This window comes from Synechococcus sp. J7-Johnson (assembly GCF_024345795.1).
GTDB lineage: Bacteria > Cyanobacteriota > Cyanobacteriia > PCC-6307 > Cyanobiaceae > Regnicoccus_A.
Map to the genome: position 1 here is coordinate 55,107 of NZ_JAGQBU010000010.1, position 47,013 is coordinate 102,119.

52 protein-coding genes (1 of these 52 cut by a window edge) are annotated in these 47,013 nt (G+C 65.9%); 31 read left to right on the forward strand and 21 right to left on the reverse strand.

What is annotated here, in order from left to right:
* The 4 genes from trmFO to KBY93_RS07155 form a co-directional block, all read left to right on the forward strand.
* A protein-coding gene (trmFO, locus tag KBY93_RS07140) for an FADH(2)-oxidizing methylenetetrahydrofolate--tRNA-(uracil(54)-C(5))-methyltransferase TrmFO (RefSeq protein ID WP_255093594.1) crosses the window boundary here: on the forward strand, positions 1-484 show its final stretch. It extends 878 nt beyond the left edge of the window; the window shows 484 of its 1,362 coding nt (coding positions 879-1,362); its start codon lies off the left edge, out of view; it ends in the stop codon at positions 482-484.
* A gap of 28 nt (positions 485-512) precedes the next feature.
* Positions 513-2,078, forward strand: coding sequence for a carotenoid isomerase (crtH, locus tag KBY93_RS07145; protein ID WP_255093595.1), 1,566 nt, complete (start codon positions 513-515; stop codon positions 2,076-2,078).
* Positions 2,079-2,186: 108 nt separating this feature from the next.
* Positions 2,187-2,420 carry a hypothetical protein gene (locus KBY93_RS07150; protein ID WP_255093596.1) on the forward strand — a complete coding sequence of 78 codons (234 nt, stop codon included), beginning with the start codon at positions 2,187-2,189 and terminating at the stop codon, positions 2,418-2,420.
* 5 nt (positions 2,421-2,425) lie between these two features.
* A complete protein-coding gene (locus tag KBY93_RS07155) occupies positions 2,426-2,995 on the forward strand; it encodes a hypothetical protein (RefSeq protein WP_255093598.1) in 570 nt (189 codons plus the stop codon).
* 14 nt (positions 2,996-3,009) lie between these two features.
* Here KBY93_RS07155 and KBY93_RS07160 read toward each other — a convergent pair whose 3' ends face one another.
* Complete coding sequence (locus tag KBY93_RS07160; RefSeq protein WP_255093599.1) at positions 3,010-3,747, reverse strand: response regulator transcription factor; 738 nt, start codon at positions 3,745-3,747, stop codon at positions 3,010-3,012.
* 174 nt (positions 3,748-3,921) lie between these two features.
* Between KBY93_RS07160 and KBY93_RS07165 the strand changes: the two genes are divergently transcribed.
* Positions 3,922-4,188, forward strand: a complete 267-nt coding sequence (locus KBY93_RS07165; RefSeq protein WP_255093600.1) for a DUF6761 family protein — start codon at positions 3,922-3,924, stop codon at positions 4,186-4,188.
* A 62-nt stretch (positions 4,189-4,250) separates the two neighbouring features.
* Here KBY93_RS07165 and grxD read toward each other — a convergent pair whose 3' ends face one another.
* Genes grxD through KBY93_RS07185 form a run of 4 tightly spaced genes read right to left on the reverse strand, consistent with a single transcriptional unit; the run spans position 4,251 to position 6,112 of the window.
* Positions 4,251-4,574: a Grx4 family monothiol glutaredoxin gene (gene grxD / locus KBY93_RS07170; protein WP_094555582.1), complete on the reverse strand. Its 324-nt coding sequence runs from the start codon at positions 4,572-4,574 to the stop codon at positions 4,251-4,253.
* Between the two features lie 44 nt (positions 4,575-4,618).
* Entirely contained in the window at positions 4,619-4,861 is a 243-nt protein-coding gene (locus KBY93_RS07175; protein ID WP_006170541.1) for a BolA family protein, read from the reverse strand.
* Positions 4,862-4,916: 55 nt separating this feature from the next.
* Positions 4,917-5,465, reverse strand: a complete 549-nt coding sequence (locus tag KBY93_RS07180) for a hypothetical protein (protein WP_255093602.1) — start codon at positions 5,463-5,465, stop codon at positions 4,917-4,919.
* Between the two features lie 17 nt (positions 5,466-5,482).
* On the reverse strand, positions 5,483-6,112 hold the full coding sequence (locus tag KBY93_RS07185) for a lysophospholipid acyltransferase family protein (protein WP_315856391.1): 630 nt from the start codon (positions 6,110-6,112) through the stop codon (positions 5,483-5,485).
* 288 nt (positions 6,113-6,400) lie between these two features.
* On the opposite strand from KBY93_RS07185, the gene KBY93_RS07190 reads away from it, so the two are divergent.
* Complete coding sequence (locus tag KBY93_RS07190; protein WP_255093603.1) at positions 6,401-7,150, forward strand: pyridoxine 5'-phosphate synthase; 750 nt, start codon at positions 6,401-6,403, stop codon at positions 7,148-7,150.
* A complete protein-coding gene (locus KBY93_RS07195) occupies positions 7,147-7,485 on the forward strand; it encodes an MgPME-cyclase complex family protein (protein ID WP_255093604.1) in 339 nt (112 codons plus the stop codon). The genes KBY93_RS07190 and KBY93_RS07195 overlap by 4 nt, the downstream gene beginning before the upstream one ends.
* A 27-nt stretch (positions 7,486-7,512) precedes the next feature.
* Here KBY93_RS07195 and KBY93_RS07200 read toward each other — a convergent pair whose 3' ends face one another.
* Both KBY93_RS07200 and KBY93_RS07205 read right to left on the reverse strand, forming a co-directional pair.
* A complete protein-coding gene (locus tag KBY93_RS07200) occupies positions 7,513-7,704 on the reverse strand; it encodes a hypothetical protein (RefSeq protein ID WP_255093605.1) in 192 nt (63 codons plus the stop codon).
* A 136-nt stretch (positions 7,705-7,840) separates the two neighbouring features.
* Complete coding sequence (locus KBY93_RS07205; RefSeq protein WP_255093606.1) at positions 7,841-8,182, reverse strand: hypothetical protein; 342 nt, start codon at positions 8,180-8,182, stop codon at positions 7,841-7,843.
* A gap of 147 nt (positions 8,183-8,329) precedes the next feature.
* Here KBY93_RS07205 and KBY93_RS07210 point away from each other — a divergent pair, with 147 nt between their 5' ends.
* Genes KBY93_RS07210 through KBY93_RS07225 form a run of 4 tightly spaced genes read left to right on the forward strand, consistent with a single transcriptional unit; the run spans position 8,330 to position 17,955 of the window.
* Entirely contained in the window at positions 8,330-9,010 is a 681-nt protein-coding gene (locus tag KBY93_RS07210) for a metallophosphoesterase (protein ID WP_255093607.1), read from the forward strand.
* Between the two features lie 10 nt (positions 9,011-9,020).
* The gene (locus KBY93_RS07215) at positions 9,021-12,353 is read left to right on the forward strand and encodes an exodeoxyribonuclease V subunit gamma (protein ID WP_255093608.1); all 3,333 of its coding nucleotides are present in this window, start codon (positions 9,021-9,023) and stop codon (positions 12,351-12,353) included.
* Positions 12,350-16,234, forward strand: coding sequence for a UvrD-helicase domain-containing protein (locus tag KBY93_RS07220; RefSeq protein ID WP_255093609.1), 3,885 nt, complete (start codon positions 12,350-12,352; stop codon positions 16,232-16,234). The genes KBY93_RS07215 and KBY93_RS07220 overlap by 4 nt, the downstream gene beginning before the upstream one ends.
* An 8-nt stretch (positions 16,235-16,242) precedes the next feature.
* Positions 16,243-17,955, forward strand: a complete 1,713-nt coding sequence (locus tag KBY93_RS07225; RefSeq protein ID WP_255093610.1) for an ATP-dependent RecD-like DNA helicase — start codon at positions 16,243-16,245, stop codon at positions 17,953-17,955.
* A 16-nt stretch (positions 17,956-17,971) separates the two neighbouring features.
* Here the strand turns inward: KBY93_RS07225 and KBY93_RS07230 are convergent, their stop codons facing one another.
* Positions 17,972-20,140: a glutamine synthetase III gene (locus KBY93_RS07230; RefSeq protein ID WP_255093611.1), complete on the reverse strand. Its 2,169-nt coding sequence runs from the start codon at positions 20,138-20,140 to the stop codon at positions 17,972-17,974.
* Between the two features lie 169 nt (positions 20,141-20,309).
* On the opposite strand from KBY93_RS07230, the gene KBY93_RS07235 reads away from it, so the two are divergent.
* The 4 genes from KBY93_RS07235 (at position 20,310) to KBY93_RS07250 (ending at position 23,430) form a co-directional block, all read left to right on the forward strand.
* Positions 20,310-20,531: a hypothetical protein gene (locus tag KBY93_RS07235; protein WP_094555592.1), complete on the forward strand. Its 222-nt coding sequence runs from the start codon at positions 20,310-20,312 to the stop codon at positions 20,529-20,531.
* A 6-nt stretch (positions 20,532-20,537) separates the two neighbouring features.
* A complete protein-coding gene (locus KBY93_RS07240) occupies positions 20,538-20,945 on the forward strand; it encodes a phosphomannose isomerase type II C-terminal cupin domain (protein WP_255093612.1) in 408 nt (135 codons plus the stop codon).
* Between the two features lie 143 nt (positions 20,946-21,088).
* The gene (locus tag KBY93_RS07245; RefSeq protein WP_255093614.1) at positions 21,089-23,029 is read left to right on the forward strand and encodes a DEAD/DEAH box helicase; all 1,941 of its coding nucleotides are present in this window, start codon (positions 21,089-21,091) and stop codon (positions 23,027-23,029) included.
* Between the two features lie 41 nt (positions 23,030-23,070).
* The gene (locus KBY93_RS07250) at positions 23,071-23,430 is read left to right on the forward strand and encodes a hypothetical protein (protein WP_255093616.1); all 360 of its coding nucleotides are present in this window, start codon (positions 23,071-23,073) and stop codon (positions 23,428-23,430) included.
* A gap of 40 nt (positions 23,431-23,470) precedes the next feature.
* Here KBY93_RS07250 and KBY93_RS07255 read toward each other — a convergent pair whose 3' ends face one another.
* Complete coding sequence (locus KBY93_RS07255; protein ID WP_255093617.1) at positions 23,471-23,671, reverse strand: hypothetical protein; 201 nt, start codon at positions 23,669-23,671, stop codon at positions 23,471-23,473.
* A 439-nt stretch (positions 23,672-24,110) separates the two neighbouring features.
* Between KBY93_RS07255 and KBY93_RS07260 the strand changes: the two genes are divergently transcribed.
* From KBY93_RS07260 to KBY93_RS07270, 3 genes are all read left to right on the forward strand, one after another.
* Entirely contained in the window at positions 24,111-25,907 is a 1,797-nt protein-coding gene (locus tag KBY93_RS07260) for an ABC transporter ATP-binding protein (RefSeq protein WP_255093618.1), read from the forward strand.
* Positions 25,908-25,964: 57 nt separating this feature from the next.
* Positions 25,965-26,606 (forward strand): ParB/Srx family N-terminal domain-containing protein, encoded by a 642-nt coding sequence (locus KBY93_RS07265; RefSeq protein WP_255093619.1) that lies wholly within the window; start codon positions 25,965-25,967, stop codon positions 26,604-26,606.
* Positions 26,607-26,822: 216 nt separating this feature from the next.
* Complete coding sequence (locus KBY93_RS07270) at positions 26,823-27,737, forward strand: LCP family protein (protein WP_255093620.1); 915 nt, start codon at positions 26,823-26,825, stop codon at positions 27,735-27,737.
* 3 nt (positions 27,738-27,740) lie between these two features.
* On the opposite strand, the gene KBY93_RS07275 is transcribed toward KBY93_RS07270, so the two are convergent.
* Both KBY93_RS07275 and psbP read right to left on the reverse strand, forming a co-directional pair.
* Positions 27,741-28,958: an FAD-dependent oxidoreductase gene (locus tag KBY93_RS07275; RefSeq protein WP_255093651.1), complete on the reverse strand. Its 1,218-nt coding sequence runs from the start codon at positions 28,956-28,958 to the stop codon at positions 27,741-27,743.
* Positions 28,959-28,971: 13 nt separating this feature from the next.
* The gene (psbP, locus tag KBY93_RS07280) at positions 28,972-29,556 is read right to left on the reverse strand and encodes a photosystem II reaction center PsbP (RefSeq protein WP_255093621.1); all 585 of its coding nucleotides are present in this window, start codon (positions 29,554-29,556) and stop codon (positions 28,972-28,974) included.
* Positions 29,557-29,669: 113 nt separating this feature from the next.
* Here psbP and recR point away from each other — a divergent pair, with 113 nt between their 5' ends.
* The 4 genes from recR to KBY93_RS07300 all read left to right on the forward strand — a co-directional run bounded on the left by recR (position 29,670) and on the right by KBY93_RS07300 (position 32,985).
* Positions 29,670-30,248, forward strand: coding sequence for a recombination mediator RecR (gene recR / locus KBY93_RS07285; RefSeq protein ID WP_255093622.1), 579 nt, complete (start codon positions 29,670-29,672; stop codon positions 30,246-30,248).
* Positions 30,249-30,265: 17 nt separating this feature from the next.
* Positions 30,266-31,168, forward strand: coding sequence for a lipoyl synthase (gene lipA / locus KBY93_RS07290; RefSeq protein ID WP_255093652.1), 903 nt, complete (start codon positions 30,266-30,268; stop codon positions 31,166-31,168).
* Between the two features lie 421 nt (positions 31,169-31,589).
* Positions 31,590-32,525 (forward strand): phycobilisome rod-core linker polypeptide, encoded by a 936-nt coding sequence (locus KBY93_RS07295; RefSeq protein ID WP_255093623.1) that lies wholly within the window; start codon positions 31,590-31,592, stop codon positions 32,523-32,525.
* Positions 32,526-32,655: 130 nt separating this feature from the next.
* Positions 32,656-32,985, forward strand: a complete 330-nt coding sequence (locus KBY93_RS07300; RefSeq protein ID WP_255093624.1) for a hypothetical protein — start codon at positions 32,656-32,658, stop codon at positions 32,983-32,985.
* Here the strand turns inward: KBY93_RS07300 and KBY93_RS07305 are convergent.
* Positions 32,946-34,142 (reverse strand): fatty acid desaturase, encoded by a 1,197-nt coding sequence (locus KBY93_RS07305; protein ID WP_315856392.1) that lies wholly within the window; start codon positions 34,140-34,142, stop codon positions 32,946-32,948. The genes KBY93_RS07300 and KBY93_RS07305 overlap by 40 nt on opposite strands.
* A 122-nt stretch (positions 34,143-34,264) precedes the next feature.
* Between KBY93_RS07305 and KBY93_RS07310 the strand changes: the two genes are divergently transcribed.
* A complete protein-coding gene (locus KBY93_RS07310) occupies positions 34,265-34,486 on the forward strand; it encodes a hypothetical protein (protein WP_255093625.1) in 222 nt (73 codons plus the stop codon).
* Here the strand turns inward: KBY93_RS07310 and KBY93_RS07315 are convergent.
* Positions 34,461-35,132 carry an HAD family phosphatase gene (locus KBY93_RS07315; RefSeq protein ID WP_255093626.1) on the reverse strand — a complete coding sequence of 224 codons (672 nt, stop codon included), beginning with the start codon at positions 35,130-35,132 and terminating at the stop codon, positions 34,461-34,463. The two genes, KBY93_RS07310 and KBY93_RS07315, sit on opposite strands and share 26 nt — an antisense overlap.
* Before the next feature lie 145 nt (positions 35,133-35,277).
* Here KBY93_RS07315 and KBY93_RS07320 point away from each other — a divergent pair, with 145 nt between their 5' ends.
* Positions 35,278-35,451, forward strand: coding sequence for a hypothetical protein (locus KBY93_RS07320; protein WP_255093627.1), 174 nt, complete (start codon positions 35,278-35,280; stop codon positions 35,449-35,451).
* A gap of 165 nt (positions 35,452-35,616) precedes the next feature.
* Here KBY93_RS07320 and KBY93_RS07325 read toward each other — a convergent pair whose 3' ends face one another.
* On the reverse strand, positions 35,617-36,039 hold the full coding sequence (locus KBY93_RS07325) for a hypothetical protein (protein ID WP_255093629.1): 423 nt from the start codon (positions 36,037-36,039) through the stop codon (positions 35,617-35,619).
* Positions 36,040-36,195: 156 nt separating this feature from the next.
* Between KBY93_RS07325 and acs the strand changes: the two genes are divergently transcribed.
* Complete coding sequence (gene acs / locus KBY93_RS07330; RefSeq protein ID WP_255093630.1) at positions 36,196-38,163, forward strand: acetate--CoA ligase; 1,968 nt, start codon at positions 36,196-36,198, stop codon at positions 38,161-38,163.
* Between the two features lie 15 nt (positions 38,164-38,178).
* On the opposite strand, the gene KBY93_RS07335 is transcribed toward acs, so the two are convergent.
* The 6 genes from KBY93_RS07335 to KBY93_RS07360 form a co-directional block, all read right to left on the reverse strand.
* A complete protein-coding gene (locus KBY93_RS07335; RefSeq protein WP_255093632.1) occupies positions 38,179-38,505 on the reverse strand; it encodes a DUF805 domain-containing protein in 327 nt (108 codons plus the stop codon).
* A gap of 104 nt (positions 38,506-38,609) precedes the next feature.
* Entirely contained in the window at positions 38,610-39,350 is a 741-nt protein-coding gene (locus tag KBY93_RS07340) for a DUF1350 family protein (protein WP_255093633.1), read from the reverse strand.
* A 5-nt stretch (positions 39,351-39,355) separates the two neighbouring features.
* Positions 39,356-39,826, reverse strand: a complete 471-nt coding sequence (locus KBY93_RS07345; protein ID WP_255093634.1) for a peroxiredoxin — start codon at positions 39,824-39,826, stop codon at positions 39,356-39,358.
* 174 nt (positions 39,827-40,000) lie between these two features.
* Positions 40,001-40,336: a hypothetical protein gene (locus KBY93_RS07350; protein ID WP_255093635.1), complete on the reverse strand. Its 336-nt coding sequence runs from the start codon at positions 40,334-40,336 to the stop codon at positions 40,001-40,003.
* 3 nt (positions 40,337-40,339) lie between these two features.
* Complete coding sequence (locus tag KBY93_RS07355) at positions 40,340-40,609, reverse strand: hypothetical protein (RefSeq protein WP_255093636.1); 270 nt, start codon at positions 40,607-40,609, stop codon at positions 40,340-40,342.
* 332 nt (positions 40,610-40,941) lie between these two features.
* Positions 40,942-41,196 carry a hypothetical protein gene (locus KBY93_RS07360; protein WP_255093637.1) on the reverse strand — a complete coding sequence of 85 codons (255 nt, stop codon included), beginning with the start codon at positions 41,194-41,196 and terminating at the stop codon, positions 40,942-40,944.
* A 546-nt stretch (positions 41,197-41,742) separates the two neighbouring features.
* On the opposite strand from KBY93_RS07360, the gene KBY93_RS07365 reads away from it, so the two are divergent.
* The 6 genes from KBY93_RS07365 (at position 41,743) to KBY93_RS07390 (ending at position 46,342) form a co-directional block, all read left to right on the forward strand.
* Positions 41,743-42,570: a 3'-5' exonuclease gene (locus tag KBY93_RS07365; RefSeq protein WP_255093638.1), complete on the forward strand. Its 828-nt coding sequence runs from the start codon at positions 41,743-41,745 to the stop codon at positions 42,568-42,570.
* Positions 42,571-42,704: 134 nt separating this feature from the next.
* Positions 42,705-42,962 carry a hypothetical protein gene (locus KBY93_RS07370; RefSeq protein ID WP_255093640.1) on the forward strand — a complete coding sequence of 86 codons (258 nt, stop codon included), beginning with the start codon at positions 42,705-42,707 and terminating at the stop codon, positions 42,960-42,962.
* A 2-nt stretch (positions 42,963-42,964) separates the two neighbouring features.
* Positions 42,965-44,599 (forward strand): Na/Pi cotransporter family protein, encoded by a 1,635-nt coding sequence (locus KBY93_RS07375; RefSeq protein ID WP_255093641.1) that lies wholly within the window; start codon positions 42,965-42,967, stop codon positions 44,597-44,599.
* 51 nt (positions 44,600-44,650) lie between these two features.
* A complete protein-coding gene (locus KBY93_RS07380) occupies positions 44,651-44,803 on the forward strand; it encodes a hypothetical protein (RefSeq protein ID WP_255093642.1) in 153 nt (50 codons plus the stop codon).
* Positions 44,800-45,903 carry a magnesium/cobalt transporter CorA gene (gene corA, locus KBY93_RS07385; RefSeq protein ID WP_255093643.1) on the forward strand — a complete coding sequence of 368 codons (1,104 nt, stop codon included), beginning with the start codon at positions 44,800-44,802 and terminating at the stop codon, positions 45,901-45,903. Before KBY93_RS07380 ends, corA begins: the two co-directional genes overlap by 4 nt.
* Before the next feature lie 178 nt (positions 45,904-46,081).
* Positions 46,082-46,342 (forward strand): Nif11-like leader peptide family RiPP precursor, encoded by a 261-nt coding sequence (locus KBY93_RS07390; protein WP_255093645.1) that lies wholly within the window; start codon positions 46,082-46,084, stop codon positions 46,340-46,342.
* A gap of 7 nt (positions 46,343-46,349) precedes the next feature.
* Here KBY93_RS07390 and KBY93_RS07395 read toward each other — a convergent pair whose 3' ends face one another.
* A complete protein-coding gene (locus KBY93_RS07395; RefSeq protein WP_255093646.1) occupies positions 46,350-46,754 on the reverse strand; it encodes a hypothetical protein in 405 nt (134 codons plus the stop codon).
* Between the last annotated feature and the right edge of the window lie 259 nt (positions 46,755-47,013).

Consider the following 47,013-nt stretch of genomic DNA (forward strand, 5'->3'; position numbering starts at 1 on the left):
CCTGAAATGGAGTGAGCAGAAACGGGTGCTGCGTCTGATTCCAGGTCTGGAGAGCGCCGAGTTCGTGCGCTTCGGTGTGATGCACCGCAACACCTTCCTGCAGTCGCCACAGCTGCTGGATCCCACCCTGCAGTTCCGGCAGCGGCCCAGCCTGCTGGCGGCGGGCCAGATCACCGGCACCGAGGGCTATGCCGCCGCCGTGGCCGGGGGCTGGCTGGCGGGCACCAACGCCGCCCGCCTCGCCCATGGCCAGAGCCCGATCGTCCTGCCGCCCACCACCATGATCGGCGCCCTCACCCACTTCATCGCCGAAGCCCCCAGCGCGAAGTTCCAGCCGATGCCCCCCAACTTCGGCCTTATGCCCGAGCTGAGCGTGCGGGTCCGGGAGAAGCGGGCCCGCTACGGCGCCTACCGCGACCGTGCCCTGGCTGATCTGGCACCGTTCAGGCCAGCAGCCCGCAGTGCTGCCCTGACCTTTGCCTAGGGTCAAGCCAGCCAGCAGGCCCACCCCCGTGAGCGTCATCTCCAGCCCAGCCAGTGCGGCAGCCACCAGCCCGGCGAAATCCCACGACTGGGACGCCGTGGTGATCGGCTCCGGCATCGGCGGCCTTGTGACGGCCACCCAGCTCGCCGCCAAGGGGGCGCGGGTGCTGGTGCTGGAGCGCTACCTGATCCCGGGCGGTTCGGGCGGCAGCTTCAAGCGTAAGGGGTACACCTTCGACGTGGGCGCCTCAATGATCTTCGGCTTCGGCGAGAAGGGGCACACCAACCTGCTGACCCGCGCCCTGGCCGATGTGGGCGAACGCCAGGAGACCATCCCCGACCCAGCCCAGCTCGAGTACCACCTTCCCGGCGGGCTGAACGTTGCGGTCGATCGCGACTACGACACCTTCATCGACCGGCTTTCGGCTCTTTTCCCCCATGAGGCCACCGGCATACGCCGCTTCTACGACACCTGCTGGAGCGTCTTTCGCTGTCTCGACGCGATGCCCTTGCTCTCGCTCGAGGATCCGGCCTACCTGGCGAAGGTGTTTGTGCGCGCACCGCTGGCCTGCCTTGGCCTGGCCCGCTGGCTGCCGGTGAATGTGGGCGATGTGGCGCGCCGGCACATCAAGGATCCGGCGCTGCTGAAGTTCATCGACATGGAGTGCTTCTGCTGGTCGGTGATGCCGGCGGACCTGACGCCGATGATCAACGCCGGCATGGTCTTCTCCGACCGTCATGCCGGCGGGATCAACTACCCCCGCGGTGGTGTGGGCTCAATCGCGCGCCACCTGGTTCGGGGCCTGGAGCGACACGGCGGCGCGATTCGCTACCGCTCCCGGGTGACCCAGGTGCTGATCGAGGGCGGCAAGGCTGTGGGAGTCGAGCTGGCGGGCGGTGACACGATCCGTGCCAGCCGGGTGATCTCCAACGCCACACGTTGGGACACCTTCGGCGGGCTGGTGGCGGAGGCCCAGGTGCCGGCTGCCGAGCACACCTGGCGGCGGCGCTACAAGCCCTCGCCCTCGTTCCTTTCACTGCATCTGGGAGTGAAGGCTGAGGCCATTCCTGCCGGCAGCCACTGCCACCACCTGCTGCTGGAGGAGTGGAGCGCCATGGAGGCGGAGCAGGGCACGGTTTTCGTCTCGATTCCCACCCTGCTCGATCCGGACCTGGCGCCGGAGGGCAGGCACATCGTCCATGCCTTCACCCCATCGAACCTGGAGGCCTGGCAGGGGCTCTCCCCCAGCGACTACCGCACGACAAAGCAAGCCGCAGCCGATCGCCTGGTCCACCGGCTGGAGCAGATTCTGCCCGGCCTGAGTGGAGCGATCGTCCATAGGGAGGTGGGCACCCCCCGCAGTCATCGGCGCTTCCTCGGCCGTCACCAGGGCAGCTATGGCCCGGTGCCGGCCATGCGCCTGCCGGGGTTGCTGCCGATGCCCTTCAACCGCAGCGGCATCCCCGGGCTGTACCTCGTGGGTGATTCCTGCTTCCCGGGTCAGGGGCTGAACGCGGTGGCCTTCAGCGGCTTCGCCTGCGCCCATCGGGTGGGTGCCGACCTGGGCCTCAACCCCTGGGCCCTGCCCGCCTGAGCCACCACGAAGGCCCCGCCAAGGCACCGAGCCGGAAACCCGACCCCGGCACGCTCGCGCCTATCGCTCACGCTCCATAGGGTGATCGCCATTGATGGTCATGCCCCCATGGGTCCCGTCCCCACCCCGAACCACGAGGATCTTGCCCGCTACCTGGAGCAGAACGACGCCCTCAGCAAGCCCTGGCTGATGCTGCAATTGCGTATGAGCCGTCTCAAGGAAGAGAAGGATTCGCTTGGGGCCGATGAGTACCTACGCCGGGTGCAGGATGCCCACAACGACCTGATGCGACTGGGCAGCTTCTGGCGTGGCCGCGAAGCCGAACTATTCGGGGTGAGCTGAGCCCCATGGCCTCCAATCCGCCGGGAGCGGCACCGGATCAATCCCAGACCTACCCGGTGGCACCATTGATTCGCTTCACCCTGCTGGGGCTTTATCTCGCCCTGGTTCTGCCCCTGCCGCTGCTGGCCACTCCAACGCTGCGTCCGTGGCTGATCGCTGCCCTGCCGGTCGGATTTGTGCTGGTGTCCGCCTTGCTGAGTGAGCGGGTCAGGCTCGATCAGGAAGGCCTCACGGTGGGCCATCCGCGCTGGTGCGCCTGGCTGCTGCGACGGGGCTGGCAGCTTCCCTGGAATCAGGTGGAGGGTCTCACCAGCCTGGGCACGAGCCAGGGCGGGCGTGTCTACTACCTTCGTGCTCAGGATGGCCGCAGACTGCTGTTGCCGCAGCGGGTGGACCGCTTCCCTTCCTTCCTGCTGCAGGTGCAACGCACCACCGGCCTGGATCTATCAGCAGTGGGCCGTCTCTCCCCGCCATGGACCTACTGGGTCCTGGCGGCTCTCACCCTGGCCATGCTTCTGGGGGAGCTGGTCGTGCTCGCGGCCTTGCCCACAGCCAGTGTCCCAGGGTTGAGCTGAGCAGAACCGGTTCTTCAGCTGGCGCTCGCGCTCTGGGGACGGACACCGCCAGCCGGGCTGAGTGAAGGCTCAGGCGCTTCAGGAAGAGTTTCCAGGCTGAAGCGGTATCCCTGCTGGCGCACCGTTTCGATGCCACCGCCCTCGCCAAGGCCAGCCAGTTCAAGCTTGCGGCGCAGGGTGAGCACCTGGGTGTCGACCGAGCGGGGACCCCCACTGAACGGAGGCCAGGCCATGCGCAGCAGCTCCTGGCGACTGCGGACCATCCCCGGTGGCATCAGCAAGGCACAGAGCAGGGCGAATTCACGGGGGCTGAGCTCCACTGGCTGATCGCGCAGGGTCACCTGGCGCAGCAGCAGGTGCACCTCCAGCGGACCAACGCAGACCCGCTCCTGCAGGCCGGTGCCGCTGCGACGAAGCAGGCTGCGACAGCGGGCCGCCAGTTCCTCCAGACCGAAGGGCTTGCGCAGGACGTCGTCGGCGCCAGCATCGAGCAGCGCCACCAACGAATCAGCGCCGGTGCGGGCCGTGAGCACCATCACCGGGGAACGTAGATGGGCCGCCAGGCGCAGGGCAGTGCTCTCCTCGAGCAGTTCGGCGCTCACCAGCAGATCAGGAGTCTGGTCGTCGCAGAGCTGGAGGGCTTCAGCAGCCGTGGCCACGGCTGCTGCCAGGTATCCATCCTGACGGAGGCGCTGGGCCAGGACCGTTCTCAGGGTCGGATGGGGGTCGACGACCAGAACCCGCTTCAACATGGAGGCCCCGCCGGTACGTGGCTCAAGCGTCAGCTTGACGGGGGTTGGATCAATGGAATCCGGCTTGGGTGTGAGCTCCACACGCGGCCACGGGTGAGTCTCTAGGCTACCTGATACACGCCGGGAGCAGTCGGTATCCATCGATGCCACGCCCGCCCAGACAGCCTGTGCCCCATGACCGCGCTGCAGAATCCTGACGCCATCCGTCACTTCCAGTCAATCTGTGACGCCTGCCAGGATCTGGCCAGCCGCTACCACAGCCCCTCGGAACTCAGGCTCTATGCCGATGGCTACCTTCATGCCCTACGCCGCGGTTCCGTGCTGCAACCTCTGGATCAACGCCGCCTTGAAGACCTGATCGAGCGTTGGATCATGGATCCCTCCAGCTTCATCGGGCCCGACGGCAATGTCAGCACCCTGTTCGAGAACAGCCGCAACTGATCAGGAAACACGGCCGGGCACCGACTGGATGGAATAACCGAAGACGGCGTACGTCTGGATCCCTAGCTGGCCAGGGCCACAGTGAGGGTTTCACGCAGCTCGCCGGAGTTGTACATCTCGATCAGGATGTCTGAGCCACCGATGAACTCGCCGTTCACGTACACCTGGGGAATGGTGGGCCATTCCGAAAACTCCTTGATGCCCTGACGAATCTCTGGATCGGAGAGCACATCAAAAGTTTCGAACGGCATGCCCAGGGAATTGAGGATCTGAACCACGTTGTTGGAAAATCCGCACTGGGGCATCAGCTTCGAGCCCTTCATGAACACCACGATCGGGCTGCTGCTCAGAAGGCTGTCGATGCGTTGCTTGACGGCGCTGTCCATGGATGCCAGGGGTAGAACGAATGAAGGGGGAAGGAGCGGAAAAGTCAGCCCACACCAACGGGGGTTGTGGTCTGCAAGGCAAGGGCATGAATGGCCTCACTGGCCAGCTCACGGCGCAGGGCCGCGTAAACCAACTGGTGTTGCTTGATCCTCGAGAGACCGGCAAAGGCGGAGGACACCACTTTCACCTGGAGATGGTCGCCACCACCGGTGAGATCCTCGACCTCCACCTCGGCATCGGGAAGGCTGGCGCAGATCGCTTCTTTCACCTGCTCCGATTGCACCATGTCCGAGATTCCATCCGGTCAGAACGGAATCTAGAAGCCGGAACGTCCAGCTGCCTTATGGCGTTGCCGGGGCGTCGCTGACGGCGGTGTAAGGGGTGGTGGCGAAGCCGAGTTCCACAAGAGTCTGGTAAGCACGGCGCCCTTCCTCCCGGGTCGGGGTCATCACCTTCACCACCTCCACCAGCAGGGGCACGGCCACCTCGGGCTGGTTCTGGCGGCGGAGCAGGGCGGCAAGACGGAGATTGGACTGGGCCAGCAGTTCCAGCGACTCGCGGCCTTTCTGATCCATCTCCCGGGGAATGCGCGCATCAAGGCCGCGGAAGGACCCACTCAGATCCCGGTAGAAGCCGAGCAGGCGCAGGCTGGCATCCCTGGCCTGGTCATAGTCCTTACGGGCGGCAGCAAGGTCACCGCGGGCAATAGCCGCATCACCACGGCTCAGCAGATCCTTGACGGCCTGGAGGTTGAAGGTTCCAGCCGAACCCTCAAGCACCTTCGGGGGCTCACCCTGGGCCTGAAGGGGCAGGATCGGGGCAGCAGACAGCAGGGTTGCCGCCAGGGCAAGCCCGAGGGCAAGGTGGGGCCGGCGCACAGGGGACAACACAGAAATGCAGCTGGACTCTACGGGGGAGAGATAGGACGGTTCACAGCGAGGCGGGCCGCTTCCTCAGCTGATTGCATCGCCACCGCCAGCCGGTCGTTGAGCGCCCGGACCTCGGAGCGGCCGCCATCTCCATCCACGGCCAGGGCGGGGGCAAAGACCAGGGCAGCCCGGCCCCGGCAGCGCGGGGGGGCCTGGCTGTAGCCGATCCCGATCGGAACCACTCGCACATCAACGCCCTGGCTGGCAGCAAGGACCGCCAGCCGTCCCAGACCCTGATGCACCCGGATCGGCCCATCCTGACGGCGGATCTGGCCCTCCGGAAACACCACCAGCTGCTCCGAGGCGGCCAGCAGGTCGACGGCATAGCGAAGTGAACTGGTGCCAGGCCGTCCCTGGTCGATCGGGAAGCAGCCGAGGCGGTCGAGAAACCAGCCCTGTATCCCCTTCATCTCCGTGACGGTGACCATGAAGCGGCAATCGCGGCCACTGATCCGGCGGCCGGCGGCATGGGGCAGCAGCAGGGCGTCCCAGCGGGCCCGGTGGGTAGGGGCCAGCAACACCGGCCCCTGCAGAGGCAGGTGCTCCGATCCCAGCACCTCGATCGAGCTGAAGAAGCCGGGCAGGGCGAGGTCCTGGGTCGCCAGCATCGCCAGCGGGGACAGAACGGGACTGATGCCACGACAGACGCTGCTCTCCCTGGCCACCAGGTTGGAGCTGGGCTTCGGCTCGGTCCTCGCTGGTCCCTCGATCACTTGCGTCGTCTCGGCCGTCACCTGAAGCCGTATTCGCCAATCGATGCAAGCTAGAGGGCGCCGCAGTGCTTCGTTTCAGGGCACGGGCAGTTGCCTCTGCGGTTGAGCCCGACCCTGCCAAGGCCCCCTGTTGGGCCTGAGCTGATCCATAGGATCAAAGGCCAACGAGTCCCTGCGCGAGCCATGGCCAGCCTTGGCGTGAATATCGATCACATCGCCAACGTGCGTCAGGCCCGCCGGGCCCTTGAGCCCGATCCGGTCACCTTGGCGCTGCTGGCTGAGCTGGGGGGCGCCGATGGAATCACCGTGCACCTGCGCGAGGACCGGCGCCATATCCAGGAGCGCGACGTCGAGTTGCTGCGAGCCACCGTGCGCAGCCGCCTCAACCTGGAGATGGCCGCCACCTCTGAGATGGAGGCGATCGCCCTGCGGATCCGCCCGGACATGGTGACCCTGGTGCCGGAACATCGCCAGGAGGTCACCACCGAAGGAGGGCTCGACGTGGTGAGCCAGCTCGGCACGCTGCAGGGACTGGTGGGCCGACTGCAGGGCTCAGGCATTCCCGTCAGCCTGTTCGTGGACCCGGAGGTCTCCCAGCTGGAGGCCAGCCGTGCCAGCGGCGCCCGCTGGGTGGAGCTGCACACCGGCGCCTACGCCGAAGCCCACTGGGATGAGCAACCACGGGAACTGGCCCGCCTCGAGGAAGGCAGCTTCGTGGCCCGCTCCCTCGGGCTGAGGGTCAATGCCGGCCATGGCCTCACATATCAGAACGTGGAGCCGATCGCCGCGATTGAGGGGATGGAGGAGCTGAACATCGGCCACACAATCGTGGCCAGAGCCCTTGCGGTGGGATTGCAGAGCGCGGTGAGGGAGATGCGCGCCCTGATTCAGAATCCCCGTCGCGACCCCCTGTTCAGCAGCAGCAGCCCATGAGTGCCTCCCCGTCCACCACGTATCACTTCATCGCCGCCAGTGAGCAATTTCTGACAGTGGAGGAACCCCTTGAGGAGGTTCTACGCGAGCGGGTGCGCAACTACGGCGAGGTGGGCAAGGCGATCGATTTCTGGCTGCTCAAGCGCCCAGCCTTTCTGAACGCTCCCGAGCTCTCGGCCCTGGCCACCACAGTGCCTAACCCAGCAGCAGCCGTGGTCTCCACCGACCCGAAATTCATCGATTTTCTGAAGCTGCGGCTGGAATTCGTGGCCAAGGGCAGCTTTCAAGCCCCCAGTTCCACCATCCAGGACCCCCTGGCTCAGCAGACGATCTGAACCGATCAGGCAGCCTGATCCAGCTGCTCAGGCTGCCTGCTTCTGCTTGGTGAGCATCCAGCCATCCAGCAGCTGAACCTGCAACGGGTTGAGGGCGGCATCGGCCAAGAGGCGCTCCCTCAGACGAGCAAGATCCTCAGGATGCAGCTCTCCATTCTTTTGCCAGTGGAGATCCGTGGTCATCAAGGTGTTGAGGTGCTGACGTCTCTGTTGGTCCATGGTGTCAGCTACCACCCGCCCGAGCCGGGCTGAAATCCGATGATTTCCTTGAGAGATCCCCGGCAAACACTTGAGTTCGCTTGTGCTTCCCCGCCTGGCCCGGCCCGGCCCTTTCCACCTGCCAGCGAGCTCTGGCTCAGAACAGCCCCAGAAAGCGGCGTCGGGGTTGCGCCTCACCCTCGCTGGCCTTTGGGGCACGACCCTGGCCACCATCCTGGTGGTAGCGCGGAACGTTGTCACCGACGGTGAGCAGCGCTTCCTTGTTCTTCCACCAGATCCAGTCGCGGATGGGTGGTGTAGCCAGCAGATCATCGCGGCTGAGCCCCAGACCAAGCTTGCGCGAGGCATCCACCAGCACCTCGATCATCGCCTCACCGTCACTACAGCGAGCAAGCGCTTCATTGGTGCGCTTTGCCCCGTTCAGGGCCTTCACCAGCGCCTGAACTCTTTGGGACACCGTAAGAGAAGCAGGATTCATCAGACCCCAGCCGCATGAGTCGGACCGTACCAGTCTGAGGCGGTCGGTGAGCGCTCTGCGCCAGGGCTGGTCGCGATCGGGCTGACAGAAGTGGAGATCAGAGGCCACACTGGTATCAGCGCAGTTCCACTTCGGCGCATCCTTTGCATGGCGTCCACACCGCAGTCCCCCCGTCACTGGGTGATCGGTGACGTCCATGGCTGCGCCACAGCTCTCCAGGACCTGATCACCCGACTGCCGCTCAGCGACCGTGTGATCTTCTGTGGTGATCTGATCAATCGAGGACCCCAGATCGAGCGCACCTTGATCCTGGCCTGGGATCTGGTCGGACAGGGTCGGGCCGTATGGCTTCGGGGCAACCACGAGCAGAGCCTGCTCAAGGCTCTCAGCAAGCAGCGCGGCACCAGCGATCCTGCCCTGGCGGGTTCCGACACCTACCGGCAGCTGGGCAGCCGTCAATGCCGCCTCTGGCGGGAGCGTCTGGAGGGCCTCCCCCTGGCCTACTGGGGCAAAGGCTGGGTCGCCACCCATGCTGGCTTCGATCCCAGCACCTGGTTGCCCCACCTTTCCATCCGCCAGCCCTTCTGGAGCCAGTACGACGGCCGCTTCGGGGATGTGATCATCGGTCACACCCCCGTGGCCCGGGTCGAGCGCAGTGCCAACGGCATCGTCAAGATCGATACCGGTGCCTGCTACGGCGGTAGGCTGAGTGCCTACTGCCCTGAAACCGCCGAGTTGATCAGCGTGCCCGGCCTGCGCAGCATCCAGTCCCAGCTGCCGGTCCTGGGCCGACGGCGTTCTGGCAAAGCGGTGGCCGGCTCCTGCTGAGAGCAGCTCGATGCTGACGGTCTATCGCAGCAACCGGGCCGACCTGCTCGCCCAGCTCCTGGGAAAACACCTGCTTCTGGCCCCTCCCGACCTCTTTGAAACGGTGTCGGTGGTGGTGAACACCTGGCCCACCAGCCGCTGGCTGGGGGAGCAGCTGGCCCTTGAGCTGGGGGGAATCGCCGCCAACATCCGCTTCCCCTTTCCCGGCAGCCAGCTGCGCACCATTGTCCAGCAGCTCCTGGGAGACAGCAGCGAGGACAGCGACCCATGGCGAGCCAGCGACCTGGTCTGGCCTGTGCTGGAGTTGCTGCCCCAGCTGGTGGAGGCCCCTGAAGCCGCGCCGCTGCGGCGCTGGCTGGAGCACCGCGACGACGCGGGCGAGCTGGATACCTCTCTCTGGCAACTGGCCCGCGCCATCGCCGATGGCCTCGACGACCTCTGCCTGTACAGGCCCGCCATGGCCCTGGCGTGGTGGCAGGGCGGCTGTGGCGACAACCGCGGCGACCCCCTGCCGGAGTCGCTGGCCTGGCAGCCCCTGCTGGTTCAGCGCTTGCGGGATCGGCTGGGACAGAAACCCTTCGGGCTCCAGGCCCTGGAGTTGATCGAGCGTCTGCGCCAGGGCCGCATCAGCGTCGAAGCGATCCCCTCCCCCCTGCGCCTCTTCGGCCTCAGCAGCGCCCCGCCCGTGCAGGTGCAGCTGCTCCAGGCCCTGGCCCTGGTGGTCCCCGTGGACCTCTACCTGCTCACCCCCTGCGCCGACCTCTGGCAGCGCTGCATCGAGCGCCGCCGCGAGCTTCAGGACGCTCTGGCCCTGGAGCAGCCCTTCGGCCTCGACTGGTTGCTGCAGACCCCTGGGCTCGAGGCTCGCTTCGGCCGCCTGGGCGGGGAATTCCAGCAGTTGCTGGAGGGCACCGGGGAGTCGGAGCTGGGCGAGGCCCAGGAGCGGGATCTGTTCCTGTTGCCGGCCACGGCGGCGACCGCCAGCCTGCGCAGCCCCAGCCTGCTGGAGCAGCTCCAGGAGCAACTTGCCCAGCCGGCAGAAGGCCATCTGCTGCAGCGCGCCCCGGAGGACCACTCCCTGGAGTTCCACCCCTGTCCGGGAAAGCTGCGGCAGGTGCAGATCGTGCGTGATCGCTTGCTGCAGCTGCTGGCCGCGGACCCCAGCCTCGAGCCGCGCCACATCCTGGTGATGACTCCCCAGGTGGACCAGCTGGCACCGCTGCTGGCCTCGGTCTTCTCCGACAGCGACGCCACAGGAGTTGAGCTGCCCTGGCGGCTCACCGACCGCAGCCAGCTCGATGACGCCGGCATTGCCCAGTCCCTGCTGCAGTTGCTGCGCCTGGCGGGAGAGCGCCTGACGGCCTCGGGACTGGAGGGCCTGCTCGAGAGCACTGCCCTGCAGGAGCACCATCAACTGGAGCCCCAGGAGGCTGCCGCCATCACCAGCGCGCTCCAGGCCAGTGGCTTCCGCTGGGGGCTGGACGGGGCCGAGCGGGGCGGCAGCGAGCAACACAGCCTGAGCTGGGCGATCGACCGACTGTTACTGGGCCTGGTGCTCCCCGACCAGCCCGGACTGGCCATCGGCGCCTGCGCGCCCCATCGCCTTTCCGGCACGCCGGAGAGCCAGGGGCGCTGGATTCTGCTGCTCACCCGCATCGAGCGGTGGTTGATCCAGCTACGCCGCAGCCGCCGCGCCGAGGACTGGGGCCCGTGCCTCAGGGACCTGCTCGAGGATCTGTTCGGCGACGGCGGCGAGAGGGCCTGGGAGCTGATCTCGATTCACCAGGCCATCGCCGAGTGGACCGCCGGGGCCGCCGGGTGCACCCTGACGATCCCGGCCACGGTGCTGGCAGCGGTGCTGCAGGAGCGGCTGGCCGCTGACAGCGGTCGCTTCGGCCACCGCAGCGGCGCCCTGACGATCAGCGCCCTCGAACCGATGCGGGCCATCCCTTACCGGGTGATCGTGCTGATGGGCCTCGACGCGGAGGTCTTCCCGCGCCGGCGTCAGCGGCCCAACTTCCATCCGATGGAGCACCAGCGCCTGCTGGGGGACCCCGATCCGGCCGACCAGGACCGCTATGTGCTGCTTGAGGCCCTGCTCTCGGCCCGCGATCATCTGCTGGTCAGCTGGAGCAGCCGGGACGAGCGCAGGGGCGACCGCCTGCCGCCGCCCGCCCCGGTGCGCCAGTGGCTGGATCAGCTCCAGGCGGAACTCGGCGCGGAGGGCTTCAAGGGGCTGGTGGTGGACCACCCAGTCAGTCCGCTTGATCGCCACAATTTCCTGGCGGCAGGTCAGCGACCGCCCTCCAGCTGTGACCAGCGCCTGCGACAGGCCCGCCAGCGCCTCGAGGATCCGGCCATGGCAGCGCGACCACTTCAACCCCTCGCCCGACGGGAGTCACCTGAGCCGGGAGCTGCGGCCGGCACCACCGGATTGGAGCTGGAGTCACGCAACGATCCTTTCGAGGATCTGCGCCGCTGGTTGATGGCGCCCCAGGAGAGCTGGCTGCAGCAACTGGGCCTGAGGCCGCGGGAATGGTCCGAGCCGGTGGAGGACCTAGAAGACCTCAGCCTCGATGAGCTGCGGCGCTCCCGGCTGCTGCGGGATCAGCTCGCCCGCGGCGGCCACGAGCCCGCCCCGCCCGACTGGCCCTGGCTGTGGCGGGGGCGGGGCCTGGCGCCTCCTCTGACTGCTGGGGAGCTGGAGGCTGACGCCCTCAGCCAGCGCTGGTCGTCGCTGCAGCAGCTCCTCGAGCGGCTGGGGGAACCCCGGCGTCAGCGGCACCGGTGGCAGGAGCGGCAGGATCCAGGTCTGGGCTGGGACCTGGAGGCTGATCTCGACTGGCGCGACGATCTGCTGGTGCTGGTGCACACCGCCCGGGCCCGCATCCCCCACCGTCTCGATCTCTGGCTGCGGCTGTTGCTGGCTGCTGCCAGCGGCCAGGCCCCGCGGCAGGCCGTCCTGATCGCCCGCGACAAGAACCATTTCGTGGTGGCGCAGCGGCTGCAGGCGATCGCAGCGGGGGCCGCGGCAGAGCAGCTCCAGCAGTTGCTCCTCTGGCGGCAGAGCCACCGCCACCACTGCTGGCCGGTGCCCCCTGAAACCGGCTGGGCCTATGCCCAGGCCGAGCACAATCGCTCCGGCGATGGCTCCATCAAGGCGTTGCAGTGCTGGGAGGGGGCTCCCCCCTGGACCGATGGCGAACGGGAGCAGGAGGCGATGGCCCTCTGTTTCGGTCGCGACTGCCCGGGTGAATCCCTCCTCCGGGGCGATTTCGGAGCTTTCTCCGCCCTGGCCATGGCCCTGCATGAACCGCTGCTGCTTCAGCAGCTGAAGCCATGAGCGTCGCCGAAACCCAGTCAGCGGCAGCGGCTGGGGAGCTGGCGGCCAACGGATTCCCGCTGGATCCAGGGGTGCACCTGATTGAAGCCAGTGCCGGCACCGGCAAGACCTTCACCCTCGCCCATCTGGTGCTGAGACTGGTGGGGGAGCGGCAGCTGTCACTGCGATCGCTGCTGGTGGTCACCTTCACCAAGGCTGCCGCCGCCGAACTCAGGGACCGGATCGGCCGGCGGCTGCAGCAGGCCCAGCAGTTGCTGCAGACCCCTGATCCGGCGGGCCATGAGGGACTTGATCAGGAACTGAAGGATTGGCTCGGGACCATCCCCCCGGAGGACTACGAACGGTTGCGCGCCCAACTGCTGCTGGCCCTTGAGGAGCTTGACGCCGCCGACATCACCACGATCCACGGGTTCTGCCACCGCAGCCTGCAGCGTCAGGCCCTGGAAGCGGGCCTGGCCCCTGAGGTGGAACTCGAGGATGACGGTGCGCTGCTGCAGGAACAGGTGGTGCACGACTACTGGCAGCAGCAGGTGTTGCCCCTGCCGGCCCATGCCCTGCGGGGACTGATAAGCCGGGGTGTCGAAATCAAAGGGCTGCAAACCCTGCTGGCCAGCCTGGAGGGAGATCCGACCCTGGCCAGCCCGGATCTGCCGCCCGGCTGGGACCCTGAGCAGCCCCTGCCCCCCCAGTGGCTCGGCCAGTGGGAGACCGACTGGCTCCGTTTCCAGGCCCTCTGGGAGCAGGAGGGTGAGGAGCTGGAACAGGCTCTCCGCGCGGCAGCGGCAGAGCGCAAGCAGGCAGGCATCAAGAGCAAGGGGCCCTACACCGTCAAGCCCCGCCACAATCGCGTCCAGCTGCTCAGCGCCTGGCTGCAGGCACAGCCGTGCCCGGGCTCCTACGCAGAGCTGCTGGAGGACAAGACCAGCTGGATTCCCGACTACTTCCACCCAGGGCCGATCAGCCAGGCGGCGGCACTGGCGGGGCCGGTGCCGCGGCTGCCCCAACCCCGATTGCTGGCAGCGGCGGCGGCACTGGTGGACGCTCCTGCCGAGGCGGTGCTCAGCCATTTCTGCCACTGGGCCCGGGCGGAACTGGCGCGGCGACGGCAGCGCGGAGGACGCATGAGCTATGGCGACCTGCTGAGCAGCCTCGATCCCGGTGCCGACGGCACTCAGCGTCCAACACTGATCGAGGCCCTCTCAGAGCGCTACGAGGCTGCGCTGATCGATGAGTTCCAGGACACCGATCCCCTGCAGTGGCGCATCCTCCAGCGGGTCTTCGCGGCCGGTGATGCCCAGCACCAGCAGCTGTTGGTGCTGGTGGGAGATCCCAAGCAGGCCATCTACCGCTTCCGGGGCGGCGATCTCGACACCTACCGCGCCGCCAGCAGGACCGCCGCAGCCAGCCACCGGCTCATGCGCAACTTCCGCTCCTCGCCTCCCCTGCTGGAGGCGCTGAACCGACTGATGGCCCCGGGCCTGCCCCGCTCAGACCTGCCGGTGCCGCCCCTGCGGGCCGCCCGGCTGGATAGGGGGGAGTCGTTGATCCTGCCGGCGAGCCAGCAGCCCCTGCAGCTGCTCTGGCTCGGAAACGATCGAAGCGCTGGCGAAGCGCCCCCCAGTCGCAGCGAGCTGGAGAGCCGAACGGCTGATCGGGTGGCGTCCCTGGTCCTGGATCTGCTGCTGAGCGGATGGCGGATGGGCGAAGGAGAGCTGAGCCGGCCCCTGCGACCCTCCGACATCTGCCTGCTGGTGGACCGGCACCAGCAAGCCGAAGACCTGCGGGAGGCCCTGGAGCGCCGTGGCCTGCCCAGCCGCCTGCTCAGTCAGGGGGATGTGTTCGCCGGTGAGGGGGCCGCCCTGCTGCAGCGGTTGCTCGATGCCCTGGCGGAGCCCGGCAGCGGCGCACGCCTGCGGCTGCTGGCCGCCTCCCCCCTGATGGGCTGGAGTCCGCGCCAGCTGGCGGAAGCTGGCAGCCAGGAGTGGGATCGCCTGTCCGGCCAGCTGGCCCGCCTGGCCGAGCGCCTGCCCAGCGACGGTTTGCTCGCCACCCTGGGGCAGATGCTGCGCAGTGAGGAGCTGGCACAGCTCTCCCTGCAAGGTCGCTGGCTGGCCGACCTGCAGCAGTGCGCGGAGCTGGTACAGGAGCGGCTGCACCAGCAGCGACTCGGGGCAGCAGCCAGCGCCGACTGGTTGCGGCGGCGGCGATTGCATCCGCCCGAAACGGTGCCGGAGAACCAGCTGCCCCACAGCGATGCGGTGACTTCCGCAGTGGGGGTGTTGACGGTGCACCGCAGCAAGGGGCTGGAATTCCCCGTGGTTATCTGCCCCTATTTCTGGCAGGGGGTGAACAGCGCCAGTCGCCGGGGCAGCCGCCGTCTCGGGCGTCGCTGGAACGCGGAGCACGCCGGCGGGCCCCAGCTGGATGTGCATCTCGATCAGCGCTGGGGGCCGGGCCAGGTGGCGGCGGAGCAGGAGCAGGCCGCGCTGGCGGCGGAGCGGGAACGGCTGGCCTACGTGGCCCTCACCCGCGCGCGGGAGCTGCTGGTGCTCGGCTTCGGTCCGGCCCTGGACCAGGCGAGCAATCCCCTGATCCCGTGGCTGTTCAGCGGGCACCCCCTACCGCCCCTTGGCCCCAACGACGACGACGACATCTACACCTCTCGCTCCGATCAGGAGTGGCTCGACCATCTAGACGGAGAGATCCAGCGGCGAGCCCTGCCGATCACCGTGATCAGCGGCGAGCCCACCCAGCCGAACTCCGTGCGCTGGCAAGCCCCTGCGGAGGCCGGAGATCTGGGCACCGGACCGGTGCCCCGCTGGCCCCTGCTCTCGGGCTGGGGGCGCAGCAGCTACTCCAGCTGGACCCAGGGGGCCCACGGGGGACCCCTGGCGCCGGAGGCGATTGAGGAGGGCCGCGAAACCGATGGCATCGATCGTGCCGCCACCGATACGGCAGGTCCGGATCCAAAGGCCAATGGACCCGTCAGCCCGGAGCGGGGACCAGATGCCTGGGGTCCCCGCAGCGGACCTCTGGCGATGTTTCCCCGCGGCGCCGCTGCCGGTGATTGCCTGCACCGCATCCTGGAGCGGATTGATCACCGCCAGCCTGGCGACGATCCGCTCCAGCAAAAGCTGGTGGAGCGGGAGCTGGAGAGGGCTGGACTGGATCTAGAGCATGTCTCGGCCACTCTGAAGTTCCTCGAGCAGCTGCGTCACACACCGATGGGAGGGGCACTGGGGAATGTGTGTCTGGCCCAGCTGGATCCGCGGCGGCAGCTGCGCGAAATGCCCTTCGATCTGCCCCTGGCCCTGGGAGCGGAGACCTCAACTGGCCACGCTCTGGTGAGGGCCCAGGGGTTGGCCGAGGTGTTCAGCCGGCATCCGCAGGGGTGCTTCAGCGGGGCTTACGCCCAACGGCTGGCGGAACTGAACGTGGCCAGCCGCGGCTTCCTCACCGGCTCGATCGATCTGGTCTTCACCGCACCGGGGCCGGACGGGCGGGAGCGCTGGTGGGTGGCCGACTGGAAAAGCAACTGGCTGGGGCAGCGAGACCCCCAGGGCCAGCCCCTCGCCTGTGGCCCTCTCGACTACGGACGGGCCGAGATGGCAGCACTGATGGAAAGCCACCATTACCCGCTCCAGGCCCACCTCTATCTGGTGGCCCTGCACCGCTATCTGGGCTGGCGTCTGCCGGGCTACAACCCCCAGCAAGATCTCGGCGGTTACCTGTATGTGTTCCTGCGGGGCGTCCCCGGTGCCGTCACCCCGGCACCGGGCCTGGCCATGGCGGAGCAGTCGGTGCCTGGGATGTTCGTGGAGCCAGCACCGCTGGATCGCCTCCTGGCCCTTGATGCTCTGCTGCGGGAAGGCCAGCAATGACTCCACAGATGACTCCGCAGCCGCCCACCCTCAGCCCCCTGGGGCCAGCCCTGGCTGAAGCCCTGCCGAGGCTCTACGGCATCAAGAGCGATCCGTTGCTGGCCGAGCTGATCGAGGCTCTGAGTGCGGCCCTGCTGCGCGGTGAGTTGCACCTGCCCCTGGACGGATCAGCCCCCGAGGGCATCGTCAGCGTGGAGCACTGGCCTGAAGGCCACCGCCAGGCCCTGGTGCGCTGCGGCTGGATCCAGGGCCCGGAGCAGCTTGAGCCGCCAGCTGACGACTCCCCGCCCCCGCTGATGCTCAGCGAACGGGGTGTGGGCTGGCGGCGCTGGCTGTTGCTGCTGGAGAGCACGATGGCCGAGCTGGAGCAGCGAGCCACAGCTTGCGTGCAGCCAACCCTGAGCCCAAAGCGCCTGCAGACCGCCGCGCAGCGGGCCCAGCAGCGTGGCGGGCTGGATTCCCATCAGCGGGCGGCGGTGGCGGCCTTGCTCCGGCAGGGCCTGGTGCTGCTCGGAGGCGGACCCGGCACCGGCAAAACCAGCACGATCGTGCAAATGCTCGCAGCGGTGCTGGAGGAACGCCCTGGCTGGCGGCTGCACCTGGCGGCACCCACCGGCAAGGCCGCCGCCCGCCTGCGCCAGGCGATCGCCGCCGGAGGCTCCACCCTGCCGCCGGATCTGGCCACCCAGCTGACAGGCAGTCCCTGCACCACCCTGCATCGCCTGCTGGAGAGCCGCGGCGAGGGGTTCGGACGCAACCGGGAGCGGCCCCTGGCACTGGATCTGCTGGTGGTGGATGAGGTGTCGATGCTGGATCTCCCCCTGATGGCCGCCCTGCTGGAGGCCTTGCCAGCCGAGGCCCAGCTGCTGCTGGTTGGGGATCCCGATCAGCTGGCCCCGGTGGGCCCAGGGGCGGTGCTGCAGGAACTGCAGGTCCCGGCCAGGCGCCAGACCCTGGGGGGTTCGTCGATCGAGCTGAGCACCACCTATCGCAATGACGGGGCCCTGGCCCTGGCTGCCGGCCGGTTGCGGCGTGGTGACACCCCTGGATTTCTGCAACAGCTCAGCCTGCTCGAGGCCTCCGACAACCTCAGCTGGTGGCGCTGCGCACCAGGCCGATTACCCCTCGAGTTACTGGAGCGGCTCAGGGCCCATCAGCTGCAGCTGGCTCAGCTGGCCGCCCGCTGGAGTGAGGATCCTGATGGTCTGAGCCTGGAGCTGCTCGAGGAGGTGGAGCGCTGCGTGGTGCTTGCTCCCACCCGGCGCGGACGCTGGGGTGTGGAATCACTGAACCAGCGGCTGCTCGCAGCTGACTGGAGCCGGGGACCCGCCGGCTGGCCCCCCGGCACTCCCGTGCTGTGTCAGCGCAACCTGCCGGAGCAGGGGCTCGCCAATGGCGATGTGGGGGTGGTGGTGATGGTGGAAGGCCAGCGCAGGCTGCTGTTCTGGGGAAGCCAGGATCCTGGCGAGGAAAGCAATGGCGGCACCGGCGCTGCCGGCGGAAGGTCGCGGCTGGTCCATCCCAGCCGCATGGCCGCAGCAGAGGCGGCTTTCGCGATCACCATCCACAAGTCGCAAGGCAGTCAGTACCAACAAGTGCTGGTCCTGATGCCGGAGAGGGAAGGCCGCTGGGACCAGCGGCTTCTCTACACAGCATTGACAAGGGCCCGGCAGCAAGCGGTGCTGATCACCCCCGAAGGCCAGGGGTGGCTGCCCGCCTGATGACTGCCGTGGAGACTCAGCGGACGAAGAGCATCTCCTGGTAGGTGGGCAGCGGCCAGGTTTTGTCATCCACCAGGGTCTCAAGTCCGTCGACGGCCTCGCGGATCTTGTGCATCAGTGGCAGCAGGGTGTCTGCACAGTGGCGCATGTGGTCCACGGGGCCGTGGGGTGGATTCTTCACGGCCGCCTCCAGTGCAGTGCAGTTGGCCAGGAGCTCCTGGTTGAGGCTTGCGATACGGCCAGCCATGGCGCGATCGGGGGGAAGGCCCAGATCTTCCTGATAGCGCAGGGAATTGGCCAGACCGCCGAGGTACTCCATGACCGCGGGATAAACCTGGGTGCGGGCGATCTGCAGAGCCAGCTTGGCCTCCACTTCCACCGCGAGCACGTACTGCTCGGCATACACCTCAAAGCGGCTCTGCAGTTCCACCGGGGTGAGCACCCCCATGCGCGCAAACAGGTCCTTGATGTTGTCCCTCTCGAGCACGAGCAGGGCATCGGCTGTGGTGGGCAGGTTCTCCAGCCCCCGCTCGTTGACGGCCATCTGGTGCCACTCGCTGGAGTAGCCGTCTCCGCCGAAGACGACGTCACCGTGCTGCTCCATGATCGTTTTGAGCACCGCCGTGGCGGCGTCCTGGACGCTGGCTCCAGCGGCCATCTTGGCCTCCATCTCATCGCAGATGTAAAGGAGCGAGTCCGCCATCATGGTGTTCATGGCCACGAGCGGGCCAGCCACAGACTGGTTCGAGCCCACAGCCCTGAACTCGAAGCGGTTGCCTGTGAAGGCAAAGGGTGAGGTGCGGTTGCGATCGCCGGGATCCTTGGGGAACTCCGGCAGGGTGTCGACACCCAGTTGCATCAGCCCACCGTGATCGGTGCTGCCGAGGTTGCCGTTCTTGATCATCGTGTACACCTCTTCCAGCTGGCTGCCGAGGTAGACGGAGATGATCGCCGGAGGTGCTTCGTTGGCACCGAGGCGGTGATCGTTGCCGGCCGTGGCCACAACGGCACGCAGCAGCGGACCGTAGAGATGAACGCCACGGATCACCGCACCGCAGAACAGCAGGAACTGCATGTTCTCCTCGGGGCTGCTGCCGGGATCCAGCAGGTTGCCCTGGGTGGCGTTACCCACCGACCAGTTCACGTGCTTGCCGGAGCCGTTGATGCCCTCGAAGGGCTTCTCATGCAGCAGGCAATTCATGCCGTGCTTGCGAGCCGTGTTCTTGAGCAGCGTCATGGTGAGCTGCTGGTGATCGGTGGCCACGTTGGCCGCCTCGAAGAAGGGAGCCAGCTCGAACTGGCCGGGAGCCACTTCGTTGTGACGGGTCTTGGCGGGAATGCCCAGTCGGTACATCTGGTGCTCCACGTCCTGCATGAAGACCTGGACCCGCTGGGGGATGGCACCGAAATAATGGTCGTCGAACTGCTGGCCCTTGGGCGAGGGGTTGCCGAAGAGGGTGCGGCCTGTGAGCAGCAGGTCGGGGCGCAGGCTCACGAAAGCGCTGTCCACCAGGAAATACTCCTGCTCAGCGCCACAGCTGGAGTTCACCGGGGCCACTTCGGCGTTGCCGAGAAGCTTCAGCAGACGCTGTGCCTGCTTGTTCATGGCCGCGTTGGAGCGCAGCAGAGGCGTTTTCTTGTCGAGGGCCTCGCCTGTCCACGACACGAAAACCGTGGGGATGCATAGGGTGACGCCGTTGGGCGTCGACATGAGGAAGGCCGGGCTGGTGATGTCCCAGGCGGTGTAGCCGCGAGCCTCGAAGGTGGAGCGGATGCCGCCGTTGGGGAATGAGGAACCATCAGGTTCACCCTGGACCAGCACCTTGCCGGTGAATTCGCAGATAGCGGAGCCGTCGCTCTGGGTGGAGATGAAGCCGTCGTGCTTCTCGGCGGTGGAATTGGTGAGCGGGTAGAAGACGTGGGCGTAGTAGAGGGCACCGCGGCCAACGGCCCAGTCCTTCATCGCCTGAGCCACCACGTTGGCAACTGTGACGTCGAGCTTGCCTCCCTCCTTGATGGTTTTCTGAACCGATTTGAAGATGTCCTTGGGCAAGCACGACTTCATCTTCGAGAGGTTGAAGACGTCAGCGGCCCAGATCTCATCAAGGGATGCGATTGGGGCAGTGACCGCCGCTGGGCGTTCCTGGGTGCGCTGAATTGCGGCGAGACGGTTGGGGCTGGGCATGAAGAACCGTGTTTCTGGCAGCCATCCAAGTAGGCAGGCATCCCCTTAGATGAAGCCGTTGCTACAGAGGCGCCAGGCGTCCGTTGCTGCGGAGCGTTGAGCCAGGCACCTCGGCACTCACACCCCCGCCACCATGAGACAGACTGGAACTGTCCCAAGCCCGGTCCGGATGATCCGCTACTACCTTCTGTTGCCGGGACCCCAGGGAGAGGAGCCGACGCTGGGCCGGATGCTCGATGACCGCAGCGAAGCCTGCTTTGACGCCAGCACCACCCCGCCCACCTGGCAGGGCTGCACCAACCAGATTCAGCGCCGTCTGCACGCCCACGACAAGATCGCCGAAATCAGCCAGGCCAGAGCTCAGGCCTGGAAACCAGCCGCCTTTGGCTGATCAGCGATGACCGAATCCGGCGCAGGAGGCGAGCTCCGCAGCGAACGCCCCTGGGGCTGGTTCGAAACCCTCGCCACTGCCCAGGGTTACCTGATCAAGCGATTGTGGCTGAATCCATCCAGCCGCATCAGCCTTCAACGCCATCACCACCGCAGCGAACACTGGGTGGTTGTCGAGGGGGATGGAATCCTGGACTGCGAGGGCGATCAGCTGAACGCAGCTCCGGGCGTCACCCTGACTATCCCCACCCTGGCCATGCACCGGGCCAGCGCCGGAGACCTTGGGCTGATGATCGTGGAAGTGCAACGGGGCAACCACCTCACTGACGAGGACATCGAGCGCTTCGCTGACGACTACGGGCGATCGGCTGAACACCCGGTTGATCACCTGGTCGACTACCCGCCTCGAATCTGAGTATCCAGGCGTGGTGTTACGATAACTACTCACCCTTTGATAAAGGGCAAGGCAGTCTTTTTTCAGGCCCTGTGGCCGCGAGATACGGGTACCTGCCGGCCTGCGTTGAAGGAACTCCCAGGCCAAGGCCCCATCAACTCATCGTGACCCAGTACTACGCGAGCGAGAGCTTTGCGTGCTCCATCGACCTGAGCGACCATCCCGCCCAATCCCCAATCCAACCCATCGCGAGCGATCCCATCACCACCACCCCTTCCATCCAACCCAGCCCCCTCTCCAGCTGCGTCGATCTGAGTGCCCTCGAAGGGCAAGCGTCGGCCGAAGCCACTGCCGTCGAATCGACCTTGATCGGCCCGCTCGATCAGCCCGACGAAGCTGCTGAGGAGGCACCGGCCACTGGTGGGTTCGCCGGATTTGGCCTGGGAGCTAAACTTCTGAGTGCCATCGCCGAGTGCGGCTACAGCAACCCGTCTCCCATTCAGAAGGCCGCGATTCCTGAGCTGATGCTCGGCCGCGACCTGGTGGGCCAGGCCCAGACCGGCACCGGCAAGACAGCCGCCTTCGCCCTGCCTCTGCTGGCGCGTCTTGATCCCCAGCAGCGCACCCCTCAGGTGCTGGTGCTCACCCCCACCCGTGAACTGGCGCTTCAGGTGGCAGAAGCCTTCAACGGCTACGCCGCCAAGCTCCCCCAGGTGCGGGTGCTGCCGATCTACGGCGGTGCTGATTTCCGTGACCAGATCGTTCGCCTCAAGCGGGGCGTGCAGATCGTGGTGGGCACCCCGGGGAGGGTGATGGATCACATGCGCCAGGGAACTCTGGATCTCTCCGGACTGCGCTGCCTGGTGCTCGACGAGGCCGATGAAATGCTGCGCATGGGCTTCATCGATGACGTCGAGTGGGTGCTTGAGCAACTGCCGGAGCAGCGGCAGGTTGTGCTCTTCTCAGCCACCATGCCTTCTGAGATCCGCAGGCTCTCGCGCAAGTATCTGCAGAACCCCGCTGAAGTCACCATCCAGCAGAAGGGTGCGGAAAACAGCACAATCCGCCAGCGCCACCTTGTGGTGCATGGCGCCCAGAAGCTTGAGGCCCTGACGCGAGTGCTTGAGGCCGAGAGCAGCGAAGGGGTGATCATCTTCGCCCGCACCAAAGCGATCACTCTCACCGTCTCCGAAGCTCTCGAGCAACAGGGTTACGACGTGGCCGTGCTCAACGGGGATGTGCCCCAGAACCAGCGGGAGCGCACGGTGGAGCGACTGCGCAGCGGTCAGGTTAACGTGCTCGTGGCCACTGACGTGGCTGCCCGGGGGCTGGATGTGGATCGGATCACTCTGGTGATCAACTACGACATCCCCTTCGACAGCGAAGCCTATGTCCACCGAATCGGCCGCACCGGCCGTGCGGGGCGCAAGGGAGACGCGATCCTCTTCCTCACCCCCCGGGAGCGCCGTTTCCTGGGCGGACTGGAGCGGGCCGTGGGCAAGGCCATCACCCCCATGGAGGTGCCCACCAACTCCGACATCAACCAGAGCCGGCTTGACCGCCTGCGCGAGCGCCTCACCGCCCTGGTGGCCACACCTCGCTCCGAGGAGCAGGAACTGGCCCTTCTCAGCGAAATCCTGCAGAGGGTGGGCAGCGAGATCAGCGCCACCCCCGAGCAACTGGCCCTGGCCGCCCTGCAGCTTGCCGTGGGCGACCGCCCCTTGCTGGTGCAAGGCACCGAAACCTGGCGCCAGCCCACCCCCAGCCGGGACCGCCAGCGCAGCGGCGACGACGACCGCCGCGGTGATCGCCGCTCATCACCCCGTGCCGGCGGCAGCCGGCTGGAAGCCTCCACACCTCCGGATGCCGACATGGAGAGGTTCCGGATTGAGGTGGGCTGGCAAGACAGGGTCAAGCCCGGCAACATTGTCGGTGCCATTGCCAACGAAGCTGGCCTGAACGGCCGCAGCATCGGCCGCATCCAGATCTTCGACACGCACAGCACTGTGGATCTTCCCAGTGGGATGCCCGAGGATGTATTCAGCGCTCTGCGCTGCCTGCGTGTGATGAACAAAGAGCTTCAGATCACCCGTCACAACGCCTGAGCAAGGCCCGCACGTCGATCCGGCGTTCTCTTTGCCCCTCCATGTCATTGATCTCCAGCACTGCGGCCAACGGCCAGCGCACTCTCTCCAGCTCAATCGGGATGATGTCGCGTCTGGCCTGCCTCGCCCTCACAGGTCTGGCCGATCTGACCCTCGCGGGGGCTGTGGAGGCCGAGGCTTTGCTGAAGGCCTCTGCCAGCAGCGGCCAGAGGGATGAGCAGGTCAGCAAGTTCTGTATGGCCACCGTCAGTGCTGCCTTTCAGGCCGCACGCAAAGTCCCCCCGCCAGGGCTTGGCACCTTCGCCTGCTCCTGTTTCGTGGATCAGGTGAACCAGGGCGCTGGCCTTGATGTGGCCCAGAGCACCTGCCGCCAGCGCACCATGGCTCGCTACAGCCTCTGAGGCTCGACCCGGATCCAGCCTCAGGAACCCGGATCCAGGCTCAGGAACACAGACCGGTGACTCCATCGGTCCCCAACACGCTCACCTGCTGCAAGGAGAGCGTCTCGATGGCCCCGATCAGACTGAGTTGAACCTCCGGAGTTTCGCAGAGCACCAGGGTCTGCAGGAGATCGAAGCGATCTTGGGGAGCGAGCTCACCGTCCTCACACCAGGCGAGGCTCCAGGGAATGGGGGCAGCCATTGCTTCGGGATCATTTCGTCTTGGTTTCATGACATTGGGCCATCCCACCGTGGCCGGCTCCATCCCTTGGATTTGCTTCCACTTCACTTCACGCTTCGCCATCAACACCTGATCACTGATCGCCAAGCCAGAGGGGCTGCAGCGCAAGCGTCAAGCCGTGTCCTGGATCACAGCACAGCCATGGAGACAGCGTTGTTGGGTGTCTAACCCATGTATCATCTCCCCCCATTCCAGGCTTCACGGCTCAGACCCTTCAGCCCCTTGGGACCCGCACCCGACCCACTCCCGAGTGGCAGTCCCTGAACAGCCCAAAGCATTGACGTCGGCGAACCCTCCTTCCTTCCAAGCCGAACGGAAGGGATGGGTCCCAGGAATTCAGGCGGCTGGCCCCTTTTAATGACCTCTGGCCCTTCCGGCCGACGCCCAGCCGCCTCCATTCATGGCCCACCAGAGTGTGCGCACACCGATCAGCCGCCTTCTACAGGCCCTGAGGCCCCACCGCCGGCTCATCTGGCTGGCCTCGAGCTGCTCGGTGCTGAACAAACTGTTCGATCTGGCCCCGCCGGTGCTGATCGGTCTGGCAGTGGATGTGGTGGTACGTCAGCAGACCTCCTGGCTGGCGGAGCTTGGGCTCAGGACGGTCCCCTCCCAGCTCACTGCCCTGGCGGTGGCCTCCTTTGTGATCTGGAGCGCCGAATCTCTGTTCGAGTACCTCTACGGGGTGCTCTGGCGCAACCTTGCCCAGACCATGCAACACGAGCTGAGGCTGGAGACCTATGGCCACCTGCAGCAGTTGGAGATGGCGTTCTTCGAGGCCGGCAGCAGCGGCCGGCTGATGGCAGTCCTGAACGACGACATCAATCAACTCGAGCGTTTTCTCGACCACGGCGCCAACGAACTGCTGCAGCTGACTACCACGGTGCTGGCCGTCGGTGGTGTGATGACGGCCATCTCTCCTGGTGTGGCCGGTGTGGCCTTTCTGCCCATTCCAGTGATTCTCTGGGGCTCGATCCTGTTCCAGAAACGGTTGGCTCCCCGTTACCGCGACGTCCGCGAACGAGCTGGCGATCTCAACAGCAGTCTCTCGAACAATCTCGGCGGCATGCTCACGATCAAGAGTTATGCCGCCGAGGCCTGGGAACTGGAGAGAATCCGGGGCCAGAGTGCGGCCTACAGAACAAGCAACCAGCGGGCCATCCGTCTCTCGGCTGCCTTCATTCCCCTGATCCGATTTGCCATCCTTTTCGCCTTCCTGGCGATCCTGGTGATCGGTGGACTTCAGGCCTGGCGGGGCACAATCGCCGTAGGTTCCTACAGCTTTCTGGTGTTCATCACCCAGCGGCTGTTGTGGCCCCTCACCACCCTGGGTCGCACGCTTGACGACTACCAGCGGGCCATGGCCTCAAGCAACCGGGTGCTGGATCTGCTGGAAACCCCGATCACGATCCCCGGCGGCGAGCGGCCCCTCCCCCTGGCCGGCGTGCGCGGCGCCATCGAGTTCCGCTCGGTGAGCTTCGGCTACGCGGGCCGGGAGCCCCTGCTGGTGAACTTCTCCCTGGCGGTTCCGGCTGGGCACACGGTGGGCATCGTCGGTGCCACCGGCTCCGGGAAGAGCACCCTGGTGAAATTGCTGCTGCGGCTCTATGCCGTGCAACAGGGCGAGATCCTGCTGGATGAGCAGCCGATTCAGGAGCTGCAGCTGGGCGATCTGCGCCATGCCATCGGCCTGGTGAGCCAGGAGGTGTTCCTCTTTCACGGCACCGTGAGAGAGAACATCGCCTACGGCAGTTTTGCCGCCAGCCAGTCCGCGATTGCCCGAGCCGCGGCCCTGGCCGAAGCCAGTGGCTTCATCGAAGCACTTCCCCAGGGGTACGACACCGTGGTGGGGGAGCGGGGGCAGAGGCTCTCGGGCGGCCAACGCCAACGCATCGCCCTGGCACGGGCCATTCTCAAGAATCCGCCGGTCCTGATCCTCGATGAAGCCACCGCCGCCGTCGACAACGAAACGGAAGCGGCGATCCAGCGCTCACTGGACCTGATCACCGCCGAGCGCACCACCCTGGTGATCGCCCACCGACTCAGCACCGTGCGTCACGCCGATCAAATCGTGGTGATGGAGCAGGGCCGGATCGTCGAGCAAGGCCGCCACGACGAGCTGCTGAGGCGCGCCGGAGCCTACGCCCGGCTCTGGCGGGTGCAGGCCGGCCTGCGCGAGGACGAGGCACTCCTGGCCTGAATGCACCAGCATGGTGTGAATTGATTTCAGGTCGCCAGCGGCGGCGGGCCCTCGCCCATGGCCCAGACATCCGGTCCCTTCGAGTTGCCGCCACTGGCCCGGCAGGATCTGCTGGAGCTGCCGATCAGCAGGCTGCAACCCACCCAGCTCTGCCTTGGTCTGGCGGAAGTGCGCTCCAGGGCCAAGGATTTCGCCAGGGAAACGGTGGCAGAGCGGCTCCGCTACCTACGTACCCGGCCAGTGCCTGTGGCGGTGAGCAGTGCCGGGGAGTACTGGATGATCGATCGTCACCACCGGCTGCGGGCCCTGGTTGAAGTGGATTCCAGCTCCACGGCCTTCTGCTCGGTCGTGCTGGAACTGGAGGGAGCCAGTCGCACGCACTGCCTGGAGGAACTGAACCGCCGCGGTTGGCTCTATCTGCGTGACAGTGAAGGCCGGGGGCCCCTCCCGCCCGAGCGCCTGCCGGTGGATCTGGGCGGCCTGCAGGACGACCCCTTCCGCAGCCTGGTCTGGAAACTGAAGCAGGAGGGTCTGATCCGCGCCCAGCCCCAGGTGCCCTTCCTGGAGTTCCATTGGGGCAGCTGGTTGCGTCGCCAGAATCTGCCCGCCTTCGGTTCCATGGACCTCAGCCCCGCCCTGCCGGAGGCAAGGCGGCTCGTGCGCGGCCAGACGGGCCAGGGGGGACCGCCCGCGACCTGAGCCCTTCCAGCCAGGAAACTGGAACAAGCCGCCCTGGAGCTGAGAAGATCCGATCGGCCAAGATGAAATAAGGTTTCATCAACGTGACAAAGGGCCTTCCCCTTCGTCGCCAATGCTCATGCCCTGCGCTTCAGACCACACCCCCAACCGGCTGCCCGTCGTCTCAACGACAATCCCGACTCTGTGCTCTTGAAGCGCCAACACCCTTCGGTCCCGATGACCTCCAGCCAACGATCCCGCCCCCTGCCCATCGTTCTGGCGATGCTGCTGGGTCTGGGAGGAGGTCTGGCCCTCTCCGGCCCTTTGGCTTCGTTCCTGCCTGATGACTGGGCCTCCCAGACCGCCAAGCTCACCGGCCAGCTCAGCAATCCCTTCGCCGCCTGGGGGGCACCGGGAACCGATGTCCTGGTGCTTGGCAGCGACGTTGGCGGCGGCAACACCGATGTGATGTTCTCGATCCGCATCGAGAACGGCGTCACTCATGTCACCCAGGTGCCGAGAGACACCTATATCGACTCAGCTCGTTACGGCGGCATCAAAGCCAACGCCCTTTACGCCTACGGGGGAGCCGATGCGGTCAAGCAGGAACTTGCCGAGCGACTGGGCCGGCCGATCAACCATCACCTGCTGGTGAATCTGGGGGCGATCCGCCGCATGGGTGATGTGCTCGGCGGTGTCGAGGTGAACGTGCCCAAGCGCATGTATTACGTCGACAACAGCCAGGGCCTCTACATCGACCTTCAGCCGGGCCTGCAGACCCTCAAGGGCCGCGATCTGGAGGGCTTCCTGCGCTGGCGCCACGATGAGGAGGGTGACATCGGCCGAATCGATCGCCAGAAGCTCGTGCTGACCGCCCTGTTCAGCAAACTGACGCGCCCCGAGAACCTGGTGCGTCTGCCCAGCCTGATCGCAGCTGCCGGCCAGGACCTCCAGACGGATCTGGGTCCGATGGAAATCGGCGGGCTGATCACGGCCATGGCCACCACCCGCTTCGATGCGGAGCGCCTGAGCGGCCGGCCCTTCGATCTGAACGGCATCAGCTACTGGGAGGCCGACTGGCCACCCCGCGATGTGGAAGCCATCAACGCCACGCCGGTTGAAAGCCAGGGCCGCCAGCGCTTCCTGTTCTGAGTTTCAGCTCCAGCCAGGATTGGGCTCCTCTGTGGCCCCCGGCAGCCGCTCAAGCGCCCCAGGCTCGCCGCTGAGAGCTCTCGCCAGCAGCACGGCCAGGCCAGGTGCCAGGGCGAAGGGGCTGCTCAATCCGGCGAACAGCCAGAGGCCAGCGGCCCCCGCCACTGGCCCAGCCAGGGGCGATCCACTGCAGCTGAAGCTCACTGGCACCTGCTGGAAGCTGGCTGGCACCTGGCCAAGCCGGGGATCGATCCGTCCCAGAACCTGACGCAGCTCAAGCTCCAGTGCTGCCGCCTGAGGCGAGGCACCACAGGCCGTTCCCGGCCTGATCAGGCTGGTCTGCCCCAGCAGCAGCCCCTCACCCCAGGGGGCCAGGCCCGCATCGACGACCCACTCCTGCCGCTCGATCTGATCTGCCCGTTGCTCGAGACCCTGACGCTGGGCGAAGAGCGGCATCAGGATGTCGTTGGGCTGGGTAAGCGCGGAGGTGTTCATCAGTTCGCTGCTGAGCGAGCCGTCATCCAGCCGCAGCACCCCGGCCCAGCTCACCCTCAGCCGATCCGACAAGGCCGGCCAGAGGGCCCGGCAGCCTGCCCCGGCGGCCAGCACCACCTGCCGGGCGGGCAGCGCTCCGGCCTGCAGGGGCGCGCAACGGCCCCATCGCCGCCGCACCCCGGCCCGCTCCAAGGCCTGGGGCAGGGCGAGCGAGAGCTGGCGGCTGTCGATGCGGCCGTAGTCCAGCCGCAGCACCCGCCGCCCCCCCGGGCCATGCGAGGCCTCCAGCCGTTCCACCTGGTCGGGCCCAAGGTGGCGGCGTGCCAGAGCCTCCACCCGGGCCTGGCTCTGATCCAGCAATGAACTACCGCAAGCCACTGCAGCAGCCGCTGCTTCGGTTGCGGTTGCGGTTGCGGTTTCGGTTGCGGTTTCGGCTTCTGCTTCGGCTTCGGCTTCGGCTTCGGCATCGCTCCAGTGCAGCCGCAGCGAACAGGGGCTCCAGCCCAGGGGACCATGGCGCTGCTCCAGGTGCCGCCAGGCAGCCGGGGCTGAGGCCATCAGCTGGTCCATCGGGCCTGGGGCTCCTGCCCACCAGGGCACTCCGCCATAGCTCAGGCCGGTGGCAGAACACCCTTGGCCTGGATCCAGCAGCTCCACAACTGCGCCTCGCTCGGCCAGGGCCAGGGCCAGCAGGGAGCCGGCCAGACCAGCACCGATCACCAGCACATCGGCCAAGGCGTCAGATCTGCAGGGTGAAGGAGGTGATCACATTGCGGAACAGGTCCTTCACTTTCGGCCAGCGCAGTTCATTGGTGCTTGCCGCCAGGGTGTAGAGGCGGCCGCGGTCGACCACCACAGTGGCCAGCTCATGGCGATCGCGGTCGGAGAGGTGAACCGCATATTCGAGGTCATAGAAGGTGTGGCCGCCGTCCTCGCGCTCGCTTGCCTCCACCAGCTCGGCCTCACGGCCGCTGCCCTCCGGGGCGATCACGATGCGGCCGAGCTTCTCGCCCACCGCCACGGCACTGCCGAGGGATTCCAGTTCGTTGGTGGCGTTCACGTCCGAGATCACCAGGCTGAGGGTCTCATCACTGTTGATCAGATCGTGAAACACGACCTGGGGGCCGTTGCTCACCGCCACCCGGGTCCAGCCGGTGGGATAGAGGAAGGCATAGCGCCCGTCCGGGCTCTGAAAGGAGTTCAGCCCGGCCGCCGCCGCGCTGCAACCGCTCAGGCCACCCAGCAGCAGCAGGGTCCCGAGCAGCAGGCCGAGCACGCCCCGTTGCGCAGAGAGAAGCCAGGAGAACGAAGGGCGCTGCGCCATGGGGTACCGAGCAAGCTGGAAGGGTGAGATCACACCGCAACCATTGTTGCCGGTGGCCTCGCTCCTAGATTGCACTTACTTGCGGCGGATTCCTGAGCGGCTTCACCAGGCCCTTGGCGCGGCTGATCGATCAGTTCGAGCGCCTGCCTGGGATCGGTCCGCGCACCGCCCAGCGCCTGGCTCTGCATCTGCTGCGCCAGCCCGAAGAACAGGTGCACGCCTTCGCCGAGGCCCTGATCGCGGCCCGCCGCCAGGTGGGTCAATGCAGCCGCTGCTTCCACCTTTCGGCCGAGCAGCTCTGTGATATCTGCAGCAATGAGGAGCGGCGCAATGGCCAGCTCTGTGTGGTGTCCGACTCCCGCGATCTGCTTGCCCTGGAGCGCACCCGCGAATACAAGGGGAGCTACCACGTGCTCGGCGGGCTGATTTCGCCGATGGATGGCATCGGACCTGAACTGCTGCAGATCCAACCCCTGGTGAACCGGGTGGACCAGGAGACGACGACGGAGGTGATCCTGGCCCTGCCGCCGAGCGTGGAAGGAGACACCACCAGCCTCTACCTGGCCCGGCTGCTGCGTCCGTTCTGCCTGGTGAGCCGCATCGCCTATGGGCTGCCGGTGGGCAGCGAGCTGGAGTACGCCGATGAAGTCACCCTGGCGCGGGCCCTCGAGGGCCGGCGCCGGATGGAGTGAGCGCCATGGTTCGCCCGATCAGCCGTTACAGCCAGATCGTCCCCGCTGAGCGGCTGCCCGCCTGGTTGCGCCGCCCAATCGGCAGTGCCTCTGCCCTGGAAACGGTGCAGGCCGTGGTCAAGGGGCAGCGGCTGCACACCATCTGTGAGGAGGGGCGCTGCCCCAACCGAGGGGAGTGCTACGCCGCCGGCACCGCCACCTTTCTGCTGGGCGGACCTGTCTGCACCCGCAGCTGCGCCTTCTGTCAGGTGGAGAAGGGCCGCGCGCCCGCGCCGCTTGATACCCAGGAAGCGGAGCGGGTGGCTGAGGCGGTAGAGCAGCTCGGCCTGCGCTATGTGGTGCTCACAGCTGTGGCCCGCGACGATCTGGCCGACCACGGCGCCGGGCTGTTCACCGGCACCATGGCGGCGATCAGGCGCCGCAACCCCCTGATTGCGATTGAGGTGCTGACCCCGGATTACTGGGGTGGTCATGCCCTCCGGACTGAGGGCGAAGCCGCCCAACGCCATCGGCTCGCCACCGTGCTGGCCGCCGAGCCGGTCTGCTTCAACCACAACCTCGAGACGGTGCAACGGCTGCAGGGGGAGGTGCGGCGCGGCGCCACCTATGAACGCTCGCTGGCTCTGCTGGCGGCGGCCCGGGAGCTGGCCCCCCATATCCCGACCAAATCCGGGCTGATGCTGGGGCTGGGCGAAACCGTTGAGGAGGTGGTGGCGGCCCTGGCAGACCTGCGGCGGGCCGACTGCCAGCGCCTCACCCTGGGCCAGTACATGCGCCCATCTCTGGCCCACCTGCCGGTGGCCCGCTATTGGGAACCCGCCGAGTTCGAGCGTCTCGGGGCGATCGCGAGGGAACTCGGCTTCCAGCAGGTGCGCAGTGGCCCCCTGGTGCGCAGCAGTTATCACGCCGCAGAGGAGTGATAACCAGGCAGACTGGTCCTGCCCTCACCAGGGAATCAACTCAAGCTCCGTGGAGCGGTGGCGACAGCAGAAAAGCAGATTTTGGCTATACATTCCCTCATCAACATACGATTATCCTGGACCTGAGAAGTTCAGCCTTGATGCCCCGAAAGAGGTGATCAATCTGGTCAGACCGATGGATTGCAGCAACCCGCCAGAGCTGATGCGGAGCGATGGCCACAGGCCACTCCATATCGTGAAGAGATCTTGCGATGGTTGAAGGCTTATGGAGTAATGCGCGGAAACGCTAACTCAGCGTAGAGTCTGCGAGGCACCAAGAACTAAGGGCTCGTCATTCAAGCCTCGATTCCCAGCATGTCGACTGGCTTCGGTTTCTACTGGTCGCCCTTCTCTTCCTCCCGTCCCACTCGAATTCCTACCCATGGCACTGGTCCAGGCGTCCGCCTTAGGTATTGATCGCTTCGCCAATGATCGCAACAGGGAAAGCTGGTCATACGGCTCCGAACAGGACACCAAAGCGATCCTTCGGGCTGTTTATCAGCAGGTGCTCGGTCAGCAGTATGTGATGGCCAGTGAGCGGCTCAATGGGGCTGAGTCCCTGTTCCGTAACGGCGTTCTCAACGTGCGGGAACTGGTGCGGACCGTGGCCAAGAGTGGCCTGTATCGATCCAGATTCTTTGAGAACTGCAATCCCTATCGCTTCATTGAACTGAACCACAAGCATCTGCTGGGTCGGGCACCCCAGAACAAGGCGGAGATGCTGCATCACTTCACGATCCTGCAGGAGCAGGGTTATGACGCCGAGATCGACTCCTACATCGACAGCGACGAATACCAGGAACGCTTCGGCCTCGATGTTGTGCCGTACCTGCACGGCTGGGATTACTCCAAAGGCCATGAGGGACGTCAGTTCTCCTGGTTGATGCAGCTCGCTCGCGGAGCTGCGGCCTCGGTGAAGGGAGATTCCAGCGGCACCCAGTTCCGCCTGGGCAAGGCGCTCCACCAGGACAAAGCGGTACCTGTGCGTGGTGCCGGTGGCCGGGTGGTGATCGTCTCGACCGAAGGACCGTTCAAGGCGCTGGTGAGCAACGAGACGGGGATTTCCTACGAGTTCGCCCCGGAAGCCCCCCTGCGCGCTCCCTCCCAGGAGCACCGGGTCGAAGCTCTGCGGGTGTCGGCCGGTGAAAGCAGCAGCGGCAGTGGCCGGGTGGTCACCATCTCCGCCACGGGCCTGGTCAACAACGACTACGTCCGCAGCGGCGCCTATGTGATGCGCGTGCCCTTCAGCCGCATGAATGAGGCCCTGCAACGGGTCAACCGCCTCGGTGGACGGGTCACGAACGTGGTGGTGAGCTGAAGGCTGCCAAAGGGTTCCCCTGGCCATCAATCTTCAGAAAGATTGAAATCCTGGGGAACCCCCCTGCTCTTCACATGGTTTTAGTATCTGGTTTATGAGGTGAAGTGTTTTCTTTTGTGAGAGGAAGTCCATGGCTGTGAGGATCGATCGCGAAACCTTCCTGAAGCGGGCGATGGAACGGTTTGGCAATCACTACAGCTACGAGGAGATTGATTACCGCAGTTATCGCACCCCGGTGAAGATCCGCTGTCTGGAACATCCCGTTCGCGTGATCATGATCACGCCAGAGCGTCATCTGCAGACCACTGGCGGCTGCAAATACTGCCTGCGTCGCTATCGCCAGCAGGCCATTGAGGCATCGGTGACAGTTGCTTCGCTGACGGTGGCTGCAGGCCAGAGGGCCCAGCAGCCGAGTTCAGTTCAGGGTGAAGGTTCGGTGGCAGCAACCGGGGCCTGGTAATAGAACCCAGCCCCTGAGCCCTCCTGGCTCACGACGGCACAGCCGCTGGCGATGCGCCACAGCGCCCGGTGGATGGGTGTGGGATCGAAACGGACCAGCTCGGGGTAGTGGCGGCTGAGCAAAGCCGTGCCACGCCAGGCGTTGTAGTGGGGAATCCTGGGGTTGACGTGATGGCAGACGTGGGTGGAGCCGATGCCGTGGTGCAGCAGGTTGAGCAGGGGTCCATAGGGCCGGTCGACCGTCTGCAGAGCACCTTTCGCCCAGGTCCAATCAGCCGTTGCAAAATGGGGAATGGTGGTGTCGGTGTGCTGCAGCCAGGTGTAACCCACCAGCCAGGCGTTGATCACCAGATAGGGCAACCCATAGATGGCGAGCACCCGGGCCAGGGAGGTGTGATGCGCGGCCAGGGCCAGGGCCAGCAGCATCAGCACCAGGCCCAGATTGGAATGCAGCATCCCGCGGCGGCTGGAGTCGGGGAACAGGAGCCGGCGGCCGTTGCGGAAAGGGGCACCGTGCCAGAAGTGGGAGGTAGGGGCGCCATGCTCCTCCCCACCGGATACGCCGAAGAGCAGATAAAGCGGCCAGCCCAGGAGCAGGTGGCTGACCATGGAGAACACCCCGTAAACCATGGGGCCCAAACCAGTGGCCAATCGCTGCACCACCTGGCCATCGGCTGAGCCAACGCGAGGGGGCACATGGGTTTCACCACCCTCAAGGTGGTTGCAGTTGGCATGGTGAACTGCATGGCTGCGCTGCCAGCTGAAGTAAGGCACCAGCAGCAGGCTGTGCAGCACGAATCCCACCGCTGCCTCCAGCCGCCGGTTGGGGTGAAAGGCCTGGTGGCCGCACTCGTGGGCGATCACCCAGCAGCCACCGGCCACAGTTCCGGTGACCAGGGCGTAGAGCAACCAGAGCGGGGCCGCGTTCAGCTGCAGAGGAAGCTGGGTGCCAACCGCGTAGGCCAGCAGAGAGAGGCCGAGGGAGAAGGCGAGGCTGCCCCAGGCCTTGGTGGTGTCGATCCTGAGCAGCTCAGGCGGCAGGCAGGCCAGCAGCTCGGCTTTGGACGGATAAACGGGCTGTTGCGAGGAAACCGTCTCCAGTGGACGGTCGGGATTCGGGGCGAGGGAGAGGGGCTGGACGGAGATGGAACGGATCAAGGACGCGGACGGACAACAGGAGAGAACTGGACGAGGGCGCCAGAAGCGGCGCGACCCTAATCAGATCGCCCTGGCCAGACGGGGGGCGCAGGAGAATGCCACTGGTGTTCCGCGGCGCTGCCATGACCGGCAACCTCCAGGCCATTGGCTTCATGATCAGCTGGGTGCTGGGTTGGGGGATCGGTGGTTCGCTGATCGATGCCGGCTTCATTCAGGCCGGGGTGTACTCGATCGAGACCAACCAGCTGGGCACCCTGGCCACCTTCACGGTCTGGACGCTGCTGTGGGGAGGGCTGGGCTTTCGCCTCTATCAGCGCTTCACCGGCTCAGCCCAGGACCGCTGAGCTCCAGCTCAGCCAGGGAGCGCAGGCAGCGCACTTCCTGGGGGTAATGCTCCCGCCCGAGGCCGTCGGGGAGCAGCACATGCACCAGGGCACCCGCCGCCAGAGCGGCCTGGGCGCCTGCGAGTGAATCCTCGAAGGCCCAGCAGGCGCTGGCGGCTACCCCCAGCCGGCGGGCCGCCAGCAGAAAGATGTCAGGGGCTGGCTTGCCGGCCGCCAGCTCGGGATCATCCCCGCAGACGATCAGCTCGATCAGCTCCAGCCATGGGTGGGGAGCGCACTTGATCCCCACCGAGTCGTGGCTGCTGCTGGTGGCCAGGGCCATGGGGATCGCCAGCTCCTGGCAGCGCCGCACCAGCTCGGGCGCCCCGGGCATCGCCCGTGCGCCAGGCAGGAGCTGCCTCGCGATCGGCTGCTGCACCGCCAGCAACTGCTCGGTGGTGGGGGGCTGGCAGCCAGCGGCCCCGATCCAGGCAATCACGCGGCTGGCGTTGTCGAGCCGCCGGCGCCCGCGCAGCGCCAGCAGCTGCTGATCACTGAGCTCAAGGCCAAACTCCCGGGCCGCCTGCCGCCAGGCCCGGCCATGCAGAGGCTCGGTGTCCAGCAACAGACCATCAAGGTCGAACAGACAGGCCGCGGGACGGGTCATTGGCGCATCCTCTCAGCCGGAGGCAACGCCTCATACCTAGGGTTAGCAGCAGAGGTATGGGGCACCGTCTGAACGTCGTGCCTGACGGGGCATTCATGGTGATCAGCAGCGGCCGATGGGCACAGTCCAAGTCCCGGAACCCGCGATGAGTGCCTATCCCATTCCAGAGAACGAGGCTGATCGTCAAGATGAGCTGGATTCCTTCCACATTCTCGACTCCGAGCCCGACGAGGACTTCGATCGCATCACCAGGATCGCGAGCCAGATGCTGGGAATGCCGATCGCGCTGATCTCCCTCGTCGATCGCAATCGCCAGTGATTTCTCGCCAGGATTGACATCTTCTGGGGACGCTGTTTGTGAGCTTTCCAGAGCCCAGTCGTCTCCAGGAGCATGAGCGCCAGTGGCCCAAGGAACTCGCCGGTGCTTCGCGGCAACGAACTGGTGCTCCAGCGGGCACTGTCCTGAGCCATCCACACGCCTGGATCAGCCCGGTCCCGCCGGTATCCTGCCGGGCCGGAAGAAGTCGACGCCGAAGCGCTCGGGATGGCCACAGGCTTCCGGATGCAACCAGGTCCAGCGGGTCCACAGTTCCAGATACATCTGGCTGCCGTCGGGTCCCTGGCCTCGGCCCACGCCGGGGAAGTCTCCCCAGACCACGGGGGAGCGGCCGGAGTAATGGCTGGGGACCCGCACAGCATCGATCTCGCTCCTGTGCAGGATGGGTCTGCCGTCGTAGGTGAAGACCGGCCGAAGACCGGCGACCGCAGGTTCGTTGATCCGGAACCACACCTTCTTGCTGTGCTGGAGGTACCAGAACCGCCAGGAGCAGTGCGGAACGGGTCTGTCCCCATGGGTGGAGAACCCTGCCCCGCGGGCATGTTCAAGGGGAGCGCCGTTGGGGAGCATCGATCGGGGCCAGCCAGGTCCTGCTCACGGAACAGCTGTTGGTGAGACTCCGTCCTAGCGGATCAGGCGGCCCCCAACGGTCTGGTACCTCGTTCACAAGCCGCGGATACCGGTGGCCTTCCCCTTCACAATGGAGCGGCCCGCCTCTTCACCGCGATGCCCGACGCCACGATCGAATCGGTGCTCCAGGAGGGGAGGATCTTCCAGCCCCCCGCCGAGCTGGCAGCCCGGGCGCGGATCGGTTCGATGGAGGCCTATCGCGCACTGGTGGCGCGGGCGGAAGCCGACCCCGACGCCTTCTGGGGCGAGCAGGCACGGGAGCAGCTGCACTGGTTCGAGCCCTTCCACACCGTGCTCGATTGGAGCAACCCACCCTTCGCCCGCTGGTTCGAGGGGGGCACCACCAACCTTGCGTATAACTGCCTCGATCGCCATCTGGATGGCCCCAAGGCCGAGAAGACTGCCCTGATCTGGGAAGGCGAGCCCGGGGACAGCCGCCGCTTCACCTACCGGGAACTGCACGCTGAGGTCTGCAAGGCCGCCAATGCCCTCAAGGCCCTCGGGATCGGCAAGGGCGACCTGGTGGCCCTCTACATGCCGATGGTGCCGGAAGCGGCCATGGCCATGCTGGCCTGCGCCCGCATCGGCGCTCCCCACTCGGTGGTGTTCGGCGGCTTCTCCGCCGAGGCCCTGCGGGACAGGCTGATCGATGGCGGCGTCAAGGTTGTGATCACCGCCGACGGGGGCTTCCGCAAGGACAAGGCCGTGGCGCTCAAACCCGCCGTGGATCAGGCCCTCGCCGATGGCGCCTGCCCCACGGTGCAGCAGGTGCTGGTGGTTCGCCGCACCGGGGAGCCCACCGCCATGGAGGAAGGCCGCGACCGCTGGTGGCATGAGCTGGTGGACAGCCAGAGCAGCGATTGCCCGGCCGAGCCGATGGCCAGCGAAGAACGCCTGTTCGTTCTCTACACCTCAGGCTCCACCGGCAAACCCAAGGGCGTGGTGCACACAACCGCCGGCTACAACCTCTGGGCCCACCTCACCTTCCAGTGGATCTTCGACATCCGCGACGATGACATCCACTGGTGCACCGCCGATGTGGGCTGGATCACCGGCCACAGCTACATCGTGTATGGCCCGCTCTCCAATGGCGCCACCACCGTGATGTACGAGGGTGCCCCGAGGCCATCCAAACCCGGTGCGTTCTGGGAGGTGATCCAGAAACACAAGGTGAGCATCTTCTACACCGCACCCACGGCGATTCGTGCCTTCATGAAGAGCGGACGCGAGGTGCCTGATCAGTACGACATGAGCACCCTGCGCATCCTGGGAACGGTGGGGGAGCCGATCAATCCCGAGGCCTGGATGTGGTACCGGGAGGTGATCGGCCATGGCCGCTGCCCGGTGATCGACACCTGGTGGCAGACCGAAACCGGCGGCGTGATGATCAGCCCCCTGCCAGGCGCCACCCCCACCAAGCCGGGATCCGCCACCCTGCCCCTGCCCGGCATCGCCGCCGACATCGTCGACAACGAAGGCCACAGCGTGGGCGTGGATGAAGGGGGTTACCTGGCGGTGCGCCGCCCCTGGCCCGGGATGATGCGCACCGTTCATGGCGACCCCGAGCGCTTCCGCAAGAGCTACTGGGAGCACATCCTCGGCGCCGATGGCCGCCCGCTGTATTTCGCCGGTGATGGCGCCCGCCGCGACGCCGACGGCTATTTCTGGGTGATGGGCCGGGTCGATGACGTCATCAGCGTGTCGGGTCACCGGCTGGGTTCCATGGAGATCGAATCAGCCCTGGTGAGCCATCCGTCCGTGGCGGAAGCCGCCGTGGTGGGCAGGCCTGACGACCTCAAGGGGGAGGGCATCGTGGCCTTCGTGACCCTTCAGACGGGGCTCAGCGGTGACGCAGCCCTTGGCGCCGAACTGCGCAAGCACGTAAGCGCCGAGATCGGTCCGATCGCCAGACCCGATGAGATCCGCTTCAGCGACGCCCTACCCAAGACCCGCAGCGGCAAAATCATGCGCCGCATCCTGCGTGCCCTGGCGGCCGGTGAAGAAGTGAGCGGCGACACCAGCACCCTGGAGGACCGCTCGGTGCTCGACGCGCTGCGGGTCTGAGGCGTTGCGCCTGGTTCAGGCGATCGAGGGCTGGGCGTAGAGCACGATCAGCCAGATCGCACCGATGAGCGGAATCAGGCCGATCAGAATCCAGGGCCAGGGTTTGCCGATGTCGCGCAGTCGCCGGACCGCCAGAGGCAGACCCGGCACGATCGAGGCGATCGCGTACAGGCTATAGATCGTGCCGAAGAAGTTCGAGATCGCCGAAGTGCCAGAAGAGGGAATCAGCAACACAACGCTGACGATCGCCGAGGCGAGCGCAAACCACCAGAACTCGGCGCGTTTGGTGCGTCCGGTGTAGTCGAAGGATCGTTTCCAGCCGCCTATGAAGGCGTCGATCATCGGTTGCATGGGCCTGCTGAAGGATGGGAACACGCTCCACACCCTGCGGGATCGGTGCCCTCAGTCAACGGAACTGTTGGCAAACGTTGAAGCTGGGTTCAGCTTCAGACTGGAGTCACCGCTTGGTGGAACCAGTCGTCGATGGTGCTTGCCAGCCGCTCAATCTGGCGCTGGCGGGCGGGGTCATCGGCCCAGGTTCCCAGCAGGTTCTGGCGCAGGCCGGCGCTGGCGGGGGTGAGGTGATCACCTCCCAGCTGCAGCAGGGAGCTGCTGTCACCGGGGCGTTGCTGGAGCACCTCCAGCAGCGGGGTGCTCTGGTCGAGGGCATCGCTGCCGAAACGAATCAGCAGGTTGCGGGGCACGCCGTAGAGCTGGCTCACCAGGCGCAGGGTTGCCTGCGGCGATGGGCTGAATTCAGTGCGAACCCCCAGCCGGGGGGCCAGGTCAGCCAGCAGGGGGATCGAGCGGTCGGCGGAGAAGTTGTTGAAGCTCATGGCCACCAGGGCACTGCTGCCCCGGCCCCCATCAGGGGCCAGCAGGTGCAGCTTGCAGCCGAGGCTGTGGCCGAGGCGCAGCACCGGCTGCACAGAGGCCCCCGCCACGCTGTCTTGCCGCGCCCTGCGGAAGGCCCGCCAGGCCTCGGTGGCCTGGGCCTGATGGTCGAAGCCGGGCACGTAACTCCAGGCCCGCAGGCTGAGCCCGCGCCGACTGAGAGCCTCCAGCAGGCGCCGATAGCTGATCTGGGGGGTGGCAGCCAGGACACTGCCACCGATGAACTCGATCACACCTGTTGAACCGGGGGGCTCGAGACACCAGAGACTCCCCTGCTGACGCCAGCGACTCACCGCCCTCAGGCCTGGGGAACCAGCCGCTGCAGGGCGGCCATGGCCTCGCGGGCATGGGCCGGTCCATCCAGCAGGTTGTTGAACATGTGGCGCACCACCCCCTCAGAATCAATCACGTACGTGACGCGGCCCGGCAGCAGGTTGAGCAGGGCGCCGGGTACCCCGAAGGCCTGACGCAGGCTGTTGCCCTGGTCCACCAGCAGGGGGTAAGGGAGCTGGTGCCGTTGGGAGAAGCGCCCATGGCTGGCGCCGTCGTCGCCGCTCACACCCCACACCTCGGCGCCGAGGGCCCGCAACTCGCCGTAGCTGTCGCGGAATGCGCAGGCCTCCATCGTGCAAACGGGGGTGTCGTCCGCGGGATAGAAGAAGAGCACCAACGGACTGCCCGCGAGTTGATCGCTGCGGCGCTCGGTCCCGTTCTGATCCTTCAGGTCGATCAGGGGTGCCCTGTCACCGACCTGGATGGCCTTACCCACGGGTACATGTCTTGCATTGGAGCCCAGCCTAGGAGTTTGTTGCCAATAGAGCTTCGCCCCGGCGGTCACGCGGAACGCCTGCTGATACCAACGACCGCGCGGGCGTATGAGCCCTCCGCCTCCGCAGCAAGGACAACCGACTGAGTCCAGTCAGCCCTTGCACATGTGGCCAGTTCAGCTTCCTTTCAGCCCCTTGAGCAGGTTGTGCGTGGCGGTAATCAAGTGCCACTTGGCGGCGACCTTTCCAAGCCCCGTAACAGGAAGCGCCGCAGGCCTCAGGTCTATTTGATCTGACCGTTGACCGGCTCCACGATCGCCTTGAGCTGGGCGCAGATCCTTGATCCCTTCTTGCTCCTGATCTTGTGAGCCATGCGGCAGGCGGCCGGTGGCGATGTAGGCATCAATGCCCTGATCAGCGCAGACGTTCACGTTGTCCTCGCTCCATAAGCCCGCATCCATCGTCATCACTTCCTGCGGTGCACCGGCGCTGGCGGCGATGTGCTCCAGCATCGGCTACAGATGCTCTTCATCGGGCAGCTGGTTGCTAACGCCCACCGCTACGGTCACTTTGTTGTCACTCTCGAAAGCCACCTGGCAGTTGTAGCCCTGCAGATAGGACCTGCCGGACTGCATCAGGCGACTCTCGGAATCGGTGTTGGTGAAGCCTTCCGCGCAACGGTGATTGCGCTGGCTCTTGGTGGTCGGCGTGCCGTCAGCCTTTCTCGCCAGACCCAGTAGTGGCATTGCGTCAGCAACGAGCGGCTCAAGATCCCACGGCTCCATGCCGGCTTGTTAAGGGAAGAACCTCACTTTGATTGAATGAAACCCAGAACGGCAATGTAGTACCCCTCAGCCAGCGATTAACCTAGAGTGACAACTTGATGGCTAATGCCACTAACCCATCCACTCTCTCGCTCCATACACTAAAGCACCGAGCAGCAGCCCTACAAATAATAGCCAGAACAGTGGAAATACCAGCGATGCCAGGAACGAAATAACGAGCCAGAGACCTAGCCCGCCAGTAGCCTGCTTGGCATCTTGGGCTCGAGAGTGCTTAGAACCCTCTTTGAGTAGCTTCTCGAAGCTGTCTGGCCGCTTGGCTGGATCACTCATAACTAGACGATTTCGCGCTTGAAGCTGTAGTAATGAAAGGTTACGCCGTTAGTAACGTTATCCTGATTAACAACATGACTCACCAATTCCCAGCCATCATTCCCCAAGGCTGCAAGCATCTCCGGCAAGGTAGGCACATTACTGGAGCTTCCCCACCCCTTCACCCGCTTGCCATCGATATCCAATAGATTTATTTCCTGGGTGATTCCCCTGCCTTTATAATCGAGCCTGATGCACTTGTACTCAAATTTTTTCATATTTTAAGTGCAAATACTTTTGGGACGAACGGCCACAGGTTTATGTTAAATCAAGACAGTCGAGTTGTCAAGCTATTTGCCAGGCGAATGAATCCGTTGATGAATATCCAGTTTATCCATCTGAGCTTGCCATCTCCGGCCCCCGATCGATGATCGTTTCTACAGCGCAGGTACTTGAGTCATCAGGAGATTTACATCAATCTAGAGGGCGCTAGCTCGGTCCTCGGCCAGGGTGCGGACTCCACTGTGCAGCCAACGCCTGCCACAGCGGCCCTGAGGCCAGCCTGGGGCTTGAACTCCAGCAGCAGGTCGGCCAGGGACTAGGAGCCTGTCGCGCATAGATCAGCGCCCGAGCTCTCCACAGACGCCCTTAAATCTGCCCAGATCCCAGTGACAGCAATTGATCTGGCTACGATAATTGGGCATGTTCAAGCCCAATTCCTTCCGTCCCAGGCCGCGTGAGGGACCCGGCGATCGCGCCATCCCTGCCATCCACTCGCTGGAGCTGGGATCATGGGATCGAATCACGCTGGGGTGAGCTGGCCCATGGCCCAACCGACCCACCGCTGGCAGCAGACCAGCCTGCTCAGCGTCGTGCCCGCGGCCGCCGCCGAAGCGGAAGCGGAGCCTGCTGAAACAGCCGAAGCCACCAGCTCCGCCCTGGCCTGCCCCCAGCATCTGCTGATCCTCGACACGGAGACCACGGGCCTGGATCCCGAGCGCGACCACTGCATCGAAGTGGGAGCGGTGCTGTTTCATGTCCCCAGCCGCGCCGTGCTCAGCCAGCTTTCGCTGCTGCTGCCCTGCCAGAGCAACGCGGCGAAAGCCATCAACGGCATCGATGCCGCCGTGAGCCGGCTGCAGCAGCCATGGCAGGCCGGGCTCATCTATTTCCAGGAGCTGGTGGCCAGCGCCGATGCAATGGTGGCCCACAACGCCGCCTTCGACCGGGCCTGGTTTGGCCGTGGCCACCTGCCCAGGATCGAGAAACCCTGGATCTGCAGCATGGACGACCTGCGCTGGCCGAGCGAGTGCCGCCTGAAGGCCACCCCTTCGGTGCGTGATCTGGCTCTGGCGTACGGCATCCCGGTCTGGGCCGCTCACCGGGCACTCACCGATTGCATCTACCTGGCCCAGGTGTTCGAGCGCTGCGAGACTTTGGAATCTCTGCTGCTGGCGGGGCTGGAGCCACGGCGCCTCTACCGGGCCGAGTTGCCCTACGAGCAGCGCCATCGGGCACGGGAAGCGGGATTCCGCTGGAACGAGCCGGTGGCGAAGGCCTGGAGCCGCCGACTGAGCGAGCGGGAGGTCAATGAGCTCGATTTCCCCGTCAGGCCGGTGGAGCCGGATGCAGCCGGGCGCCACGCCGCCTGAAGCCACCACCAAGGTGGCCAGCCTCGATGGCAAGCCTCGATTGCATCCGATCACGACTCCATTCCAGTCAACCGCTGTCAAGCGCAGCCGCCAGACGCAAGCTGGGGGCAGCGGCGCGATTCCTGAGGGCAGCCATGGCAATGGAGCAGCGGGCAGGACCAGTCCGGCCGGAGAGGCGCCGCCATCAGCAGCAGTTGCGCCGCTGGCAGAAAGCGCGCACCTGGGCCCGACTGATCCGTGAGGCTGAGGCCCTCTGGAGGGTGAACGTGCGGGATCTCCGCCGCCTGGGGGCCCTTGAGCTCGACCAGTTGCTTCAGGAAGTGCCCCCCTCGATCCGGCCCCGGGTGAACCGCTGGCTGGCGGGGTACGGAGCGCTCACCAGGTTGGCCTGACCATGGATGGCGGCGTCGCCATCCGTGCTCTGGGGGGGCTCGGTCTGTTCCTGATGGGCATGACCGTGATGTGCGAGGCCCTGCGCGCCCTCGCCGGCAGCCGACTGCGGGCCTGGCTGCTGCGCTTCACGCGCACCCCCTGGTCCGGTGCCCTCATCGGCGCCGCCACCACCGCGGCGCTGCAATCGTCATCGGCCACCACCGTGGCCACGGTGGGATTCGTTCAGGCCGGGCTGATCAGCTTTCCCAGCTCCCTGGGCATCATTTTTGGAGCCAACGTGGGCAGCACCGGCCTGGGCTGGCTGGTGGCCCTGCTGGGTCTGAAGCTCGACCTGGCCGGGCTGATGCCACCCCTGATCGCCATCGGCGCCTGCCTGCGGCTGCTGGGGCGGGGGCGGCTGGCCCAGATCGGCTTCGCCCTGGCGGGCTTCGGGGTGCTCTTCCTGGGGATCAGCACCCTGCAGGAAGCCATGGCGGGCCATGGGGTGCTGCTGCAAACGGAGCGCTTCGATGGAGCCAGCGTGGCTGGGCGCTTTCAGCTGGTTGTACTAGGCCTGCTTACCACCGTTATCACCCAGTCATCGGGGGCGGGGGTGGCCACCGCGCTCACGGCACTCACCGCAGGAGCGATCGATCTGGGCCAGGCCGGTGCGCTGGTGATCGGCATGGACGTGGGCACCACGATCACCGCCCAGATCGCCGCCCTTGGCGCCAACCTCAGCGCCCGGCGAACGGCCACGGCCCACCTGGTCTTCAACCTGTTCACGGCGGTGATGGCCTTCCTGCTGCTGCCGGCCTACCTGGGCCTGGGCCAGCGCTGGCTGGCGGGGCCGATCGCCGCAGATCCCGAATTCGCGCTCACCGCCTTCCACACGGGGTTCAACCTGCTGGGGGTGGCCCTGCTGCTGCCCTTCACCCAGTCTTTTGCCCGCCTGATCCAGGCGCTCCTGCCCTCCCCGGACGGGCGTGCGGCCGATGATCTCGATGAGCCTCCAAGCGCCGACACCGGCCGGGCTCTGGACCTGGCCCAGGCCGCCCAGCAAGGGGTGCTGCTGGAGCTGATGCGCCATCTGCGCCAGGCGCTGGGCGCCTCCGCCAGCAACGGCCAGCATCGGGGGAGGGGGCTCGAAGACCTGGAGGCCGACCTGGCCAGGATCGAGCAGTTCCTCGATCAGATTCACCTGCGCCGTATGGAGGAACCCGACGCCCAGCGGCTGCTGCACCTCCTGCACAGCCTCGACCACCTGCAGCGCCTGCATGAACGCTGTGAGGAAGAACCGGAGCGGGCCAGCACCGTGCGGCAGAGCGGCACCCTGCAACAGGAGCGCCATGACCTGCTGGCAGCCCTGGAGCAGCTCGAGCCCCTGGTGGAGATGCCGCAGTGGAGTGAGGTGGCACGGCTAAGCCAGGCCACCGGCCGCAGCCTGCACCGGCGGGTGAAGCCGCTGCGGCAGGGGGTGATGGCCGATGTGGCCAGCGGCGACGTCGTGGTGGAGCTGGGGAGCCAGCGGCTGGAGGCAATCCGCTGGCTGCGGCGCGTCAGCCAGCACCTCGGCCGGATCAGCGGCCATCTCGAAGCCGCGGCCCTGACGAAGACCTCCGGTGCTCCCCCATGCCCCACGATGTCGCCCAGATAGCACCGCGGCGGGGGCAGGTCGTCTCAACTGCAGAACCCTTCCGCTGATGTCATGACAGGCCTGCTCTGGGAACGCCGCGCACAGATCGGCGGCTGCCTGCTGCTGCAGGGAACCCTGCTGACGACGGGCCTGGTGCTCGAACGTCTGCTCCAGCGCACCACCCCCTCCCCCGGGGGAGTGAGTGTGGCTACAACGCGTGGATGACGCGCTTTGATCCGGGCACCCTCCGCTCCAGACGACTGACGGAGCGGCCCGGTGATCTGCCAAGCCAGCTCTTCATCCATGGCGGCCGGGCACCCACGCGGCTCTCGGTGCTCTGCTTTGAGCCAACGGGGATCGAGGAGCGCGAGCTGGGGGGAGCCCTGGAGCTCGAGCCCCTGCTGAATCGCGGGGTGCCGCTCTGGGTCCGCCTCCAGGGCCTGGCCGACATGACCATGATCCGCACCGTGCTCGACAGCCTCGGGGTGCCGCCCCACGTGCAGGCTCCGCTGCTGGAGCATCCCCAGCGCCCCCGTGTCGATTCGATCGGCGATGTGGTGCTGGCGGTGCTGCACCGCTTCAGTTTCTCCGAGACGCCCGACCGCCTGATCGGTGAGCAGGTGGGATTCCTGCTGCTGCCCGACCTGCTGATCAGCCTTGAGGAGGTGCCCAGCGCCGGGTCGTTCCCGCAGCTCACCCAGTGGCTCTCCTACCTGGATCCAGCGCCGACGCGGGACGACCTCGATGACATTCTCCACTTCCTGATCGATGAACTGCTCGACGGTTTCTTTCCATTGCTGGAACATCTGGCGGAACTGCTGGAGCAACTGGAAGAAGCCGCCCTGCTGCGGCCCAAGCCACGGCTGCTCAGCCGCACCTACCAGACCCGAAGCAGCCTGAGGGACATCCGGGGACAGGTGTGGCCCCTGCGCCACCAGATCATGGTGCTCCTGCGCCAGAACCAGCGGTTGCTCGGGCCCGATGCCCTGCACGGTTTCCACGACATGGAGCAGCGGGTGGTGCTGATCTTCGAGGCCTGTGAGCTGCTGCGTCACCAGTGCGACTCGGTGACCGATGCTTATATGGCCAGCATCAGCAATCGCATGAACCAGGTGATGAAAACGCTCACGATCGTGTCGACAATCTTTGCTCCGCTTACTTTCATCGCGGGGATCTATGGCATGAATTTCGTCAACATGCCCGAGCTCGGTTTCAAGTATGGCTACTTCATTATTCTGATCTTGATGGGGCTGGTGGCCCTGCTGCAGAGTTTCTGGCTATGGCGCCGCGGCTGGTTCCAGGACTGGACAATGTTCGGGCGCTGATCGGCGCTGTGACAGCTCGGCTGGACTCGATGGGAGCCCGGCAAGCTGAGCGAGTCTTCGTCATCCATTGATTAACTTGTTCTTAACCAATCACTTCTGCACGACAGTGAATTGGGTTTGATTGACAGATCATTGGCGCTGCATGATGCTGGCGAGTCAGCTCAGATCCTTCCCACCAATGGTTCCATCCGTTGAACAGTTCATCGAGTGCCTCAAGGCCGACGAGGATCTGCAGTACAAGGTGAAACTGGCCCTCAAAGCCGAAGACATTTCGGCCCTGGCGAGCGAAGCGGGATTCAGTTTCACGGCGGCGGAACTGGCCAAGAGTTTCGCTCACCTGCTGCTTGAGAGCGAGGACGAAAGAGCCGTGGCGCTGTTTGATGGCCAGGGTTGGGATGCCGGCGAGATGCTCTGGTCTCTCAAGAGCTGGGCTGGCTGAGTCAGGGTCAGGGCCGCTGATTGAGGCGCCGGCGCTGGCGGCTCGCTCGGGAGCGGCAGGTGTTGGAGCAATAGCGTGCATCGCGGCGACGGGCGCTGAAGGCCTCTCCGCAGAAGCTGCAAAGCCGGGCACTCGGCACGCCGGGCTCCTGAGTGAAGCGCAGGCCGATGCGTTCACCCAGCACCAGATCGAGGCCATAGCCCTCCCGCAACAGGCTCTCGGTGTCGGCGTAGCCCAGGCTCTCAGCCAGGCCTGGCGCCTCAAGCAGAAAGCGCTGCAACATCCGCACCAGCGCATATCCCTCCCCCCAGAACCAGCGTCGCCGCTGACGCACCAGTTCGGCCCGCTGCTCCAGCGGTTGATCGCCCAGCCGGTCATCAAAGGCGGGCTCGTCACTCCATCCAGGATCCATCCGCCTTGAACGTCCGAACGTCTTGAGACGAATCCTATAGGGTCTGGGTATCAATATTGCTGAGTCATTATCCCCCGTCAAATACTGGAACCAGCCGACTTCAATTCATTTCACACAGTGAGCAAGAGCTACGGAACCCCTGAAAAACCCGCTAAAATCAATCCAGATCCAAGTCTGAGACTGGAACGGATGGCCGCCCCTCTCCAGCTGGGCTTCACGGACTACGAACAGATCTACGCCAAGAAACGAACGCGTCGCC

What these genes read in the sequence shown, in the direction of transcription:
- KBY93_RS07365 (WP_255093638.1), top strand. Translation starts at nt 41,743, where the DNA reads ATGGCCCAACCGACCCACCGCTGGCAGCAGACCAGCCTGCTCAGCGTC.
- grxD (WP_094555582.1), bottom strand. Translation starts at nt 4,574, where the DNA reads ATGGACAGCGCCGTCAAGCAACGCATCGACAGCCTTCTGAGCAGCAGC.
- KBY93_RS07315 (WP_255093626.1), bottom strand. Translation starts at nt 35,132, where the DNA reads ATGACCCGTCCCGCGGCCTGTCTGTTCGACCTTGATGGTCTGTTGCTG.
- KBY93_RS07160 (WP_255093599.1), bottom strand. Translation starts at nt 3,747, where the DNA reads ATGTTGAAGCGGGTTCTGGTCGTCGACCCCCATCCGACCCTGAGAACG.
- KBY93_RS07380 (WP_255093642.1), top strand. Translation starts at nt 44,651, where the DNA reads ATGACAGGCCTGCTCTGGGAACGCCGCGCACAGATCGGCGGCTGCCTG.
- KBY93_RS07355 (WP_255093636.1), bottom strand. Translation starts at nt 40,609, where the DNA reads ATGGAGCCGTGGGATCTTGAGCCGCTCGTTGCTGACGCAATGCCACTA.
- KBY93_RS07350 (WP_255093635.1), bottom strand. Translation starts at nt 40,336, where the DNA reads ATGCTGGAGCACATCGCCGCCAGCGCCGGTGCACCGCAGGAAGTGATG.
- KBY93_RS07320 (WP_255093627.1), top strand. Translation starts at nt 35,278, where the DNA reads ATGAGTGCCTATCCCATTCCAGAGAACGAGGCTGATCGTCAAGATGAG.
- KBY93_RS07300 (WP_255093624.1), top strand. Translation starts at nt 32,656, where the DNA reads ATGGCTGTGAGGATCGATCGCGAAACCTTCCTGAAGCGGGCGATGGAA.
- KBY93_RS07360 (WP_255093637.1), bottom strand. Translation starts at nt 41,196, where the DNA reads ATGAAAAAATTTGAGTACAAGTGCATCAGGCTCGATTATAAAGGCAGG.
- KBY93_RS07185 (WP_315856391.1), bottom strand. Translation starts at nt 6,112, where the DNA reads ATGCTGGCGACCCAGGACCTCGCCCTGCCCGGCTTCTTCAGCTCGATC.
- KBY93_RS07190 (WP_255093603.1), top strand. Translation starts at nt 6,401, where the DNA reads ATGGCCAGCCTTGGCGTGAATATCGATCACATCGCCAACGTGCGTCAG.
- KBY93_RS07175 (WP_006170541.1), bottom strand. Translation starts at nt 4,861, where the DNA reads ATGGTGCAATCGGAGCAGGTGAAAGAAGCGATCTGCGCCAGCCTTCCC.
- KBY93_RS07225 (WP_255093610.1), top strand. Translation starts at nt 16,243, where the DNA reads ATGACTCCGCAGCCGCCCACCCTCAGCCCCCTGGGGCCAGCCCTGGCT.
- KBY93_RS07375 (WP_255093641.1), top strand. Translation starts at nt 42,965, where the DNA reads ATGGATGGCGGCGTCGCCATCCGTGCTCTGGGGGGGCTCGGTCTGTTC.
- KBY93_RS07195 (WP_255093604.1), top strand. Translation starts at nt 7,147, where the DNA reads ATGAGTGCCTCCCCGTCCACCACGTATCACTTCATCGCCGCCAGTGAG.
- KBY93_RS07265 (WP_255093619.1), top strand. Translation starts at nt 25,965, where the DNA reads ATGGCCCAGACATCCGGTCCCTTCGAGTTGCCGCCACTGGCCCGGCAG.
- KBY93_RS07150 (WP_255093596.1), top strand. Translation starts at nt 2,187, where the DNA reads ATGGGTCCCGTCCCCACCCCGAACCACGAGGATCTTGCCCGCTACCTG.
- KBY93_RS07165 (WP_255093600.1), top strand. Translation starts at nt 3,922, where the DNA reads ATGACCGCGCTGCAGAATCCTGACGCCATCCGTCACTTCCAGTCAATC.
- KBY93_RS07250 (WP_255093616.1), top strand. Translation starts at nt 23,071, where the DNA reads ATGTCATTGATCTCCAGCACTGCGGCCAACGGCCAGCGCACTCTCTCC.
- KBY93_RS07260 (WP_255093618.1), top strand. Translation starts at nt 24,111, where the DNA reads ATGGCCCACCAGAGTGTGCGCACACCGATCAGCCGCCTTCTACAGGCC.
- KBY93_RS07395 (WP_255093646.1), bottom strand. Translation starts at nt 46,754, where the DNA reads ATGGATCCTGGATGGAGTGACGAGCCCGCCTTTGATGACCGGCTGGGC.
- KBY93_RS07295 (WP_255093623.1), top strand. Translation starts at nt 31,590, where the DNA reads ATGGCACTGGTCCAGGCGTCCGCCTTAGGTATTGATCGCTTCGCCAAT.
- KBY93_RS07200 (WP_255093605.1), bottom strand. Translation starts at nt 7,704, where the DNA reads ATGGACCAACAGAGACGTCAGCACCTCAACACCTTGATGACCACGGAT.
- KBY93_RS07325 (WP_255093629.1), bottom strand. Translation starts at nt 36,039, where the DNA reads ATGCTCCCCAACGGCGCTCCCCTTGAACATGCCCGCGGGGCAGGGTTC.
- KBY93_RS07310 (WP_255093625.1), top strand. Translation starts at nt 34,265, where the DNA reads ATGACCGGCAACCTCCAGGCCATTGGCTTCATGATCAGCTGGGTGCTG.
- acs (WP_255093630.1), top strand. Translation starts at nt 36,196, where the DNA reads ATGCCCGACGCCACGATCGAATCGGTGCTCCAGGAGGGGAGGATCTTC.
- KBY93_RS07335 (WP_255093632.1), bottom strand. Translation starts at nt 38,505, where the DNA reads ATGATCGACGCCTTCATAGGCGGCTGGAAACGATCCTTCGACTACACC.
- KBY93_RS07205 (WP_255093606.1), bottom strand. Translation starts at nt 8,182, where the DNA reads ATGAATCCTGCTTCTCTTACGGTGTCCCAAAGAGTTCAGGCGCTGGTG.
- KBY93_RS07155 (WP_255093598.1), top strand. Translation starts at nt 2,426, where the DNA reads ATGGCCTCCAATCCGCCGGGAGCGGCACCGGATCAATCCCAGACCTAC.
- KBY93_RS07230 (WP_255093611.1), bottom strand. Translation starts at nt 20,140, where the DNA reads ATGCCCAGCCCCAACCGTCTCGCCGCAATTCAGCGCACCCAGGAACGC.
- corA (WP_255093643.1), top strand. Translation starts at nt 44,800, where the DNA reads ATGACGCGCTTTGATCCGGGCACCCTCCGCTCCAGACGACTGACGGAG.
- KBY93_RS07210 (WP_255093607.1), top strand. Translation starts at nt 8,330, where the DNA reads ATGGCGTCCACACCGCAGTCCCCCCGTCACTGGGTGATCGGTGACGTC.
- psbP (WP_255093621.1), bottom strand. Translation starts at nt 29,556, where the DNA reads ATGGCGCAGCGCCCTTCGTTCTCCTGGCTTCTCTCTGCGCAACGGGGC.
- KBY93_RS07370 (WP_255093640.1), top strand. Translation starts at nt 42,705, where the DNA reads ATGGCAATGGAGCAGCGGGCAGGACCAGTCCGGCCGGAGAGGCGCCGC.
- KBY93_RS07220 (WP_255093609.1), top strand. Translation starts at nt 12,350, where the DNA reads ATGAGCGTCGCCGAAACCCAGTCAGCGGCAGCGGCTGGGGAGCTGGCG.
- KBY93_RS07270 (WP_255093620.1), top strand. Translation starts at nt 26,823, where the DNA reads ATGACCTCCAGCCAACGATCCCGCCCCCTGCCCATCGTTCTGGCGATG.
- KBY93_RS07215 (WP_255093608.1), top strand. Translation starts at nt 9,021, where the DNA reads ATGCTGACGGTCTATCGCAGCAACCGGGCCGACCTGCTCGCCCAGCTC.
- KBY93_RS07240 (WP_255093612.1), top strand. Translation starts at nt 20,538, where the DNA reads ATGACCGAATCCGGCGCAGGAGGCGAGCTCCGCAGCGAACGCCCCTGG.
- KBY93_RS07390 (WP_255093645.1), top strand. Translation starts at nt 46,082, where the DNA reads ATGGTTCCATCCGTTGAACAGTTCATCGAGTGCCTCAAGGCCGACGAG.
- KBY93_RS07255 (WP_255093617.1), bottom strand. Translation starts at nt 23,671, where the DNA reads ATGGCTGCCCCCATTCCCTGGAGCCTCGCCTGGTGTGAGGACGGTGAG.
- KBY93_RS07235 (WP_094555592.1), top strand. Translation starts at nt 20,310, where the DNA reads ATGATCCGCTACTACCTTCTGTTGCCGGGACCCCAGGGAGAGGAGCCG.